Source organism: Aquibium carbonis, assembly GCF_003970795.1.
Classification (GTDB): domain Bacteria; phylum Pseudomonadota; class Alphaproteobacteria; order Rhizobiales; family Rhizobiaceae; genus Aquibium; species Aquibium carbonis.
Window position 1 is genome coordinate 1 of sequence record NZ_RWKW01000004.1, and the last position, 54,461, is coordinate 54,461.

General features: G+C 67.3%; 60 protein-coding genes (1 of these 60 running past the window's edge). 35 read left to right on the forward strand and 25 right to left on the reverse strand.

Annotated features, from left to right (window positions below; all coding sequences use genetic code 11):
- Nucleotides 1-43: 43 nt before the first annotated feature.
- Nucleotides 44-433 carry a phasin family protein gene (locus EJC49_RS01745; RefSeq protein WP_245453221.1) on the reverse strand — a complete coding sequence of 130 codons (390 nt, stop codon included), beginning with the start codon at nt 431-433 and terminating at the stop codon, nt 44-46.
- Nucleotides 434-638: 205 nt separating this feature from the next.
- Complete coding sequence (locus EJC49_RS01750; RefSeq protein ID WP_126697740.1) at nt 639-1,475, reverse strand: universal stress protein; 837 nt, start codon at nt 1,473-1,475, stop codon at nt 639-641.
- A 177-nt stretch (nt 1,476-1,652) separates the two neighbouring features.
- Between EJC49_RS01750 and EJC49_RS01755 the strand changes: the two genes are divergently transcribed.
- Together EJC49_RS01755 and EJC49_RS01760 are read left to right on the forward strand one after the other, a co-directional pair.
- The gene (locus EJC49_RS01755) at nt 1,653-2,102 is read left to right on the forward strand and encodes a c-type cytochrome (protein ID WP_245453222.1); all 450 of its coding nucleotides are present in this window, start codon (nt 1,653-1,655) and stop codon (nt 2,100-2,102) included.
- A 29-nt stretch (nt 2,103-2,131) separates the two neighbouring features.
- Nucleotides 2,132-3,667, forward strand: coding sequence for a bifunctional aminoglycoside phosphotransferase/ATP-binding protein (locus EJC49_RS01760; protein ID WP_126697741.1), 1,536 nt, complete (start codon nt 2,132-2,134; stop codon nt 3,665-3,667).
- Nucleotides 3,668-3,694: 27 nt separating this feature from the next.
- Here the strand turns inward: EJC49_RS01760 and EJC49_RS01765 are convergent, their stop codons facing one another.
- Entirely contained in the window at nt 3,695-6,376 is a 2,682-nt protein-coding gene (locus EJC49_RS01765; RefSeq protein ID WP_126697742.1) for a bifunctional acetate--CoA ligase family protein/GNAT family N-acetyltransferase, read from the reverse strand.
- Nucleotides 6,377-6,573: 197 nt separating this feature from the next.
- Here EJC49_RS01765 and EJC49_RS01770 point away from each other — a divergent pair, with 197 nt between their 5' ends.
- From EJC49_RS01770 to EJC49_RS01820, 11 genes are all read left to right on the forward strand, one after another.
- Nucleotides 6,574-6,960 carry a DUF302 domain-containing protein gene (locus EJC49_RS01770; protein WP_126697743.1) on the forward strand — a complete coding sequence of 129 codons (387 nt, stop codon included), beginning with the start codon at nt 6,574-6,576 and terminating at the stop codon, nt 6,958-6,960.
- A 45-nt stretch (nt 6,961-7,005) separates the two neighbouring features.
- Entirely contained in the window at nt 7,006-8,880 is a 1,875-nt protein-coding gene (locus EJC49_RS01775) for a heavy metal translocating P-type ATPase (protein WP_126697744.1), read from the forward strand.
- Between the two features lie 68 nt (nt 8,881-8,948).
- Nucleotides 8,949-9,272: a c-type cytochrome gene (locus EJC49_RS01780; RefSeq protein ID WP_126697745.1), complete on the forward strand. Its 324-nt coding sequence runs from the start codon at nt 8,949-8,951 to the stop codon at nt 9,270-9,272.
- A 31-nt stretch (nt 9,273-9,303) separates the two neighbouring features.
- The gene (trxC, locus tag EJC49_RS01785; protein WP_126697746.1) at nt 9,304-9,753 is read left to right on the forward strand and encodes a thioredoxin TrxC; all 450 of its coding nucleotides are present in this window, start codon (nt 9,304-9,306) and stop codon (nt 9,751-9,753) included.
- Between the two features lie 10 nt (nt 9,754-9,763).
- The gene (locus EJC49_RS01790) at nt 9,764-11,029 is read left to right on the forward strand and encodes an MgtC/SapB family protein (protein WP_126697747.1); all 1,266 of its coding nucleotides are present in this window, start codon (nt 9,764-9,766) and stop codon (nt 11,027-11,029) included.
- A 75-nt stretch (nt 11,030-11,104) separates the two neighbouring features.
- Nucleotides 11,105-11,491, forward strand: a complete 387-nt coding sequence (locus tag EJC49_RS01795) for a hypothetical protein (protein WP_126697748.1) — start codon at nt 11,105-11,107, stop codon at nt 11,489-11,491.
- Nucleotides 11,492-11,534: 43 nt separating this feature from the next.
- Nucleotides 11,535-12,125, forward strand: coding sequence for an NAD(P)H-dependent oxidoreductase (locus tag EJC49_RS01800; RefSeq protein WP_126697749.1), 591 nt, complete (start codon nt 11,535-11,537; stop codon nt 12,123-12,125).
- A gap of 258 nt (nt 12,126-12,383) precedes the next feature.
- Nucleotides 12,384-13,904 carry a PAS domain-containing sensor histidine kinase gene (locus EJC49_RS01805; RefSeq protein ID WP_126697750.1) on the forward strand — a complete coding sequence of 507 codons (1,521 nt, stop codon included), beginning with the start codon at nt 12,384-12,386 and terminating at the stop codon, nt 13,902-13,904.
- The gene (gene fixJ / locus EJC49_RS01810; RefSeq protein ID WP_126697751.1) at nt 13,891-14,508 is read left to right on the forward strand and encodes a response regulator FixJ; all 618 of its coding nucleotides are present in this window, start codon (nt 13,891-13,893) and stop codon (nt 14,506-14,508) included. The genes EJC49_RS01805 and fixJ overlap by 14 nt, the downstream gene beginning before the upstream one ends.
- A 124-nt stretch (nt 14,509-14,632) precedes the next feature.
- Complete coding sequence (locus tag EJC49_RS25525) at nt 14,633-15,007, forward strand: hypothetical protein (RefSeq protein WP_170314566.1); 375 nt, start codon at nt 14,633-14,635, stop codon at nt 15,005-15,007.
- A gap of 85 nt (nt 15,008-15,092) precedes the next feature.
- A complete protein-coding gene (locus EJC49_RS01820) occupies nt 15,093-15,746 on the forward strand; it encodes a helix-turn-helix domain-containing protein (RefSeq protein WP_126697753.1) in 654 nt (217 codons plus the stop codon).
- Nucleotides 15,747-15,770: 24 nt separating this feature from the next.
- On the opposite strand, the gene EJC49_RS01825 is transcribed toward EJC49_RS01820, so the two are convergent.
- The 3 genes from EJC49_RS01825 to EJC49_RS01835 are packed head-to-tail and all read right to left on the reverse strand — an operon-like array spanning nt 15,771 to nt 18,202.
- Nucleotides 15,771-16,544 carry a fumarylacetoacetate hydrolase family protein gene (locus EJC49_RS01825; RefSeq protein WP_126697754.1) on the reverse strand — a complete coding sequence of 258 codons (774 nt, stop codon included), beginning with the start codon at nt 16,542-16,544 and terminating at the stop codon, nt 15,771-15,773.
- A 1-nt stretch (nt 16,545) separates the two neighbouring features.
- Nucleotides 16,546-17,457 (reverse strand): DUF6807 domain-containing protein, encoded by a 912-nt coding sequence (locus tag EJC49_RS01830; protein WP_170314567.1) that lies wholly within the window; start codon nt 17,455-17,457, stop codon nt 16,546-16,548.
- Between the two features lie 22 nt (nt 17,458-17,479).
- Complete coding sequence (locus tag EJC49_RS01835; protein ID WP_126697756.1) at nt 17,480-18,202, reverse strand: GntR family transcriptional regulator; 723 nt, start codon at nt 18,200-18,202, stop codon at nt 17,480-17,482.
- Nucleotides 18,203-18,294: 92 nt separating this feature from the next.
- Here EJC49_RS01835 and EJC49_RS01840 point away from each other — a divergent pair, with 92 nt between their 5' ends.
- From EJC49_RS01840 to EJC49_RS01855, 4 genes are read left to right on the forward strand one after another with little or no spacing between them, the layout of a single operon-like run.
- A complete protein-coding gene (locus EJC49_RS01840) occupies nt 18,295-19,329 on the forward strand; it encodes a TRAP transporter substrate-binding protein (RefSeq protein ID WP_126697757.1) in 1,035 nt (344 codons plus the stop codon).
- Nucleotides 19,330-19,370: 41 nt separating this feature from the next.
- On the forward strand, nt 19,371-21,224 hold the full coding sequence (locus EJC49_RS01845) for a TRAP transporter large permease (protein ID WP_245453223.1): 1,854 nt from the start codon (nt 19,371-19,373) through the stop codon (nt 21,222-21,224).
- Between the two features lie 22 nt (nt 21,225-21,246).
- Complete coding sequence (locus EJC49_RS01850) at nt 21,247-22,272, forward strand: Gfo/Idh/MocA family protein (RefSeq protein ID WP_126697758.1); 1,026 nt, start codon at nt 21,247-21,249, stop codon at nt 22,270-22,272.
- Nucleotides 22,269-23,294, forward strand: coding sequence for a Gfo/Idh/MocA family protein (locus EJC49_RS01855; protein WP_126697759.1), 1,026 nt, complete (start codon nt 22,269-22,271; stop codon nt 23,292-23,294). Before EJC49_RS01850 ends, EJC49_RS01855 begins: the two co-directional genes overlap by 4 nt.
- Nucleotides 23,295-23,306: 12 nt before the next feature.
- On the opposite strand, the gene EJC49_RS01860 is transcribed toward EJC49_RS01855, so the two are convergent.
- Nucleotides 23,307-23,786 (reverse strand): Lrp/AsnC family transcriptional regulator, encoded by a 480-nt coding sequence (locus EJC49_RS01860; protein ID WP_126697760.1) that lies wholly within the window; start codon nt 23,784-23,786, stop codon nt 23,307-23,309.
- A gap of 106 nt (nt 23,787-23,892) precedes the next feature.
- Here EJC49_RS01860 and EJC49_RS01865 point away from each other — a divergent pair, with 106 nt between their 5' ends.
- Nucleotides 23,893-25,356 (forward strand): aminotransferase class V-fold PLP-dependent enzyme, encoded by a 1,464-nt coding sequence (locus tag EJC49_RS01865; RefSeq protein ID WP_126697761.1) that lies wholly within the window; start codon nt 23,893-23,895, stop codon nt 25,354-25,356.
- Between the two features lie 20 nt (nt 25,357-25,376).
- Here EJC49_RS01865 and EJC49_RS01870 read toward each other — a convergent pair whose 3' ends face one another.
- The 3 genes from EJC49_RS01870 to EJC49_RS01880 are packed head-to-tail and all read right to left on the reverse strand — an operon-like array spanning nt 25,377 to nt 28,481.
- Nucleotides 25,377-26,132 (reverse strand): GntR family transcriptional regulator, encoded by a 756-nt coding sequence (locus tag EJC49_RS01870; RefSeq protein WP_245453224.1) that lies wholly within the window; start codon nt 26,130-26,132, stop codon nt 25,377-25,379.
- On the reverse strand, nt 26,129-27,289 hold the full coding sequence (gene argE / locus EJC49_RS01875; protein ID WP_126697762.1) for an acetylornithine deacetylase: 1,161 nt from the start codon (nt 27,287-27,289) through the stop codon (nt 26,129-26,131). Before argE ends, EJC49_RS01870 begins: the two co-directional genes overlap by 4 nt.
- Before the next feature lie 7 nt (nt 27,290-27,296).
- On the reverse strand, nt 27,297-28,481 hold the full coding sequence (locus tag EJC49_RS01880) for a M24 family metallopeptidase (protein ID WP_126697763.1): 1,185 nt from the start codon (nt 28,479-28,481) through the stop codon (nt 27,297-27,299).
- A gap of 207 nt (nt 28,482-28,688) precedes the next feature.
- Between EJC49_RS01880 and EJC49_RS01885 the strand changes: the two genes are divergently transcribed.
- The 8 genes from EJC49_RS01885 (at nt 28,689) to EJC49_RS01920 (ending at nt 36,707) form a co-directional block, all read left to right on the forward strand.
- Nucleotides 28,689-29,534 carry a transporter substrate-binding domain-containing protein gene (locus EJC49_RS01885; RefSeq protein ID WP_126697764.1) on the forward strand — a complete coding sequence of 282 codons (846 nt, stop codon included), beginning with the start codon at nt 28,689-28,691 and terminating at the stop codon, nt 29,532-29,534.
- 107 nt (nt 29,535-29,641) lie between these two features.
- Nucleotides 29,642-30,307 carry an ectoine/hydroxyectoine ABC transporter permease subunit EhuC gene (gene ehuC / locus EJC49_RS01890; protein ID WP_126697765.1) on the forward strand — a complete coding sequence of 222 codons (666 nt, stop codon included), beginning with the start codon at nt 29,642-29,644 and terminating at the stop codon, nt 30,305-30,307.
- Nucleotides 30,308-30,310: 3 nt separating this feature from the next.
- Nucleotides 30,311-30,979: an ectoine/hydroxyectoine ABC transporter permease subunit EhuD gene (gene ehuD / locus EJC49_RS01895; RefSeq protein ID WP_126697766.1), complete on the forward strand. Its 669-nt coding sequence runs from the start codon at nt 30,311-30,313 to the stop codon at nt 30,977-30,979.
- A gap of 56 nt (nt 30,980-31,035) precedes the next feature.
- Entirely contained in the window at nt 31,036-31,800 is a 765-nt protein-coding gene (ehuA, locus tag EJC49_RS01900; protein WP_170314572.1) for an ectoine/hydroxyectoine ABC transporter ATP-binding protein EhuA, read from the forward strand.
- Nucleotides 31,797-32,804: a hydroxyectoine utilization dehydratase EutB gene (eutB, locus tag EJC49_RS01905; protein WP_126697768.1), complete on the forward strand. Its 1,008-nt coding sequence runs from the start codon at nt 31,797-31,799 to the stop codon at nt 32,802-32,804. The genes ehuA and eutB overlap by 4 nt, the downstream gene beginning before the upstream one ends.
- Nucleotides 32,794-33,786, forward strand: a complete 993-nt coding sequence (locus EJC49_RS01910; RefSeq protein ID WP_126697769.1) for a cyclodeaminase — start codon at nt 32,794-32,796, stop codon at nt 33,784-33,786. Before eutB ends, EJC49_RS01910 begins: the two co-directional genes overlap by 11 nt.
- An 82-nt stretch (nt 33,787-33,868) precedes the next feature.
- The gene (locus EJC49_RS01915) at nt 33,869-35,239 is read left to right on the forward strand and encodes an aspartate aminotransferase family protein (protein ID WP_126697770.1); all 1,371 of its coding nucleotides are present in this window, start codon (nt 33,869-33,871) and stop codon (nt 35,237-35,239) included.
- A gap of 232 nt (nt 35,240-35,471) precedes the next feature.
- Entirely contained in the window at nt 35,472-36,707 is a 1,236-nt protein-coding gene (locus tag EJC49_RS01920) for an NAD(P)/FAD-dependent oxidoreductase (protein ID WP_210211737.1), read from the forward strand.
- A 30-nt stretch (nt 36,708-36,737) separates the two neighbouring features.
- Here EJC49_RS01920 and EJC49_RS01925 read toward each other — a convergent pair whose 3' ends face one another.
- The 3 genes from EJC49_RS01925 to EJC49_RS01935 all read right to left on the reverse strand — a co-directional run bounded on the left by EJC49_RS01925 (nt 36,738) and on the right by EJC49_RS01935 (nt 39,536).
- On the reverse strand, nt 36,738-37,703 hold the full coding sequence (locus EJC49_RS01925) for an NAD(P)-dependent oxidoreductase (protein ID WP_126697771.1): 966 nt from the start codon (nt 37,701-37,703) through the stop codon (nt 36,738-36,740).
- 44 nt (nt 37,704-37,747) lie between these two features.
- A complete protein-coding gene (locus EJC49_RS01930) occupies nt 37,748-38,380 on the reverse strand; it encodes a nucleoside/nucleotide kinase family protein (protein WP_126697772.1) in 633 nt (210 codons plus the stop codon).
- Nucleotides 38,381-38,504: 124 nt separating this feature from the next.
- Nucleotides 38,505-39,536 (reverse strand): TRAP transporter substrate-binding protein, encoded by a 1,032-nt coding sequence (locus tag EJC49_RS01935; protein ID WP_342635341.1) that lies wholly within the window; start codon nt 39,534-39,536, stop codon nt 38,505-38,507.
- Nucleotides 39,537-39,736: 200 nt separating this feature from the next.
- On the opposite strand from EJC49_RS01935, the gene EJC49_RS01940 reads away from it, so the two are divergent.
- The 4 genes from EJC49_RS01940 (at nt 39,737) to EJC49_RS01955 (ending at nt 42,145) form a co-directional block, all read left to right on the forward strand.
- Nucleotides 39,737-40,861 carry a 5-methyltetrahydropteroyltriglutamate--homocysteine S-methyltransferase gene (locus EJC49_RS01940; RefSeq protein ID WP_126697823.1) on the forward strand — a complete coding sequence of 375 codons (1,125 nt, stop codon included), beginning with the start codon at nt 39,737-39,739 and terminating at the stop codon, nt 40,859-40,861.
- A 101-nt stretch (nt 40,862-40,962) separates the two neighbouring features.
- Complete coding sequence (locus EJC49_RS01945; protein ID WP_126697773.1) at nt 40,963-41,217, forward strand: ribbon-helix-helix domain-containing protein; 255 nt, start codon at nt 40,963-40,965, stop codon at nt 41,215-41,217.
- Nucleotides 41,210-41,506 (forward strand): type II toxin-antitoxin system RelE/ParE family toxin, encoded by a 297-nt coding sequence (locus EJC49_RS01950; protein ID WP_126697774.1) that lies wholly within the window; start codon nt 41,210-41,212, stop codon nt 41,504-41,506. Before EJC49_RS01945 ends, EJC49_RS01950 begins: the two co-directional genes overlap by 8 nt.
- A gap of 21 nt (nt 41,507-41,527) precedes the next feature.
- Nucleotides 41,528-42,145 carry an alpha-ketoglutarate-dependent dioxygenase AlkB family protein gene (locus EJC49_RS01955; RefSeq protein WP_126697775.1) on the forward strand — a complete coding sequence of 206 codons (618 nt, stop codon included), beginning with the start codon at nt 41,528-41,530 and terminating at the stop codon, nt 42,143-42,145.
- Nucleotides 42,146-42,178: 33 nt separating this feature from the next.
- Here the strand turns inward: EJC49_RS01955 and coaA are convergent, their stop codons facing one another.
- From coaA to hisB, 9 genes are read right to left on the reverse strand one after another with little or no spacing between them, the layout of a single operon-like run.
- Nucleotides 42,179-43,138 carry a type I pantothenate kinase gene (gene coaA, locus EJC49_RS01960; RefSeq protein WP_126697776.1) on the reverse strand — a complete coding sequence of 320 codons (960 nt, stop codon included), beginning with the start codon at nt 43,136-43,138 and terminating at the stop codon, nt 42,179-42,181.
- 37 nt (nt 43,139-43,175) lie between these two features.
- Nucleotides 43,176-43,499, reverse strand: a complete 324-nt coding sequence (locus tag EJC49_RS01965) for a phosphoribosyl-ATP diphosphatase (RefSeq protein WP_126697777.1) — start codon at nt 43,497-43,499, stop codon at nt 43,176-43,178.
- A gap of 9 nt (nt 43,500-43,508) precedes the next feature.
- Nucleotides 43,509-44,303, reverse strand: a complete 795-nt coding sequence (gene hisF / locus EJC49_RS01970; RefSeq protein WP_126697778.1) for an imidazole glycerol phosphate synthase subunit HisF — start codon at nt 44,301-44,303, stop codon at nt 43,509-43,511.
- A gap of 39 nt (nt 44,304-44,342) precedes the next feature.
- Nucleotides 44,343-44,921, reverse strand: coding sequence for a Uma2 family endonuclease (locus EJC49_RS01975; protein ID WP_126697779.1), 579 nt, complete (start codon nt 44,919-44,921; stop codon nt 44,343-44,345).
- Nucleotides 44,922-44,925: 4 nt separating this feature from the next.
- A complete protein-coding gene (hisA, locus tag EJC49_RS01980) occupies nt 44,926-45,681 on the reverse strand; it encodes a 1-(5-phosphoribosyl)-5-[(5-phosphoribosylamino)methylideneamino]imidazole-4-carboxamide isomerase (protein WP_126697780.1) in 756 nt (251 codons plus the stop codon).
- Nucleotides 45,682-45,685: 4 nt separating this feature from the next.
- On the reverse strand, nt 45,686-45,976 hold the full coding sequence (locus tag EJC49_RS01985) for a DUF1330 domain-containing protein (RefSeq protein ID WP_126697824.1): 291 nt from the start codon (nt 45,974-45,976) through the stop codon (nt 45,686-45,688).
- Nucleotides 45,973-46,623 carry an imidazole glycerol phosphate synthase subunit HisH gene (gene hisH / locus EJC49_RS01990; RefSeq protein WP_126697781.1) on the reverse strand — a complete coding sequence of 217 codons (651 nt, stop codon included), beginning with the start codon at nt 46,621-46,623 and terminating at the stop codon, nt 45,973-45,975. Before hisH ends, EJC49_RS01985 begins: the two co-directional genes overlap by 4 nt.
- A gap of 3 nt (nt 46,624-46,626) precedes the next feature.
- Nucleotides 46,627-47,109, reverse strand: a complete 483-nt coding sequence (locus tag EJC49_RS01995; RefSeq protein ID WP_126697782.1) for a DUF2628 domain-containing protein — start codon at nt 47,107-47,109, stop codon at nt 46,627-46,629.
- 9 nt (nt 47,110-47,118) lie between these two features.
- Nucleotides 47,119-47,730: an imidazoleglycerol-phosphate dehydratase HisB gene (gene hisB, locus EJC49_RS02000; RefSeq protein ID WP_126697783.1), complete on the reverse strand. Its 612-nt coding sequence runs from the start codon at nt 47,728-47,730 to the stop codon at nt 47,119-47,121.
- 185 nt (nt 47,731-47,915) lie between these two features.
- Here hisB and hslV point away from each other — a divergent pair, with 185 nt between their 5' ends.
- The 5 genes from hslV to EJC49_RS02025 all read left to right on the forward strand — a co-directional run bounded on the left by hslV (nt 47,916) and on the right by EJC49_RS02025 (nt 52,616).
- On the forward strand, nt 47,916-48,464 hold the full coding sequence (gene hslV / locus EJC49_RS02005) for an ATP-dependent protease subunit HslV (protein ID WP_126697784.1): 549 nt from the start codon (nt 47,916-47,918) through the stop codon (nt 48,462-48,464).
- Complete coding sequence (locus tag EJC49_RS02010; protein ID WP_126697785.1) at nt 48,454-48,999, forward strand: GNAT family N-acetyltransferase; 546 nt, start codon at nt 48,454-48,456, stop codon at nt 48,997-48,999. Before hslV ends, EJC49_RS02010 begins: the two co-directional genes overlap by 11 nt.
- Before the next feature lie 89 nt (nt 49,000-49,088).
- Complete coding sequence (locus tag EJC49_RS02015; protein WP_126697786.1) at nt 49,089-50,120, forward strand: glycosyltransferase family protein; 1,032 nt, start codon at nt 49,089-49,091, stop codon at nt 50,118-50,120.
- Between the two features lie 94 nt (nt 50,121-50,214).
- Nucleotides 50,215-51,516 (forward strand): ATP-dependent protease ATPase subunit HslU, encoded by a 1,302-nt coding sequence (gene hslU / locus EJC49_RS02020; RefSeq protein ID WP_126697787.1) that lies wholly within the window; start codon nt 50,215-50,217, stop codon nt 51,514-51,516.
- Between the two features lie 131 nt (nt 51,517-51,647).
- On the forward strand, nt 51,648-52,616 hold the full coding sequence (locus EJC49_RS02025; protein ID WP_126697788.1) for a DUF1402 family protein: 969 nt from the start codon (nt 51,648-51,650) through the stop codon (nt 52,614-52,616).
- A 24-nt stretch (nt 52,617-52,640) separates the two neighbouring features.
- Here the strand turns inward: EJC49_RS02025 and EJC49_RS02030 are convergent, their stop codons facing one another.
- The 3 genes in view from EJC49_RS02030 to mltA are tightly spaced (each overlapping or abutting the next) and all read right to left on the reverse strand, a layout consistent with a single transcriptional unit that may run on beyond the window.
- Nucleotides 52,641-53,000 (reverse strand): helix-turn-helix domain-containing protein, encoded by a 360-nt coding sequence (locus EJC49_RS02030; RefSeq protein ID WP_126697789.1) that lies wholly within the window; start codon nt 52,998-53,000, stop codon nt 52,641-52,643.
- A complete protein-coding gene (locus EJC49_RS02035; RefSeq protein ID WP_126697790.1) occupies nt 52,997-53,557 on the reverse strand; it encodes a Smr/MutS family protein in 561 nt (186 codons plus the stop codon). Before EJC49_RS02035 ends, EJC49_RS02030 begins: the two co-directional genes overlap by 4 nt.
- Nucleotides 53,554-54,461: the 3' portion of a murein transglycosylase A gene (gene mltA, locus EJC49_RS02040; RefSeq protein WP_126697791.1), read on the reverse strand. The gene runs 193 nt beyond the window's last position; only the last 908 of its 1,101 coding nucleotides appear in the window; its start codon lies off the right edge, out of view — the gene reads right to left on this strand; its stop codon occupies nt 53,554-53,556. Before mltA ends, EJC49_RS02035 begins: the two co-directional genes overlap by 4 nt.

Here is a 54,461-nt window from a genome sequence, read left to right on the forward strand (position 1 = left end):
CGCTCATCGAAGCCGCTCCGTTCCGCTTTCCCAGGGATGGGCGTCAGGCGACGGTGCCGGCCGCCATGTCGTCGACCACCGCCTGCGCCTCGCGCCGCACCTCGTCGGCCGTTTCGCTGGCGATCCGGGATCCGAGGCTGGCGAACTTGCTGGTCTCGCCGGAATATTCGGCAATGGCGCCTTCCATGAAACCCGCATAGACGTCGAAGGCGTCCTTCATGTCGTCCGATGACGAGAGATCGTCGAACAGCTTGATGTCCTGCTCGATGCGGTGCCTGACGAAATCCAGCGCCTCGACATTGTATCGCAGGGCCGCCTTCACGGCGTTCGCCTGCAGCCTGGCGGCGGCGATCCAGAACTTCTGCACGTTCGCCACGCCCGGCGCCGCTCCGGTGAACGTCCTGAAGGCGGCGGGGTTCATTGCGTTGATCATGATGGTGGCTCCTCTGTGAACGGAAGCCCGGATCGGATCAGCCCGAACCGGGGGTCGTCGCAAATGCCTCTTTCGGCTTTGACGGGCACCTTTTTCGCGAAACGTCTGACCATGGCAGGATAGCGCGGCCGGCCCGACCGTGGGTTGATCCGGATCAAACCCGGGGCGAGACGGACGGCCGCCCCGGATTGGAGCCCCCAGGCCCTCAGCGGGCGAAGAGGACCGGGACGGTCGCCTCGTCGAGCATCGACTTCGTCGTGCCGCCGAACATGCGCTGGCGCAACCGGGAGTGGCCATAGGCGCCCATCACGATCAGGTCGGCGGCGACATCGACGGCGTGCTGGCGAAGCACGGCCGCGATGGGCTTGCCGCCCGAAGGCAGGCGGTCGACGGAAACCTTGGCGCCGCGCCGCGCCAGATAGGTGGCGGCATCGGCACCCGGTTCGGCGCCATGCCCGTCCTCGCCCTCGACGGGATCAATCAGCGTCAGGTGCACCGCGTCCGCCCCCGCCAGCAGATCGACAGCCGCATGCATGGCGCGCGAGGCCTCGATGCCGGCATCCCAGGCCAGCAGCACGCGCCGTGGCGAGATCGTCGGCTTTGCGCCCGCGGGCACGACCATCACCGGTTGCCCGGAGGAGAACATCGCGCCTTCGATGACCCTGGCGCCCAGAACCTCGTCGCCGAGCAATCCGGCGGCCGCGATGGTCAGGTCGGCATAGCGCGCGCGCCGGCCCACGACCTCGTCGGCCCAGGCGAGTTCCGGATAGGCGGACGAGACGTCGGCGGAGATGGAGGTGCCGGCGAGCCTGGCCGTCACAGCGGCGCTGCGGTCGTCCAGCCGCTTCTGGCCGGCCTGGCGGTCCTGGATCCAGCCATCCGACACCATCGCCGCGAATTCCCCGACGGGCGGCGCGGGCGCGATCTCCACGATCAGCACCGACAGGTGCACGCCTTCGTCCTCGCACAGCTTCATCGCCAGCGTCAGGTCGTCATCGCCGTTTTCCGTACCGATGATGGTCAGTATCGTCTTGATGGACATCGTCTCTTCCTTTCCGGGCGCGGTCGCCTTGCACGCTTGACCCTAGGTTCCAACGCGAAGGGCATCATTGCGTTGGATCAACTTCCGGGTACACGCGCCGGGTCCAGGTTGACCCGGATCAAGGCGCCGGCTCCACGCTGGTCTAGCCTGCGACGAAATGAACGACTGGAGGCGGCAATGAAGACGATGGCGGCGGCGATCCTGGCGATGATGGCGGCCTCGTTGGTGACCGGCCCTGCGTGGGCGCAGGATGCGGGCGATGCCCCGCCCCCCGAGCAGGGCGCTGTCGACATGCCCTACGGAGAGGCCGAATTCCTGAATTCCTGCGTGGCCTGCCACGGCGACGACGGGCGCGGCGCAGGCCCGATCGCGGGCGATCTCCTCAAGCCGCCGACGGACCTCACGCTGCTGACGCGCGGCAATGACGGCGCATTTCCATATTATCGCGTGTTTGCGGTGATCGACGGTCGGTATCTCGTCTCCGGGCATGGCGACCGCGAGATGCCGGTCTGGGGCCGCCAGTTCATCGAGGAAGACGCGCGCATGTTCGGCGCGCAAGGTGGCGAGATGATCACGACCGAACGAATTCACGAGCTGACGAGTTACATCCAGAGCCTGCAACGCTGACGGCACGAACCCAGGGAAGGACCGAAGCGATGATCGTCGAGGATCAGTCCCCAGTCGTCGCCTTCCTGTCCGATCCGGCGACGCATGGCGCCACCGGGCCGGTCGAGACGATGGAGACGCACATCTCGCGCATCTTCCTCGTCGGCGACCGGGCCTTCAAGATGAAGCGGGCGGTCAAGCTGCCCTATGTCGATTTCTCGACGCCCGACAGGCGGCTGGAAGCCTGCCGCCGCGAGGTCGCGTTCAATGGCGAAACCACGCCCGAACTCTATCTCGGCGTCCGCGCCATCACGCGCGGCGCGGATGGCGGCCTGACGCTCGATGGCGACGGCGTCCTCGTCGACGCCGTGGTGGAGATGGCGCGCTTCGACCAGGCCGCCCTCTTCGACCGGATCGCGCTGGCCGGCGGGCTGTCGCCCGACCTGATGACCGAGACGGCGCGCATGATCGTCCGGTTCCATCGCGCCGCGCCGACCGTTCATGCCGGCGCGGGCGCGGACAACATCGCCGGGGTGCTGGACATCAACGAGGCGGCCTTTGCCGCGAGCGGCGTGTTCGGCACGGAAGCGGTCGCCACGCTCAACCGCGCCTTTCGGGAGGCGCTCGCCCGCCACGCCGCGCTGCTCGACCGGCGCGAGGCCGCCGGCAAGGTGCGCCGCTGCCATGGCGACCTGCACCTGCGCAACATCGTCCTGATCGATGGCGCGCCGCGCCTGTTCGACTGCATCGAGTTCAACGACGCGATCGCCACGATCGATACGCTCTATGATCTCGCGTTCCTTTTGATGGACCTTTGGCATCGCGGCTACGATGCCTTCGCCAACCGGGTGATGAACCGCTATCTCGACGAGGCGGACGACGAGGACGGCTTCCCGCTGCTGCCGTTCTTCATGGCCATCCGTGCGGCCGTGCGCGCCCATGTCACCGCCACGCGGATTGCGGATGGCGGCGATCCGGACGGGCGGCTTGGCGCCGAGGCACGGTCCTATTTCGATCTCGCCGGCCTTCTGCTCGAGCCGCGTCCGAACCGGCTGATTGCGATCGGCGGGCTGAGCGGCACGGGCAAGACGACCGTGGCGGAGGCGCTGGCGCCGACGCTCGGGCCACCGCCCGGCGCCCGCATCGTCGAAAGCGACCGCGTGCGCAAGGCCATGCACGGCGTGCCCGCCGAGACCCACCTCCCGCCAAAGGCCTACACGCCGGAGATCTCGGAGCGGGTCTACGCGGAGATGGCCTGGCGGGCGGGGCTGATCCTGTCGGAAGGGGGAACGGTGGTGGCCGACGCGGTGTTCGATCGGCTCCCCGATCGGGAACGGATCGCCGGGGTGGCGCAGGCGCGATCCATTCCCTTCTGCGGCGTCTGGCTCGAAGCCGATCCGGCGCTGTTGTGGGAACGCGTGCGCGACCGCCGAGGCGGACCGTCCGACGCGACGGTCGACGTCCTGTCGCGGCAGCTCGCCCGCAAGGTCGAGTGCACCGACTGGGACCGGCTGGACGCGGCGCAACCGGCGGCTGGGATCGTCGAGGCGGTGCTGGCGCTGGCGGCAGCCAAGGGCGACGGGTAGCCCTGAGCCCCGCCGCCTGCGGCGCTTCTATCGCAGGGTCAGCACCGCCAGATACACGCCCTGCTCCTGCGGGTGGTGCTCGATGACGAAGCCGAAGTCGCGGCACATGGCCAGCATCTTGTGGTTCTCGGCCAGGACGATGCCCTCGATCCGGCCGATTCCTTCGGCCCGCGCATATTCGATGAGCCGGCTCAGCAATGCGAAGCCCAGGCCTTGCCCCTGCACGTCGGTTCGGATCAGAAGCGCATATTCCGCCGCCTCGCGATCCGGATCGCTGGAGAGGCGACCGATGCCGGCGAGATCGCCGGACCCCTGCTCCAGCGCCACGAAGGCCATGTCGCGCCCATAGTCGAGCTGGGTCAGCCGCTTCAGCATCTCGTCGGGAAAATTCTTGCGCGGCGCGAGAAACCGGAACCGGATGTCGGCCGGCGACGTCCTGTCGAGGAAGGCGGGATAGAGCGCGATGTCGGCCGGCCGGATCGGCCGGATGGCGTAGCGGGCCTGGCCGCTGTCGAAGTCGCTCTCCAGACCGGACGGATAGGGGCGGATGGAGAGTGCGGGATTCGGCCCCGGGAGCCCGACCAGCATCGGATCGATCTGGATCCGCGCGTCGAGCGCGACCACGCCGTCCGCGTCGGCAAGCAAAGGGTTGACGTCGACGGAGACCATGCAGGGAAAGTCGACCGCCATCTGGGACAGGCCGTTGAGCGAACGGATGATGGCCGCCCGATCGGCCGGCTTGCGGTCGCGGAAGCCGGCGAGCAGCTTGCCGATCCGCGTCCGGTCGATCAGGTCGCCGGCCAGCACGTCGTCGAGCGGCGGAAGGGCGACGGCCGTGTCGTTCATCACTTCGACGGCGATGCCGCCGGCGCCGAACAGGATCACCGGTCCGAAGATCGGGTCGCTGCTGATCCCGACGATCAGTTCCTGCGCCTCGCGTCGCGTGATCATCGGCTGCACCGCGAAACCCTCGACGTCGCCCTCCGGCGCGAGCCTTCCGACCTTGTCGACGATGCCCTCGGCGGCCGCGCGCGCGCCATCGGCGCTGTCGATGCCGAGAACCACGCCACCGACGTCCGACTTGTGGGTGATCGTCTTGGACAACAGTTTCACGACCACCTTGTCCCACGTGCCGAGCAATCGTGCCGCAGCCTGGCCGGCCTCTTCCGGCGTGGCCGCGACGATCGTCTCGGGCGCCGGGATGCCATAGGCGGTGATCGCCGCCTTGGCTTCCGGCTCGGTGAGCATGTCGCGGCCTTCGGCGGCCACCTTGCGGAAGATCGCCTCCACCGTCTCGCGGTCCGCCTCGATGTCCTCGCCGCGGCTTTCGGGCACCCGCGACAGTGCCGCCTGCGCCTTCGACCAGTCGGCCAGATAGGACAGCGCGGATGCGGTATCGGCGGGCGTCGCGAAGCTCGCCACGCCGGCCTCGTGCAGGATCTGCCGTCCTTCGCGCGCCGTGCTCTCGCCGAGCCAGCACGTCAGCACCGGCTTGCCATTGATCATGCCCTTCGTGGTGAGGTCGGCGACGGCGCGGGCCGATTCGACCGGGGAGGCGAGGCCGGTCGGACAATTGAACACCATGACGGCGTCGGTGCCGGGATCGGCCGCCACCGCCTCGATCGCCGCCACGTAACGCTCGGCCGGCGCATCGCCGATGATGTCGACGGGGTTTGCCCGCGACCAGGTCGGCGGAAGCGCCTTGTCCAGACTGGCGATCGTCTCCGTCGCCAGCGCGGCCAGCTCGCCGCCGCAGTCGATGATCTGGTCGACGGCGAGGACGCCGGCGCCGCCGCCATTGGTCACGATCGCCACCCGGGCGCGCCCAAGCGGCTGGAAACGGGCGGTGATCTCGGCGGCGTCGAAAAGCTCGCCAAGGCCGTTGACGCGCAGGATGCCGGCGCGCGACAGGGCCGCCTCGACGACCCGGTCGGCGCCCGACAGGGCACCGGTATGGGTCGCAGCGGCCGCGGCCGCCTCCTCGTGGCGGCCGGCCTTGATGGCGATCACCGGCTTGATGCGGGCGGCGGCGCGCGCCGCCGACATGAACTTGCGCGGGTTCGGGATCGATTCGAGATACATGACGATCGACTTCGTGCGCCCGTCGCCGGCCAGCATGTCGAGATAGTCGCCGACGTCCACGTCGGCCATGTCGCCCAGGGACACGATGTGCGAGAAGCCGAGATTGTTCTCCGCCGCCCAGTCGACCAGCGAGGTGGCGATGGCGCCCGACTGCGACAGGAGGGCGATCCCGCCGGGCTGCGGGGTCATGTGCACGAAGCTGGCGTTCAGCTTGGCCGGGGGCACCATCAGCCCGACCGTGTTCGGGCCGATGATGCGGAAGAGAGTGGGCTTCGCGGCGTCGAGCATGGCCTGCCTGAGCCCGTTGGCCACCGTCAGGCCGGCGGTGATGACGACGGCTGCCCGCGTGCCTTTCCTGCCCAGATCGCGGATCAGGCCGGGCACCGTGGCCGGCGGGGTGACGATCACCGCGAGATCCGGCGCTTCCGGCAGGCTTTCCGCATCCGGATAGCAGGTCAGGCCGGCGATCTCGGCATATTTGGGATTGACCGGCCAGATCGCGCCTTCGAAGCCGCCCTTGACGATGTTGCCCAGCACGACGCTGCCGACCGAGCGCTCGCGCGGCGAGGCGCCGACGACGGCGACGGATCGCGGGCGGGCGGCGAATTCGAGGTTCCTGATCGTCACGTCGGTTTCTCCATCACTTCACCGGCACTGTCTGCGACCTTATCGCGGCCCAATCGTTGCGGTGGATCAAAGCGGCATCGGCGCGTGCGACCTAGTCTTAAGCATGATCATGCGACAGGTTCGCGATCTTTCGGGACGCGGGGCCGCTTCGCAACCGAGCTGCGGCCAGTCCGCGGCTCAAGAAGGAGACGTGAGCGATGAGCTACTATTTCACCAAGACGATCGACATGCCGTTCGACGCGGCCGTTGCCCATGTGACAGAGGCGCTCGCGGCCAAGGGCTTCGGCGTCCTGACCACGATCGACGTCAAGGCGACGATGAAGAAGAAGCTGGATGTCGACTTCAAGCCCTACACCATTCTCGGCGCCTGCAATCCCAAGCTCGCCCTGAGCGCCCTGCAGGCCGAGGACAAGATCGGCACGATGCTGCCCTGCAACGTGATCGTGACCGAGACGGCGCCCGGCAAGGTCGAGGTGGCGGCCGTCGATCCGGTGGCCTCGATGTCGGCCATCCAGAATCCGGCGCTCGGCGACATCGCCGGCAAGGTCCGCCAGATGATCTCGGACGTGGTGGACGCGCTCTAGCGGCCGGCCGGTCTGCGGCCACGGTCGGGAGGGGAGGTTGCGGCGGTGAGCGAAGGCATCTTGCGCAAGCTTCTGCTGGCCATCGCCCTGGCCGGTCTGGCGACGGGCCTTGCCGGCGCCGACCTCGGAACCGGGTGGACACCCGGAACCATCTGGACCCTGTCGACCCTTCCGGTGATCGCTCTGCTGGCCGTGTCCATCGTGCGCGATTTCATGATCGGGCGGGTGGGGGTCGATGCCATCGCCCTGGTGTCGATGTCGGCGGCGCTGCTGCTCGACCAGCCGCTGGCGGCGGTGGTGGTGGCGGTGATGTATGCCGGCGGCAGCGTGCTGGAAGACTATGCCCGCGGCCGCGCCCAGCGCGAGTTGCGCGCCCTGTCGGACCGTTCGCCGCGCATCGCTCATCTCCAGGTCGGCGGACGGCTGGAGGACGTCGCCGTCGAGCGGGTCGAGGTGGGCGACGAACTGCTCGTCCGCGCCGGAGACGTGCTGCCGGTCGATGGGGTTCTCCTTGGCGAAACCGCAGCGATCGACGAGTCGGCCGTGACCGGCGAGCCGTTGCCAAGGCATCTGCGCCAGGGCGACCGCCTGTTCAGCGGCACCGTCAATGCGGGCGAAACCTTCCGGATGCGGGCCACCGCCATGGCGCGCGCCAGCACCTATGCCGGCATCGTGCGCATGGCGGAGGCGGCGCAGACGGCGAGGGCGCCGCTGATGCGCATGGCGGACCGTTTCGCGCTCTGGCTCCTGCCCGTCACACTGGCGGTCGCCGGGCTCGCCTGGTGGCTCTCGGGGGATCCGGTTCGCGGACTGGCGGTGCTGGTCGTCGCCACGCCCTGCCCGCTCATCCTGGCGGCACCGGTCGCCTTCATCGGCGGCGTCTCGCGCGCGGCCAAGGCGGGCGTGCTGATGAAGGGCAGCGCCGCGCTGGAGGCGCTGGCTGGCGCAACCACCGCGATCTTCGACAAGACCGGGACGCTCACCCATGGCGGGGCGGAACTGATCGGGATGGAAGCCGCGCCGGGGCGCGACCCCGATGAGTGCCTGCGCCTGCTGGCCTCCCTCGAGCAGGCTTCGCCCCATGTCGTGGCGGCGGCCGTGGTGGAGATCGCCAGGACGCGCGACCTCGCCCTGTCTCCCCCCCGCGACGTGCGCGAACAGCGAGGCGCGGGCGTGGAAGGCCTGGTCGACGACGTCAGGGTCAGGGCGGGTTCGCGCAGCTACGTCGTCGACGACGCGGAGACGCCGCTGTGGGCCGAGCGCGCCGCGCTGCGGTACGCGGGACAACCGATCCTGATCGTCCACCTGACGATCGACGGCCGCCTGGCGGCCCTGTTCTTCTTCGGAGACAGCCTTCGCGGCGACGCGCTCGACACGCTCGCGGCGCTGAGGGAGGCGGGGATCACCCGGACGGTGATGCTGACGGGGGACGATTCCGACGCGGCGACCCGCATCGGCGAGACGCTGCGCCTCGACCGCCTGCTGGCGAATGCCGACCCTGCGGCCAAGGTCGCCGCGGTCGCGGAGGAGCGGGCGCGAGCACCCACGCTGATGGTGGGCGACGGCATCAACGACGCCCCGGCGCTGGCCTCGGCGACGGTCGGAATCGCCATGGGGGCACGTGGCGCCACGGCCTCCTCGGAGGCGGCCGACATCGTGATCCTGACCGATCGGCTGAAGCCGGTGGCGACGGCCGTTGCCATCGCCCGGCGCACGCGCGGCATCGCCCTGCAGAGCATCGTCGCGGGGATCGGGCTGTCCGGCGTCGCCATGGTCTTTGCCGCGTTCGGATATCTGACGCCCGTCGCCGGGGCGCTGGTGCAGGAGGCCATCGACGTCGCGGTGATCCTCAATGCGCTGCGGGCGCTCGGCGGCGGCGACCCCACGGCCCGGCGCGCCATCAAGGCCGGACGGTCTTGACACGGGTCAAGGCCCTTGCGGCGCTTCATGAGAAGATGCAACCCTTCCAACGAAAGGCGAGGACGCACATGTCGAACACAAAGCCCTGGTTGCTGCTCCTGGCCATTGCCTTCGTGCAGCCGGCCGCCGCCAGCGATCCCGAGAGCGCCTTTCGCGGCAAGCGCCTGGCCGAGGTGAACTGCGCCGACTGCCACGCCATCGCGCAGGTCGACGAGAGCCTGGACCCGGCGGCGCCACCGTTCCGCAGCATGGCCGAACGCCGCGACCTGGCCTCGCTGCGAACCGAGATGACCGGCGACCTGTTTCTCCGCCACGCGGTGATGCCGGATTTCGAGCCGGATGCGGGGCAGGCGAACGACATCGTGACCTATATCGAGAGTATCCAGGACTGACGCGCCTGGCGAGAAGGATGGGAGACGCGTGATGGGTGAGGAGAACCTGATCGTCTGCAGCCGCTGCGCGGCGGTGAACCGGCTTTTGCCCGGCCGGAACGCCGAAGAGGGAAAATGCGGCAAGTGCCACGAGCCGCTGTTTTCGGGTCATCCGGAAGACATCGACGCCGCCAATTTCGACAAGCAGGTGTCGCGCGGGACGGTGCCGGTGCTGGTCGACGTCTGGGCGCCCTGGTGCGGTCCGTGCCGGATGATGGCGCCCGCCTTCGAGGCGGCGGCGCGCGAGCTCGAGCCCCAGGTGCGGCTGATCAAGCTGAATTCCGACAACGAGCAGGCGGTCGCCAACCGGCTGGGCATTCGCGGCATCCCGACCATGATCCTGTTTCGGGCGGGTTCCGAGATCGCCCGCACGTCCGGCGCGCTGACCACGTCGCAGATCGTCTCCTGGACCCGCGACCACCTGCAACGCGCGCGCGCCTGAGCGCAACCGGATGGATCCGCTCCTTCCGCGCCTTGGCCTGGCCCTCGCGATCGGCCTGCTGGTGGGGCTGGAAAGGGGCTGGCGCGAGCGCGACGCACCCGACCGCAGCCGTACCGCAGGCTTCCGGACCTACGGCATTTCCGGTCTGCTCGGCGGCATCTTCGCCGCCCTCGGCGCGGCCGTCGATTCGGTGGCGGTCCTTGCCGTCGGCTTCGTCGGCTTCACGGCCGTCTTTGCCTGGTTCAAGCTGCGCGAGGCCACGCATGATGCCGATTTCAGCGTGACCGGGGTGATCGCGGGCATGGCGGTCTTCGCGCTGGGGGCCCTGGCGGTGGCGGGCGACACGCTCGCCGCCGCGGCCGGCGGCACCGCGCTGACGGCCCTTCTTGCAAGCCGCGAGGTTCTTCACGGCATGCTGAAGAAGCTGACCTGGACCGAGCTGCGCTCGGCACTCGTGCTCGCGGTCATGACCATCATCGTGCTGCCGGTCCTGCCCGACCGGACGATCGATCCCTGGGGCGGCGCCAACCCACGCGAAATCTGGTTCTTCACGGTTCTCATCGCGGCCATCTCCTTTGCCGGCTATGTCGCGACGCGGATCCTGGGCGAAAAGCGCGGCTTGCTGGTGAGCACGCTGGCGGGCGCGGTGGTTTCGTCCACGGCGGTCACCGTGGCGCTCGCCCGCATGGCGAAGAGCGGGCCGACCGTGCTGCCGCTCGCCGGCGCCGCCTCGCTCGCGGCCATGGTTTCGCTGCTGCGCGTGGGCGCCATCGTCGGCGCCATACGGCCCACGGTTCTGGCCCATGCGGGACTGCCGATCGTCGCGGCCGCCATCGTTCTGGCCGCATCGGCCGGGGTGATGTTTTTCCGCGATGGCGGCGCGGAACCGATGGAGCAGCCCGCGCGCAACCCGTTCGACCTGGCGCCGCTGCTGGCCTTCGCAGCCCTGTTCGCCTTCGTTTCCACGGTGAGCGCGGCCTTGTCGGGGCTGGTCGACGAACGCGGCCTGCTGGCGACGTCCGCCGTATCGGGCACGTTCGACGTCGACGTCGCGGTCCTGAGTTCGCTGCGGCTGGTGGAGCAAGGCATCGCACCGGCGACCGTGGCGGTCGCCGTTCTCCTGGCGCTCGCGGCCAATGCCGTCGGGCGGCTGGTGCTCGCGGCCCTGGCAGGCCCGGCGCGCTTCGTGCTGCCGCTGGGGGTGGCGACCGCGCTGGCCGGGCTGGCCGGCGCATCCGCTTATCTTGTGCTCGCGCCGCTGCCCTTTCCTGCCTGACCGCAACCTTGATTCCGATCAAGGCGTGTTCGGATCACCCGGCTACTACGATCGGAGCGAAAGAAGGAAACACCGATGACGCAACTCAAGGATCTCTCCCCGAACTTCCGTCACGTGCGCCTGCTGCTCGCCCGCGAGAAGGGCCACCCGGCCGGCGAACGAGACGAGGGCTACGACATCCTCGCACCGCTGCAGGCGGACGGGCGGCTCGATGCCGCGGACTGGAAGACGCATCAGGAGCATTGCCGGGTCCGACATTTTCGCCCGGGCGAGAACGATCGGATCGGTCGGCTGCGCCGCAAGCCCGGCGGCACCTGGTTCTTCGACTACGAGGAGGGCGACCGCGACGACGAGGTCGGTTTCCGCTTCGGCGCGGAGCGCTTCGTCACCGGCGAATACGTGTCGGTGAAGAGCGACGGCGCCATGCACACCTATCAGGTCGCGCGCGTCGAACGACCGTGAGCGGCGGCGGGCGATCCGCGCCGACGACGAAGCCGGAAACACGATGTCCCGCCGCATCCTGATCGTGATCGGCCATCCCGACCCTTCGCCCGACCGGTTCGCCCGCGCTCTGGCGCAGGCCTATGCGGACGGCGCGACGGCTGCGGGCCACGAGGTTCGCCTCGTCGACCTTGCCGGCCTCGACTTCCCCCTGCTGCAGACGCGCGCGGCGTTCGAGACCGGCGAGCCACTTCCCGTGCTGGCGCAGGCGGTCGACGACCTGCGCTGGTGCGAGCACGTCGTCTTCGTCTTTCCGCTCTGGCTCGGCACCATGCCGGCCCTGCTGAAGGCCTTCCTGGAGCAGGTCATCCGACCGGGCATCGCCTATGCACGTCCCGAAAGCGGCAGGGGCTGGGCGCGTCCCCTGCTGCGGGGCCGCTCCGCGCGGCTCGTGGTGACGATGGGCATGCCCGCCCTCCTCTACCGCCTCTGGTTCCTCTCCCACGGCGTTGCCGGCATGCGGCGCAGCATCCTGGGGTTTGCCGGCATCCGCCCGGTGCGCCAGACGCTGATCGGGCTCGTGGAAGGCGCAAGCGACCCCCGCCGCACGGCATGGCTCGCGCGGTTGCGCATGCTTGGCGCCCGGGCGGCCTGAGGCGCTCTCCGCGGCCCGGCCACCCCAAAGGCGCGCGCAGGCCCAATCCGCGTCGCGTGCCCGGGTCCGTCGCTCCACGGTCTCCGGCGCTTCGCGTGTTGACCGGACGAAGCCTATCCTGCGATATGGGCCGATGCCGGTTCATGACCGCGCCGTCATGTCCAACGACGCCGAGACGAGCCTTGTGATGGAGTCGATCCCGTATTGTGCCCGGCCTTCGGGCCAGCCGCGGGCGCGACATGCAACAGACTGACGACCATGGACATCCATCCCATCGCCCGGGACGAGAATCGGCTGCTGAGCAGATCGCTGGCGTATCGATGCGCGGGTTTTCGCGGCTACGGCATCGCGCTCCTGGTCGTCGCGATCGCCTTCACCGCCCGCCTCGCGCTCGACGATTCGCTCGACGGCCATGCGGTGTTCGCGCCGTTCCTGCCGGCGATCCTGATCGTCTCCGGCTTCTGCGGGCTCGGAGCGGCCGCGTTCGCGTTCGGGCTTTCGCTCGCGGGCGCCTGGTACATCCACGAGCTTCAGCCGGGCGAGGCCGTCCCGTCCGTGGAAATGCTGCTCTACACGCTGACCGGCGTGCTGACGATCGCGATGGGCGAGATCATCAACCGGTCGCGTTTCGCCGCCGAGCGGACCGGCGAAATCCTGAAGGAGCGGGAGGCGCATCTCGCCTCGATCCTGAACACGGTGCTCGACGCCACCATCGTCATCGACCGAAAGGGCACGATCGTGTCCTTCAACACGGCCGCCGTGCGCCAGTTCGGCTATGCGGCGGACGAGGTGATCGGCCGCAACGTGCGCATCCTGATGCCTGAGCCCTACCAGGCGCAGCATGACGGCTACATGCAGCGCTACATGGCGACGGGCGAAAAGCGCATCATCGGCACCGATCGCGTGGTGGTGGGCCGGCGCAAGGACGGTTCGACCTTTCCCATGAAGCTCGCCGTCGGCGAAATGAAGAGCGGCGACCGGCTATACTTCACCGGCTTCGTGCGCGACCTGACGGAGCGTGAGGAATCGGCCGCTCGCCTGCAGGAGGTGCAAGGCGAACTGGCGCGGCTGGCGCGGCTCAACGAACTGGGCGAGATGGCATCGACGCTGGCGCACGAGCTGAACCAGCCGCTGTCGGCGATCGCCAATTACGCGCAAGGCTGCACGCGCCTTTTGCGCGGCGCAGAGGACGGACCGTCGATGCGGGTGCGCGAGGCGCTGGAGGAAATCTCGCGCCAGTCGCTGAGGGCGGGCCAGATCATTCGCCATCTGCGCGAATTCGTGATGCGCGGCGAGACCGACAAGCAGGCCGAAGACATTCGCCGGATGGTGGAGGAGGCCGGCGCGCTGGCGCTGGTGGGTTCGCGCGAGCGCGGCGTGCGCTCGGTGTTCGACTTCCGGCCGGGGGCCGAGCTCGTGCTCGCCGACCGCGTCCAGATCCAGCAGGTGCTGATCAACCTCATGCGCAACGCCATGGAGGCGATGAGCGACAGCGAGCGCCGCGAACTCACCATTCGCACGACGCCGCACGGCGACGGCATGGTGGCGGTGGAGGTGTCGGATACCGGCCCCGGCATTTCCGACGAGGTGGCGGCCCGCCTGTTCCAGCCTTTCGTCACGTCAAAGGCCGGCGGAATGGGCATTGGCCTGTCCATATCGAAGCGGATCATCGAATCCCACGGCGGCACCATGGAGGCGCAACGCGCGGACCAGGGCGGGGCGCTCTTCCGGTTCACCCTGCCCGCGATCGAGAGCGAGACGAGCAATGGAAACAGGTGAGTATGTCGTTCACATCGTGGACGACGAGGAACCGGTCAGGAAATCGCTGGCCTTCATGCTGACCATCGCCGGATTTCCGGTCCGCATGCACGAGTCCGCGGCCGCTTTCCTGGCCGCCGCGCCGGGACTGCGCAATGCCTGCCTGGTGACCGATCTGCGCATGCCCGAGATCAACGGCGTCGATCTGATCCGGCGCCTGCGCGACATGGCGGTGTCGGTTCCCTCGATCGTCATCACCGGCCATGGCGACGTGCCGATGGCGGTGGAGGCCATGAAGGCCGGTGCGCTCGACTTCATCGAGAAGCCCTTCGAGGACGAGGTCTTGATCGCCGCGATCACCCGCGCGGCGGCGGAACTCGATCGCCAGGCCGCGACGCAGGATTCCACCGACATTCTCCGGCGGCTCGAACAGCTCACCGACCGCGAGCGCGAGGTGCTGGCCGCCGTGGTGGCCGGCCATGCCAACAAGACCATCGCCTACGACCTGAACATCAGCCCGCGAACGGTCGAGGTTCATCGGGCCAACGTCATGGCCAAGATGGATGCCCGGAGCCTGCCGGAGCTGGTGCGCATGGCGCTTGCGGCAGGGATCGTTCCCAAATAGGCCGATCTCCAGCACGGCGCGCCATTTTTGACCTGGAGCAATGCGCCGATCCCCTTCCATCTCTATCCGAGGTCGACCGGCCGCCCTGTGCGCGGCCGCTGGCGGCGCGTTGGAGGCTGTTTACGTGAAGCATGGCCGCAAGGTTCTGGTCGTGGTCCCGAACGACGAGCTTCGTCGCTCGATCGAGTTCACGGTCGAGGCCGAAGGCTACGAAATCGAATCGCATGCGGGCTTCCCGACGGTCTTCGCCTCGCACAAGTTCAACGGCTTCGATTGCGCCGTGGTCGACGAGGACGCGGTGGATGCGCGCCAGCGCAACCTGATCGAGTTTGCGCGGATCGCCGGCGACGAGCGGCCGGTCGTCGTCCTGGTGGACAGGACCGCGACGCTGGACAGCGTCGTGCCGTTCAAGCTGCTCCGCAAGCCGCTGCTCGGGCCCGCGCTGGTGGAGGCGATCCTGCCGAAGGTGGGGGCCAAGACTGCGGAACCGGCTACGTAGAACCCCGTAGGGACATGAACGAATACAAGCGACCGGAAAAATAGGCGAGCTTGCACCGACAGAACGAACAGCGTCGGAGGAAGCCATGACCATCCATTCCCGCGAATTCCGCAGTGCCGCGATCCTCGGAACGCCCTCGGACATCCGGATCGATTCGCTGTTCGACGGCTGCGCGGGGCAACCCGCCACGCTCTTCGCTGCCGGCTCCGAAATCTACGCCCAGGGCGAGAAGGCCGGCGACCTCTACCTCATCGAATTCGGCGCCGTGCGCGTCTACCGGCTTCTGGCCGACGGACGCCGCCAGATCTCGTCGTTCCACCTCGCCGGCGAAGTGTTCGGTTTCGAGGCCGGCGGCACCCATCATTTCTTCGCCGAGGCCATCGGTGCGACGGGCATTCGCGTCATTCGCGCCGGCCACGGCGCCGACCGGTCGCGCGAACTGCTGCCGCTGGTGCTGCAGGGGCTGGTCAAGGCGCAGGAGCATCTCCTGGTGCTCGGCCGCCAGCAGGCCGCCGAGCGCGTGGCCGCGTTCCTGCTCGACATGGCCGCCCGCCAGGGCGACCTCGAAGAATTCGACCTGCCGATGTCGCGTGGCGACGTCGCCGACTATCTCGGCCTCACCATCGAGACCGTCTCGCGCGTCTTCTCGCGCATGAAGGACAAGGGCATCGTGCGGCTGCCGAGCCTGCGTCGCGTGCGCATCCTGAAGTGGGACACGCTGCGCGCCATGAGCGAGTAGGTTCTGCGCCCATCCGGCCCGCGATCACGCGGGTTCGGCCACAACCGGGTTCGACAGCACGCCGATCCCGTCGCCGAAGATCTCCACGACATCGCCGGGCACGATGGGACCGACGCCCGACGGCGTACCGGTGATGATGACGTCGCCCGGCAGCAGCGTCATGGCGCCGCTGAGATAGGCCACGAGGTCGCGCACGGAAAAGAGCAGGTCGGCGGTCGAGCTCGACTGGCGCTCTGCGCCGTTGACGCGGGCGCCGATGCGGATGTCGGCCGGGTCGAGCCCGGTGGCGATGACCGGGCCGAGCGGACAGAAACCATCATAGCCCTTGCCCACGAGCAGCGCGCCCTGATCCATTTCCGTCTTCTGGATGATGCGTTCGCTGACGTCGTTGGCGAGCGTGTAGCCGAGCACATGGTCGAGCGCGTCGGCCGGCGCGATGCGTCGACCGCCGCGGCCGATCACCACCGCAAGCTCCGCCTCGAAATGCACCAGCCCGGCCTCGCGCGGGTAGACGATCGGATCGCCTGGTCCGATCACCGCCGTCGATGGCTTCATGAACAGCAGCGGCGTCGTCGGCGTGGCCGATCCCGATTCGGCGATGTGGGCGACATAGTTCAGCCCGACGCCGAAGACGCGCGGCGCTTCCACGGGCGCCAGCAGGCGAAGCTGCGCGAGCGGCCACGCCTTGCCCGTGCGGTGCACCACACCGAAGGGAGCACCTTCGAACTCGTGGACGACGTCTCCGTCGAGATCGCCATAGGCCCGACGCCCATCCCTTTCGAACCGTACGATCAGCATGTCACGATGTCTCCCTGGCGATGGCGTCGTTCTCGTCCTGGTCCGCCTCGCCGTCATGCACGAGGACGGTGTAGCGCGACTGGTAGGTTCGACCCTGGTCGAGCAGAAGTGGCGCCGAACGAAAATGCCCGACCGAGACGACACCCCAGTCGGCGGCGAACCAGAACGGCTTCCGGCTGTCTACCGGATGCGGCACCACCGAGACACCGGCCTCGCGGCCGCCGCCGACAGGACCGGTGAAGTCCACCCAGGTCGCGCCTTCGCCGCAGATGGCCGCGCCGCCCTCGCGGCCCCTGTCGTCGCGCAGCCTGCCGCCATTGGCCGCGATCAGGCTGTCGGCCACCCGGACGTTGAACCAGGCATGCCGCGTCGGACCCAGCCGAACGGGACAGGCGGCGGGCGTGAAGGTGGACGTCACATCGATCCGGTGCCGGCGCGCGCTGGTGGAGACGACGAAGCGGCGCTCTTCGGTGGCGACGAGGCGGCCATCGTCGGCGCCCCATTCCGGCGGGCCCCGCCAGTCGAGCCGCTGGCGAATCTCGAACCGTCCGTCGCCGGACGCCGTGCCGGAGACCGACGTCTCGAGGATGCGGCCCGGCGCACGACCCTGGAAGACCTCGTCGACGTAGAAATTGTAGGTGTAGTCCTCGACCGTCCCGCCGACGGCCGGCACCAGCGTGTCGACGTGGTCGGCGCCGATCCACAGCGATGCGTGATGGGGATGGTCGGCCGGCCGCTCGGCCGTGACCAGGAAGCCGGCCGGGGTGTAGAGCGGGAAGACATAGGCGCGATGCTGGCCCTGCGTCAGCGCCAGCACCGGTCGGCCATCCAGGAACAGACGTCGGCGGTGGGTGCGTGCCCAGGCGCCTTTCGGCAGGTCGATGTCCTCGGGCTCGAAGCTGTAGTCCGGCAAGGTCGGCTCCCGCTGGCTTGCGTCAGGCGTCGGTCGGCACGAGGGCGTGAGAGTGCTCGGGCAGGACGGTATCGGAAAAGAGCTCGGGATGCGCGGCGGCGATGTGCGGCAAGGCGATCAGGATTTCGCGCAGGTGCCGCCGCATCGACCTCTCGGCACCCTGCGGATCCTGCGCCTCGAGCCGGTCGACGATGTCCCGGTGCTGGCTGATGAGAAGCGGCATGGGCGACGCGTTGGACAGGCTGAGATAGCGGATGCGGTCCGTCTGGATGCGCGCGCCTTCCACGACGCGCCAGGCATAGTCGCAGTCGACGATGTCGGCGATGGCGCGGTGAAAGGCCTCGTCGCATTCGTTGAAGCGCCAATAGTCGTCGGCCGCCGCCGCCCGCTCCTGGTCGGCGATGTTGTCGCGCAAGGCCTCGATCTGGCCGGCGTTGGCCAGGGACCCCGCATGACGGGCGATGTCGGCCTCGATCGCCTCGCGCACGAAGCGGGCGTTCGCCACGGCGCGCACCGAAATCTTCATGACGAAGGTTCCGCGGCTGGGCCTGATCTCGACCAGACCCGCTTCCGACAGCTTGATGAAGGCCTCCCGCACCGGCTGGCGGCTGACACCGAAGCGCAGGGCAATATCCTTTTCCGAGAGCGCTTCCCCCGGACGCAGCCGCAGGTCGGCGATGCTCTGGCGCAGGGCCGCGATCAGTTGCGGGGCGAGTGGGTCGGTCTGGCGGAGGCCGGCTGGCATCGCAAACGAAGCCTTGTCATCGGATGGCGAGACTGTATCATACCGGTATGGTGCCATACCGCAACGGGTCCGGCGCCGATGGGAGGAAAAACATGACACGCAGACAAGGATCGGGCTTTCACTTGACCCGTCGCACCTTCGTGGCGACGGGCGCAGCCGCACTCGCCATGCCGGCGGTGCTGACCAGTGCGCGCGCGCAGCAGAAATTCGTGGCCAAGATTGCCCACACAGAGGCGATCGGGTCGCCCCTGACCAATGCCTTCGAGGCCTGGACCAAGACGCTCAACGAGAAGAGCGAAGGCCGCATCGAGGCGCAGCATTTTCCGGCCGGACAGCTCGGCAAGCTCGGCGAACTGCTGGAAGGCAGCCGCATCGGCACCATCCAGGTGACGACCGCCGGCCCGGATTCCGAGGAAGCGATCGCGCCGGAAATCGCCGCCTTCGGCGGGGCGCCCGGCTTCATCTACAAGGACGAAGCCCATGTCGACGCCGTCCTGCAGGGACCGCTTGGCGAGGAAGCCTCGCAGATCGCCCGCGCCAAGACCGGCGTCGAGTTCGTGGCCTATGGCGAAACCGGCTTCCGCCATGTCCTGTCGAAATCACCGGTGACCGACCTCGCCACGCTCAAGGGGCTGAAGATCCGCGTTCCCGAACTGCGCATCTGGGTCGACTTCTGGAAGCTGCTCGACGCCAACCCCACGCCGCTTCCCTACACGGAGCAGTATTCGGCGCTGTCGACCGGCATCATCGACGGGCTGGATTCCGATCTCTACTCGATCATCGGCTTCAAGTGGCACGAGCAGGCGAAGAACCTGACCATGACGTATCACTGGTTCCTGCCCAAGGCCGTGCGCGTCAACGCCGCCTGGCTGGACTCCATGCCCGCCGATCTTCAGGAACTGGTGCGCACGTCGGCCAAGGAACACTTCGCCGAACAGCGCCAGATCAACCGCGCCAACACGCAGAAGGCGCTGGAAGAGCTGAAGGGTCTCGGCGTGCAGGTGAACACGCTGTCGGACGAGCAGCGCGCCGAATGGGCCAAGCTGACCGAGCCGCTGTTTGCCGACTTCGGATCGAAGAGCCCTGAAACGCAGGCGATGATCGACAAGATCCGCGCCCTCGGCTGAACGCAGGCAGCCAGGGCCGACGAAGGGTAGGAGCCGTCCAGTTGGTTTCGCAAGACCAAGCCGCCGCGCCGACAGGCGCGGCGCAGCGCGCCCTCGCCGTCTTCGACGCGGCCCTCGAAGCTGCGGCCGTCCTGGCGATGCTGGCCTCGGCCTGCATCGCCAGCCTGCAGGTGTTCTACCGATACGTGCTGGAATCCGCGCTTCCCTGGCCGGAGGAGGTTGCGCTCTGGGCGTTTTCCTGGGGCGTGTTCCTCGGCACGGCCGTGCTCGTCGGCCGCAACGGCCATATCGCGATCGATCTCCTGTCGCGCTTCCTGCCGGCGCGGGCCAAGGCCTGGCATTCGTTCTTCACGGCCACCGTCGTCTCGGCCGCCTCGATCATGCTGGTCATCCACGGCTACGACTACATGACGCGCACCATGGCCGTTTCGCCGGCCATGCAGTGGCCGATCCGCTATCTGTTCCTCGCGGTGCCGGTGGGCGGCATCCTCAACCTGTTCTACGTGCTGCGGCGCGCCGGTCCGCCCTGGCTCGGCCTCGCGACGGTCGTCGCGGGAGGCCTGCTCTATCTCGCCGTCCGCCATGCCGCGCCGCTGCTCTATGGCGAAAGCAGCAGCGCGGCCGTGCTCATGCTCGTCGGGCTGGCGCTCATCCTGCTCGAGGTTCCGGTGGCCTTCGCACTGGTCTTCGGCGCCTTCGCGGCCTTTTCGCCGCTCGGCGGGACGATGCTGCTGATCGTGTCGCAGAACCTCGCCTCGGCGCTGAACTCGTTCACGCTGCTCGCCATCCCCTTCTTCATCATGGCGGCGGCGGTGATGAACGCCGGCGGCATCACCGCCCGGCTGGTCGACCTCGCCACGCATCTCGTCGGCCACCTGCGCGGCGGGCTCGGCCAGGCCAACGTCGTCACCAACACGCTGCTGGCCGGCGTGTCGGGCTCGTCCTCGGCCGATGCCTCGGCGATCGCCAAGCTGCTGGTTCCGGAGATGGAACGCAGAGGCTATGCCCGCGCCTTCTCCTGCGCGCTGACCAGCGCCGCCTCGACGCTGGCCAACCTCATTCCGCCAAGCCTCGGGCTCATCATCTACGCCGCGCTGGCCTCCGTTTCGGTCGGCGCGCTGTTCGTGGCCACCATCATCCCCGGCCTGATGGCGGCGGCGGCGCTGTCGATCGTGGTCTATCTCGTCTCGCGCCAGAAGGGCTATGGCGCCGACATTCCCCGCTCGACCGGACGCCAGCGCTTCATGGCGCTCGGCCATGCCGTGCCCGCCCTGCTGCTGCCGCTGGTGATCGTCGGCGGCGTGCGCTTCGGCGTGTTCACCGCCACCGAGGCGGGCGCGATGGCCTTCGCCTTCGCCATCTTCACCGGGGCGCTGATCTACCGGCAGCTGACGGCGCGCAGCTTCATCGCCGCCGTGCGCGAGGCGACGTTCGACACGGTGGCGGTCGCCATCATCATCGCCGCCGCCGCGCCCTTCGCCTGGATCCTCACCTTCGAGCAGGCGCCGCAGAAGATCGCCGCCGCGCTCGGCGCGCTGAGCGAGAACCCCTACGTGCTGCTGCTGCTCATCAACCTGTTCCTGCTGGTGATCGGGCTGTTCATGGAAATGATCGCCGCGCTCGTGATCCTGGTGCCGATCCTCGTGCCGATGATCGTGGCGGCCGGATACGATCCGGTGCAGTTCGGCATCGTTCTGGTCTTCAATCTCGTCATCGGCGCGCTGACGCCGCCGCTCGGCATGCTGGTCTTCATCACCTCGCGGGTGGGACAGGCCGACATCGGCGCCGTCTTCAGAGCGGTGCTGCCCTTCCTCGGCGCGCTGCTGGTCGTGCTTCTCCTGATCACCTACGTTCCCGCCCTCAGCCTCGGGCCGCTGCGCTGGTTCGGCCCCTGACCGACGAACACGGATTTCTCGAATGAAGACACGCATCGCCATCATCGGTCTCGGCATGGCCGTCACGCCGCACGCCCGGGGTCTCGTCGATCTCGCCGACACGGTCGAGGTCGTCCATGCCTTCAGCCCGAGCGCGGAACGCCGGACGTCCTTCGCGGAACGCTTCCCCTTCCCGACCTGCGACCGTCTCGACACCATTCTGGGCGACGACCGGGTGGAGGCGGTCGCCGTCTTCACGCCGGCCAACACGCACCGCGACATCGCGCTGAAATGCGCGGCGGCGGGCAAGCACGTCCTGATGGAAAAGCCGCTCGACATCACCACCGCGCGGGCGGTCGAACTGGTCGAAGGCTGCCGCGCGGCCGGCGTGACGCTCGGGGTGGTTCTGCAGCATCGTTTCCGCCCGGCCGGCCAGACACTCGCAGAGCTGCTGGCCACCGGCGAACTCGGCGCGATCGTCGGCTGCTCCACCGTCATCCGCCTGTGGCGCCCGCAGGGCTATTATGACGAGCCCGGCCGCGGTTCGTTTGCGCGCGACGGCGGCGGCGTGCTGATCTCGCAAGGCATCCACACGCTCGACCTGATGCTGAGCCTGGCCGGACCGATCACCGAAGTGGCGGGCTTCGCCACCACCACGCCCGTGCACCGGATGGAGACCGAGGACATGGTCTGCGCCGCCGTGCGCTTCGCCAACGGCGCCTTCGGCACGATCGACGCCACCACCGCCGCCTATCCGGGCTTTCCCGAGCGCATCGAGCTGACCTGCGAGAAGGGCACGGCGGTGCTGGCCGGCACGTCGCTGACGGTGCAGTTCCAGGATGGCCGCCGCATCGACGTCGCGCCCGACGACAGCGCGGGCGGCACCGGCGCCGACCCGATGGCGTTCCCGCACGATTACCACCGCGCCGTCATGGCCGATTTCGTCGAGGCGATCCGCACCGGGCGCGAGCCGCGTGTCACCGGCGAGGAGGCGCTGAAGGTTCACCGTCTGATCGACGCGCTGATTGCGGCGGGATCGAGCGACAGGCGCGTGGCGGTCGAGCCATGACGTACACGCTCCGCTTCGCGGCGATCGGCCTCGACCATCGCCACATCTTCCACATGGTCGGCGAGCTGATCGCGCAGGGCGCGGTCTGCGCCGGCTACTGCCCGCTGACCAGCGACCCACGCGTGCTGGACGGTTTTCGCGAACGCTTTCCCGATCTCGCACCGGTGTCCCGCGACGCGCTGTTCGACGACCCGTCGATCGACGTCGTCGTCAGCGCCGCGATCCCGCGCGACCGCCCCGAAATCGCGATCCGCGCCATGCGCGCGGGAAAGGACGTGATGGTCGACAAGCCGGGCGCCACGACGCTCGACCAGGTCGAGGCGATCGAGCAGGTTGCCACCGAGACCGGGCGGATCTTCTCGATCTGCTTTTCGGAGCGCTTCGTCGTTCGCGCCTGCGAGGCCGCGAGCCGCCTCGTCGCGACGGGCGAGATCGGACGCGTGGTGCAGACCGTCGGGCTTGGCCCCCACCGGCTCAACCGGGCGATCCGGCCGGCCTGGTTCTTCGAGCGCGCCGCCCATGGCGGCATCCTCGTCGACATCGCCTCGCACCAGATCGACCAGTTCCTGTTCTACACCGGCGCGCGCGACGCCGAGATCGTTTCCAGCGCGGTCGCCAACCACGCGCTGCCCGACATTCCCGATTTCGAGGATTATGGCGAGATCCTGCTGCGCTCCGCGTCGGCCTCCGGCTTCATCCGGGTCGACTGGTTCACCCCCGACGGGCTGGACGCCTGGGGTGACGGGCGTCTCGTGATCCTCGGCACGGACGGCTATATCGAGCTGCGCAAGTATATCGACATCGCCGGGCGACCGGGCGGCGACCACCTCTTCCTGGCGAATGCCAGCGGCACCCGGCACATCGACGCCGGGCATGAGCCGCTGACCTATTTCCGCAATTTCCTCGCCGACGTCCGCGACCGAACGGCGACGGCCATGCCCGACGGCCACGCCCTGACGGTGACCAGGCTCGCCCTCAAGGCGCAAGGCTCGGCGGCGCGGATCGTGCGCGCCGGGGCCTGATCGACTCGCGCGTCAGATCCTCGTCAGGTCGACCGGGCGGTTCTGCACCATCGCTTCCATGGAAAAGAAGCCCGTGACGGTCGCAAGCTCGAAATCCGTCGTCAGTTTCTGGTAGAAGGCGTCGTATCCCGACATGCCGCGCGTCACGACCTTGATCAGGTAGTCCCAGTCACCGCCGATCCGGTAGAAGTCGATCACCTCCGGCAGCCGCTCGACATGGGCGCGGAACGCAACCGACCAGTCCTTCGAATGATGACGGGTGCGGATCATCACGAACACCGTCAGGTCCAGCCCCAGCGCGGCCAGGTCGATCGAGCTGCCCACGCCTTTGATGATCCCGCTCTGCTGCAAGCGCTGCAGGCGCCGCCAGCACGCGTTCTGGGACAGTCCGACGCGCTCGGCGAGGTCGCGCTGCGAGATCGCGCCGTCGCGCTGCAGCACTGTGAGAATGTTCAGATCAATTCGATCGATTTTCGCACCTGATGCGATCATTTGAACGATTTCCTGCAATTTCCAGGGTCGAATAGGTGAAGATTCACCGCCCCAGGAAGGACTATGATCCACCACGGATACATGTTTCGTTCAAGAGGAAGTACCGATGCCCGCCGCCCACAGCCTCGATGCGCCGCTGCTGACGCAATTTGCGACGGATCTCGACCCGGGCGACGTCGTGGCGGCGCTTCGCGGCGGGCTGATCGGCGAGGACGCGATGCTCGACGGTCCCTTCGGCCGCCAGCCGCTGGTCTACGCGGACTACGCCGCCTCGGGGCGGGCGCTCATGCAGGTGGAGCGCTTCATCCTCGAAAAGGTGCTGCCCTACTATGCCAACAGCCACACGGAAGCCTCGTTCTGCGGCAGCTACGTCACCAGGCTGCGGCGGGAGGCGCGCGCCGCGATCGGGCGATGCTGCAGCGCCGGCGACGACCACGCCGTGATTTTCGCGGGTTCCGGCGCGACGGCGGGCATCAATCGTCTCGTCAACCTGTTCGGGATCACCCAGGCGGTGGCGTCCGGCGCGGGCGCGCGGGTGATCATCGGACCCTACGAGCACCATTCCAACATCCTCGCCTGGCGCGAGAGCGGCGCCGAGATCATCGAGATCGCCGAGGGCCTGTCGGGCGGCCCGGACATGTCCGCGCTCGACGCCGCGCTCGCGCTCCCGACTCCGGCGGGACCGCTCGTCTGCTCCTTTTCGGCCGCCTCGAACGTCACCGGCATCATGGCCGACGTCTGCAACATCACGCGCCGGGCAAAGGCCGGGGGCGCGAAGATGATCTGGGACTATGCCGGCGGCGGCGCCTACATGCCGATCTCGATGAACCCGGAACCGGGCGCGGAGATCGACGCGATCGTCGTGTCCACGCACAAGTTCATCGGCGGGCCCGGCGCGTCGGGCGTTCTCGTCGTCCGGCGCGACGCCGTCGTGGCGGATCGCCCCACCTGGCCCGGCGGCGGCACGGTGCGTTTCGTGTCGCCCACCGCGCACGACTATTCCGCGAAGGTGGAGACGCGGGAGGAAGCCGGGACGCCGAACGTGATCGGCGACATCCGCGCCGCGCTGGCCTTCCTGGTGAAGGAAGCCCTCGGCGTGGACCGGATCGCGCGGCGCAATTCGGACAACGTCGATCGCGCGATCGCGGAATGGGAGAATGTCGAAAACCTCGAACTGCTCGGATCGCTGACGGCGGAGCGGCTGCCCATCTTTTCCTTCCGGATCCGCGACGGACAGGGCGGCTACGTGCACCATCAACTGGTCACGCGCATCCTCAGCGATCGGTTCGGCATCCAGGCGCGGGGCGGATGCGCCTGCGCCGGACCCTATGTCCATCGCCTGCTGGGCATCGGCGACGACGAATCGGACCGCATCCGCGACGACATCCTCGCCGGTCGCGAACTGGAGAAGCCCGGTTTCTGCCGGCTCAACTTCAGCGCCCTGATGAGCGATGCCAAGGTCGGCTACATCCTCGATGCGGTGAAGCAGCTGGCCGGCGGCGCCGCCGCCTTCGCCCCCTGCTACGAGGGCGATCCGAGCAACGCGATCTTCATGTCGAAGGTGGCCTGACCGGATCGGTGCGCCGCGCTTCAGGTCGCGGGGCGCGCGACCGGCGACTGTCGCGACGACTGGGCGCGCAGCCGGGCGAAGCTCATGGCGATGTGCGCGCGCCGGATGTGACCGACGGACACGAGGTCGCCGATTTCGATGGCGGCCACGATGTCGGACACCTCGCGATGGAAGATCCCGATTTCCTCGTGCAGAACCTGGCTGTACCGATCGAAGGTCGAGGCGGTCTTCAGCCAGATCCGCGTGGTCTGGTAGTAGAGCTGCTCGGAAATCTCGCGCAGCGGCTCGTTCGCCGTCAGCCCGTTCAGAAGATGAAAGAAATCCATGTTGAGGCGCGAAAACGCACGCGGTTCGGGCTTCACCACCAGGATCGCGCACCGGGATAGCGCGTTGCGGAACGCCTGAAGCCTGGCCGCGTCCGGCGCCACCGGCGCAAGCTTGCCGATCAGTTCGGCGAGCTCGACGCGCAGCTGATAAACCTGTTCCAGTTCGTGGATGTCGATGTCGGTCACGATGGTGCCGACGCCATGGACCGAGCGCAACAGGCCTTCGGCCTCGAGCTTGACCAGCACCCGGCGGATCGGCGTGCGCGAAACCTTGAACTCGGCGGCGAGGTCCTCTTCGCGCAACCGCTCGAGAGGCTGGTACTCGAGCAGGCAGATTCGCATGCGCAAGGTGTCGTAGATGCGGTCGAAGCGTCCGCGTGCACCTTCGTCCGTCGCCGGAGCGCGGACTTCGGCGCCGCCTTCCCCCGTTCTGCGTGTCGTTTCCATCATCTTGCCAGCATGCCGCCCAACCCGTCGAGCATTTTCAGGCAAGCCGACAACTGGTCAAGCCCGACATATTCATCGGGCTTGTGGGCCTGTTCGATCGACCCGGGTCCGCACACCACAACCGACAGGCCCAAGGCCTGGAAAAGGCCGGCTTCGGTGCCGAAAGCCACGACGTCGGCCTCACTCTGGCCCGTCAGTGCAAAGACGATATCGCGCGCCTCGGATTCGTCTGCCACGGCAAGCCCGGCGATTTCGCCCACGGTGTGCGTTACGATGTCGGCCTGCGGGGAGACGGCGCGCATGGCCGGCTTCAGGTCGTGTTCGACATAGGCGCCGATCTGCGCCTTGACGAAGTCGGCGTCGCTGCGCTGGACCGGCCGCATCTCCCAGTCGACCGTACAATGGCCGGCGATGACGTTGTGGGCGACGCCGCCCGAAACACGGCCGACCTGCAGCGTGGTCCAGGGCGGCGTGTATCGGCTCCCCGCCGGCGCCCGTCCGACCAGCGTCTCACGGAGTTCCAGCAGCCGGCCGATGTAGCGCGCGGCGTATTCCACGGCGTTGACGCCGAGCTCCGGCCGGGAGCCATGGCCTTCCAGCCCGGCGAACTCGGTGGTGTATTCATGGCAGCCCTTGTGTCCCTCGATGACGCGCATGGAGGTCGGCTCACCGATGATCGCCACGGCCGGCCGGATGCCCATGCGCTCGATCTCGGCCACCAGCGTGCGCGCGCCCATGCAGCCCACCTCCTCGTCATGCGTCAGGGCGACGTGCAGGGGGCGCTTCAGGTCCAGCGATCCGAAATGCGGCGCCATCGCCAGGACGCAGGCGATGAAACCCTTCATGTCGCAGGCGCCGCGACCATGAAGCCGCCCGTCGCGCTCGGTCATGACGAAGGGGTCGCTCGTCCACTCCTGGCCCGCCACCGGAACGACGTCGGAGTGCCCCGACAGCACGATGCCGCCATCGCCCGCCGGTCCGAGCGTCGCGAAGAGATTGGCCTTGGTTCCGGTCTCGTCGCGCGTGAAGGACAGCGTCGCACCTGCACTCGAAAGCAGGTCGGCAGCATAGGTGATCAGTTCCAGATTGCTGTCGGAAGAGACGGTGGGAAAGGCGATCAGCTCGCCGAGGATGCCGCGCGTGCGCGCCAGACGCTCCATGGCGGGCTCAGTTCTTCACGAAGAGCTTGCGGGGACGGTTGCACAGGCACTCCGCGGCGCCATCCTCCCGGATCAGGATGCTCTCGGTGATCTCCAGGCCCCAGTCGCTCATCCAGAGACCCGGCATGAAGTGGAACGTCATGCCCGGTTCCAGGATCGTGTCGTCCTCGCGGCGGAAGGAGATGGTGCGCTCGCCCCAGTCCGGCGGATAGGAGATGCCGATCGGATAGCCGCAACGCCCCTCCCGCTCGATGCCGGCGCGTTCGAGCGACCGGTAGAGCGCATCGGCCACGTCGCCCGCGCGATTGCCGGGGCGCGCGGCTTCCAGCCCCGCCTCCAGGCCTTCCGCCAGCGCCTTTTCCGCTTCCAGCATGTGGGCCGGCGGCGTGCCGAGGAAAACCGTGCGGCAGAACGGCACGTGATAGCGGCGGTAGCAGCCGGCGATCTCGAAGAAGGTCGCGGTGCCCTCCTCGAAGCGGCGGCCGTCCCAGGTCAGATGCGGCGCGGCGGCATCCGATCCGCTCGGCAGCAGCGGGACGATGGCCGGATACTCGCCCCAGTCGTCGTCGACGCCACGGATGGCGTCGCCGTAGATCTCGGCCACGAGGTCGTTCTTCTTCAGCCCCGGCTCGACCCGCTGCATGATGCCGTCGACGATCTTCTCGGAGATCCGCGCGGCGCGGCGCATGAAGACGATCTCCTCGTTTGACTTGACGGTGCGCTGCCAGTTCACCAGCGCCGTCGCGTCGATCAGGTCGGCTTCGGGCAGTTCGTCCTTCAGCACGAGATAGGCCTTCGCCGAGAAATAGTAGTTCTCCAGCTCGAGGCCGATGCGCCGACGGCCATAGCCATGCTCGCGCAGCAGCGCGGCGAGCGTTTCCATCGGGTGCAGCGTCGGCGACTGGATGTAGCGGTCGGCATAGCTCGCCACCCGCTCGTCGGCCATCCAGACCGTCCTGACGGCGCCATTGGCGTCCTGGCTGCGGCCCCACCAGACCGGATCCTGGTCGTGGAAGACGATGACGCCCTGATGCACGTAGAAGGACCAGCCGTCATAGCCGGTCAGCCAGGCCATGTTGGACGGGTCCTCGATGAAGAGCACGTCGATCTCGCGCAAGGCCATCGCGGCCCGCACCTTGGCCAGGCGGCGCCCATACTCGGCCGCGCTGAATGGCAACTGACTTGCAGGCATGCGTCCTCCTGGCGCCGCGCGGGGAGCCCACGCGAGCGGCATTTGCTGTAATGTGTACATCTATCCAGATTTTCAGACGCGAAGGAAGAGGCTTCCGCAGCGTAGCGGCGCAAATTGCGTTGACAGCTGCCCGCTATGGTATGATGTTGTGCACAACGAAGTCTGACATCCGGTTTCTCACATCCAAAAACCAAGGGAACAAATGCCATGACACGCACCGTGATGAAAACCCTGCTCGCCGGCATCGCCGCCGTGACGATGGGCGCCTCCATCGCTCAGGCCGGGCCGCTGATGGACAGGATCGAGGCCGGACAGCCGATCCGAATCGGCTTCGCCAACGAGATTCCCTTCGCCTATCCGGGCGACGACGGCAGCCCGAGAGGCTTCGTCAACGCCCATACGCTCGGCGTGCTCGAGGCAATGGGCCACACCAACATCGAAGCGGTGCAGACCGAATGGGGCGGCCTGATCCCGGGTCTCAATGCGGGCCGCTTCGACATCGTCACCGGCGGCATGAACATCCTGGCCAGCCGCTGCGAGAACATCGCCTTCTCCGAGCCCATGGCCAAGGTCGGCGACGCCTTCATCGTGGCGCCCGGGAATCCGAAGAACATCGGCAACTACGAAAGCGTGGCCGAAAGCGGCGCGATCATGGTGACGGGCGCGGGCTACTCCAACATCGAGGCGGCGAGGGCCGCGGGCGTCGCCGACAGCAACATCATGCAGGTTCCCGGACCGACCGAGATCCTCGCCGCCGTCCGGGCCGGACGCGCCGACGCCGGGGGCGGCACCTACTTCACCGTCCGGCAGCTGGCCGACAGTTCCGGCGGCGCGGTGGAGGTCACCGACCCCAGCGCCATGCCCGAGGACGCCGTCAACTGGGCGGGCATCGGCTTCCGCAAGGACGACACGGATTTCCTGGCCAGGTTCAACGAGGCGCAGAAGGCCTATCTCGGTTCGCCGGACATGCTCGAAGCGGTCGCCGAATACGGTTATGATGAAGGCTCGCTGCCCGGCGACCGGACGACCGAATGGGTCTGCGCCAACCGCTGATCCCGAAGCGAGGCGGACCGGGCAACCGGTCCGCCGCCCTTCGCCGCCGGCCGCCGGGAACGCCTGCGTCCTGCCTTCGTGGCCATGAGGGGAACGTCTGAGCGGCCATGTCCTACGTCGAATTCCTCTCCCAGTATGGCGACCGGATTCTCAGCGGCACGCTGGTGACCATGGTGCTGACCGTCCTCGCCGCGGCTCTGGCGGTGGCGATCGCGCTGGCTGCCGGACTGATGCGACTGGCGCCGAACGTTCTCGTGCGCGGGACCGCGACCGTCTACATCGAGATCTTTCGCGGCACCTCGCTGCTGGTGCAGCTCTACTGGATCTTCTTCGTGCTGCCGCTGTTCGGCATCACGCTGGAGAAGTTCACCGCCGGTTTCGTCGCCGTCGGGATGAACCTCGGCGCCTACGGCGCGGAGGTGGTGCGCGGGGCCATCCTGTCGGTGCCGAAGGGCCAGTGGGAGGCGGCGCTGGCGATCAACATGTCGCCCGCCACGCGCATGCGCCGCGTGATCCTGCCGCAGGCGCTGCTGATCATGCTGCCGGCCTGGGGCAACCTGCTGATCGAACTGCTGAAGGGCACGGCGCTCGTCGCGCTGATCGCCGTCGCCGACCTGATGTTCCAGGTCAAGCAGATCAACGGCACCACGTTCCTGTCGGCAGAGACCTTCGGGACGGCGCTGATCATCTACTACATCCTCGCACGCTTCATGATCACGCCCTTCATGCGCTGGCTCGAGCGGTTCATGCTGCGCAAGGTGGGGAGGGTCTGAGCCATGTTCGACTGGCGCTGGGACTTCACCTGGCAGATCCTGCCCCGCCTCGTCATCGCGACCGGCAACACCTTGATGGCGGCGGGATTCGGCTATGCCATCGCCGTGGTGCTCGGCCTCGTCTTCGCCCTGGCGCAGAGGACGCCCTCCCGCACGCTGACATTCGTGGTGCGGGAAGCGGTCGAATTCATCCGCTCGACGCCGCTCGTCCTGCAGATCTTCTTCGTCTTCTATGTCGGCCCGCAATTCGGGCTGAGGCTGTCGCCCTGGACGGCCGGGATGATCGCGATCGGCCTGCACTACGCGGCCTATCTGTCGGAGGTCTATCGCGGCGGACTGGACAGCGTCCCCAAGGGCCAGTGGGAAGCGGCGACCTCGCTCAACCTGTCGACGACACGAACCTATTTCCGCGTCATCATTCCCCAGGCCCTGCCGCCGTCGCTGGCCGGCATGGGCAACTATCTGGTGGGCATCTTCAAGGACACGCCGATGCTGTCGGTCATCGGCGTGGCCGAACTGATGCACACCGCCACCGCGATCGGCTCGGAAACCTATCGCTATCTCGAGCCCTACACGCTGGTCGGGCTGATCTTTCTGGCAATCTCGCTGCCCACCGCCGCCGGCATTCGTGTCTTCGAGCGCTGGGTTCGCAGGAAACTGGGATTGAGCTGATGACCGACGAAGACCTTTCCGGTTTCCCCCTCGCGCTCGAGGGTCCCGACGTGCCGATGGTGAGCTTCAGGACGGTCACCAAGCGGTATGGCGAGCTCGTGGTGCTCGACGCTCTCAATCTCGACGTCGCCGAAGGCGAGATGGTCACCGTCATCGGCCCCTCCGGGTCCGGAAAGACGACCGTGCTCCGGATGCTGATGACGCTGGAGACGATCAATGGCGGCGTCATCTATGTCGATGGCAAGCCTCTCACCCACATGCCCCGCAACGGCAGGCTGGTGCGCGCCGACAGCCGCCACCTGCGCCAGATGCGGTCCAACATCGGCATGTGCTTCCAGCACTTCAACCTGTTCCCGCACATGACGGCGCTGGAAAACTGCATGGAAGGGCCGGTGCACGTGCTGGGCATCCCGAAGGCGGAAGCCCGCGCGCGATCCGAGGAGCTGCTCGACATGGTCGGCATGGCCGACAAGCGCGACCAGCATCCGTCCCGGCTGTCCGGAGGCCAGCAGCAGCGCGTTGCGATTGCCCGGGCGCTCGCCATGCGGCCCAAGGTGATGCTGTTCGACGAGGTGACGTCGGCGCTGGATCCCGAGGTCATCGGCGAGGTGACCAACGTGATCCGGCGGCTGGTGGCCGAGCACAACCTGACCATGCTGATGGTCACCCACCAGATGGGCTTCGCCAAGGACATTTCCGATCGCGTCTGCTTCTTCTACGGCGGCCGGATCGAAGAGCAGGGCGCGCCCGACGAGCTGTTCGGAAACCCGCAGAAGGAACGCACGCAGCAGTTCCTGAGCGCGGTGAAGGAGGCCAATTGAGCCTCTCGCTCGCCGACATCCTCGCCGCCGCGCGGACCATCCGCGACCTGGCTGTTCGAACGCCGCTGGTGCCATCCCCTCATCTGGCGCGGCTGGCCGGGCACGATTTCCTGGTGAAGCTCGAGAACACCCAGCCCATCGGCGCCTTCAAGCTGCGCGGCGCGGCAAACGCGATCCTCAACCTGCCGGCCGACGTCGGCGGCGTGACCTGCTGCTCGACCGGCAACCATGGCCGTGGCGTCGCCTATGCGGCCCGCGCCCGCGGCATGAAGGCGGTGATCTGCATGTCGGCGCTGGTGCCGCAGGCCAAGATCGACGGCATTCGCGCGCTCGGCGCCGAGGTCCGCATCGTCGGGCGAAGCCAGGACGACGCGCTGGCCGAGAGCCGGCGCATCGCCGAGGAAGACGGCTTGGTCGAGATCTCGCCCTTCGACGATCCCCTGGTGATCGCCGGCCAGGGCACGATCGGACTGGAGCTGATGCAGGACCGGCCCGACCTCGACATGGTGCTGGTGCCGCTGTCGGGCGGCGGGCTTGCGGCCGGGGTGGCCCTGGCAGTCAAGACCATCCAGCCGTCCGTCCGCGTCATCGGCGTCTCGATGGACCGGGGCGCGGCGATGGACGCCTCGATCCGCGCCGGGCGGCCGGTCGAGGTCGAGGAAGTGGCAAGCCTCGCCGACTCGCTCGGCGGCGGCATCGGCCTCGACAACCGGCTGTCCTTCCCGCTTTGCCGCGACCTGCTCGACGACGTGGTTCTCGTCACGGAGGACGAGATCTACCGCGCCCTTCAGACCCTCTTCTACGAAGACCGCATGGTGGCCGAAGGCGCCTGCGTGGTGGGGATCGCCGCCCTGCAGGCCGGCAAGCTTCCCGTCCCGAAGGGGCCGATCGCCACCATCATCACGGGCCGCAACGTCGACATGACGGTGTTCCACCGCATCATGGCCGGTCAGGATGTCTCACTCGGCGACCTGACGCTGAAAGGACAAGCCTATGGCGCATGACGTAACGATCCTGACCGAGGCCGACCTGCGGCACATCGTGTCGCTCGACCTTCAGTCGGTCGATGTCGTGGAGAGGGCCTTCGCCGCCCTGGCCGGAGGGCAGGTCGTCATGCCGCCGATCCTGTCGATGGCCATTCCGGACGCGCATGGCGAGGTGGACGTGAAGACCGCCTATCTGCCGGGGTTCGACGGTTTCGCCATCAAGGTCAGCCCCGGCTTCTTCGACAATCCGAAGATCGGCCTGCCCAGCCTGAACGGGCTGATGATCCTGTTCTCGGCCAAGACGGGCCTGGTGCAGGCGCTGCTTCTGGACAATGGCTACCTGACGGACGTCCGCGCCGCCGCCGCCGGCGCCGTGGCGGCCAGGCACCTGGCGCCGGCCGACACGCACACGGCGGGCGTCATCGGGACCGGTGTCCAGGCGCGGCTGCAGATCGCGGCGGCCCTGTTGGTGCAGCCGATCCGCCGCGTTCTGGTGTGGGGACGCGACCACGACAAGGCGGCGGCCTGCGCGCGCGACATCGCGAGCCGCCATGGCGTCGAAGCGGTTGCCATGCGGGATCCCGCGCGGCTGGTCGCAGACAGCCAGCTCGTCGTGACCACGACGCCCGCCGCCGAACCGGTGCTGAAGGCCGAATGGCTGCATCCGGGCCTGCACGTCACCGCGATGGGTTCGGACCAGGCCGGCAAGAACGAGATCGAGCCGGCGGCGCTCGCTGCAGCCGACCTTTATGTCTGCGACCGGGTGAGCCAGTGCGAGACGCTCGGCGAGCTGCGCAGCGCCATCGCGGCCGGCCTGTGGCGCAAGGGCACGCCGCCCGAACTCGGCGCCATCGTCACAGGCTCGGCCCCTGGCCGAACGCGCGACGACCAGGTGACCCTTTGCGACCTGACCGGCACCGGGGCACAGGATACCGCCATCGCAACCTTCGCCGCCGAGCGGGCACGACAGGCAGGAGCGGGGTCGGTCATCTCGACCTGAACGATCGGCCGGGGCGCGGCAGGCGGACCTCGGCGACCTCCCACCCTTGCAGGTCGGGGGCACACATCACAGGAGACTCGTCATGCTGAAGAACGATCTGCTCGACCAGTGGGATCGGGACCATTTCTTCCACCCGTCCACCCATCTCGCCCAGCACGCGCGCGGCGAAAGCCCGAACCGCATCATCACCGGCGGCAAGGGCGTCCACATCGAGGACCGTGACGGCAACCGGTTGCTCGACGCCTTTGCCGGGCTCTATTGCGTCAATGTCGGCTATGGCCGCACCGAGATCGCGGAGGCGATCGCCGCGCAGGCGAAGGAACTCGCCTATTATCACGCCTATGTCGGCCACGGCACCGAAGCCTCGGTGACGCTGGCGAAGATGGTGCTCGAGCGCGCGCCGAAACACATGTCGAAGGTCTATTTCGGCCTCGGCGGATCGGATGCCAACGAAACCAACGTCAAGCTCGTCTGGTACTACAACAACATCCTCGGCCGGCCCGAGAAGAAGAAGATCATCTCGCGCTGGCGTGGATATCACGGCTCCGGCCTCGTCACGGGCTCGCTGACCGGGCTGAAGCTCTTCCACGACAAGTTCGATCTTCCGCTCGACCGGATCCTGCATACCGAGGCGCCCTACTACTTCCGCAGACCCGATCTCGCGATGAGCGAAGCCGACTTCGTCGCGCATTGCGTCGCGGCGCTGGAGGCGATGATCGATCGCGAGGGCGCCGACACGATCGCCGCCTTCATCGGCGAGCCGGTTCTGGGCACCGGCGGCATCGTGCCCCCGCCCGCCGGCTACTGGGCCGCGATCCAGGCGGTGCTCGACAGGCACGACATCCTCCTGATCGCCGACGAGGTGGTGACGGGGTTCGGCCGGCTGGGGTCGATGTTCGGATCGGACCACTACGGCATGACGCCGGACATCATCACCATCGCCAAGGGCCTGACCTCAGCCTACGCACCCCTGTCGGGGTCGATCTTCTCGGCGAAGGTCTGGGCCGTCCTTGAACGCGGCACAGACGAGAACGGGCCGATCGGCCATGGCTGGACCTATTCGGCGCATCCGATCGGCGCAGCGGCGGGCGTCGCCAACCTCAAGCTGATCGACTCGCTTAGCCTGGTGAAGAATGCCGGCGAGACCGGCGCCTACCTCAACGCGGCGATGAAATCCGCGCTCGGCGAACACGCTCGTGTCGGCGACGTCCGCGGCGAAGGCATGCTCTGCGCGGTCGAGTTCGTGGAGGACCGCGAAACGCGGCGCTTCTTCGACCCGGCGCGCAAGATCGGCCCGGCGGTGGCCGCGGCCCTGCTCAAGCGCGGGGTGATCGCGCGCGCGATGCCGCAAGGCGACATCCTGGGCTTTGCACCGCCGCTCTGCCTGACGCGCGCCGAGGTCGACGAGGTGGTCGGCAAGACGGCGGACGCGGTGGCGGAAGTGCTCGGCTGACATCACACCCGCCCGTCCACTCCGCCCGGAACGCTGAAGAGGTCGGGCTCCGGCCCGTCGTCGGTCCGCCGTCGTCATCGTCTTGACCCGCGCGCCCGAAAGCGCCAATCCCTAGCGGGAAAAATCCGGCAGGTGCGCGGGACGGACGGCATCGGTTCGACGGTCCCGTCTCACGTGAAACCTGCGGACGGGACACGGGCCATGCGCCCGCACGCACAGGGGAACTGCGTCGATGAGCTTGAAGCGTGTCGTCATCGCCGGCGCCGGCCAGGGCGGTTTCCAGGTTGCGGCCAGCCTGCGTCAGGACGGGTTCGACGGCGAGGTCCTGCTCTTCGGCGACGAGCCGGGGCTGCCCTACCAGCGTCCGCCGCTGTCCAAGGAGTACATCAAGACGGGCAATGCCGAGCGCCTGCTGTTTCGCAATGCCGATTTCTTCGACAAGAACGCCATCCGCTATCTCGACGGGCGGAGCCTGACGACGATCGACCGCGCCGACCGGACGGTCGAACTGGACGATGGCCAGACCCACGGTTTCGACCATCTGGTGCTGGCACTCGGCGCGCGCAACCGCCGCCTGCCGATCCCCGGCATGGATTTCGACGGCGTGATGCAGCTGCGCACGCTGGCCGATGCGGAGCGCATCCGCGCCGCCATCGCGCCCGGGCTGTCGCTCGTCGTCATCGGCGGCGGCTTCATCGGCCTCGAGATCGCGGCGACCGCGGCGGCGGCCGGAGCGCGCGTGACGGTGCTGGAGGCCACCGACCGGCTGATGTCGCGCGTCGTTTCACCGGCGATCTCGGCGCATTTCCTCGCCATGCATCAGGCTTGCGGGGTCGACGTCCGGCTGGGAACCATGGCGCGGGGGATCAGGGGCAACGATCGGGGACGCGCAGCGGCGGTGGAGATCGACGAGGGTGCGTCCATCGAGGCCGACATCGTGCTCGTCTCCGCCGGGATCGTGCCGAACGTCGAGATCGCCGAGGCAGCGGGGATCTATGTGCAGGACGGGATCAGGGTCAACGACCTGATGGAGACCTCCGATCCCCATATCTCGGCCATCGGCGATTGCGCCTCGTTTCCGTTCGGCCGGGACGGCATCCTGATCCGCCTCGAATCGGTCCAGAACGCCATCGACCAGGCGAAATGCGTCGTCCAGCGCCTGCTCGGCCATCCGGAGCCCTATGACAAGGTGCCATGGTTCTGGAGCGACCAGGCCGCCTTCAAGCTCCAGATCGCCGGGCTGACCGCCGGCGCCGACCACCAGGTGGCGCGCGCGTCGGACGACGGCGCCAAGCTGACCGTGCACTGCTTTCGGCAGGATACGCTGATCGGCGTCGAAACCGTGAACGCGCCAGCCGACCACATGATGGCGCGCAAACTGCTGGCGCTGCCGCAGGCCCCGACGCTCGGCGCCGTCGAGGCGAAGGATTTCGACCTCAAGGCGGTGTTCGCAGCAGCCCAGGCGTGAAGCAAATCGCGCGTATGTTAGCCGGCTATTTCATGCATCGGTCCGGCCGAGGGGCCTGACTTCGTAGCCAGGCTCCTCCGGTTCGTCGTCGACCAGTTCCTGCGGGAAGCCCGGCGCCAGGATCGACAGGCCGGTCGCCTCCTCCAGCCTGCGGATGATGTCGTCGGAGTTGGCCCGCTCGCCATAGCGACGCTGTCCATCACGGAAGATGTCGATCATCAGCGGCGAGATTTCCAGCGGTACGCCGAAGCGGTCGGCGATGGTCTGGAAGAGGCCGATGTCCTTCATCACCAAGTCCATCGAGAAGTCGACGTCGCGGGATCCCGACAGGATCAGCTGGCTTTCGGTCTCGTGCACGAAGGAGGTGCCCGACGAGATCCTGATCGCTTCGTAGGTGGTCGCGAGGTCCATGCCCGCGGCCTTCATCGTCACCAGCGCTTCGCACAGGGTCAGCAGGTTGGCGGTGGCGAGATAGTTGGTCATCACCTTCAGCGTGGAAGCCGTGCCGATCGGCCCGGTGTGCAGGACGCGCCGGCCGAGCACGGTGAGAACGGGCAGGATGCGCTCGAAGACGGCGCGGTCGCAGCCGGCGAAGATCGAGATGTTGCCGGTTGCGGCCCGATGCACTCCGCCCGAGACCGGGCAATCGACCGCGAAAGCCCCGAGCGCCTCGACCCTGGCGGCGAGCCGCGTGATCTCGGCCGCGTCCGTCGTGGACATTTCCGACCAGATCTTGCCGTGCGCCAGACCGGCCAGGATGCCGTCCTCGGCCTCGACCACCGCCGCCGAGGCGGCCGGCGACGGCAGGCAGGTGATGACCATGTCGCACGCCTGCGCCATCGCGCGCGGGCTTTCGCCCCATGCCGCGCCCGCGGCCAGGAAACGCTCGCCCGCCTTCGGATCGAGGTCGCGAACCGTCAGGTCGAAGCCGTTTCGCAACAAGGAGCCGGCGAGCTTGCCGCCCACGTTGCCAAGGCCGATGAAGCCCAGTTTCATGTCATGTTCCCCCGCCTGATCGCGCCGTTGATGGAAACGGCCGATCATCCGGTCCGCTTCGTGTCCTGTCTCCATTCCACATCGGCGGCGCGGCGGCATGCCAGAACGCGACGTGCATTGGGTATATCGTTGGAAAAGGCGCGCGCGACGGCCTGCTCGTGAGAATGGCCGTGCTGCAGCCAGCGTTCGACGAGCCGCCGCTCCAGGACCGGCTCTTCGACATCGAGGAAGATGGTGAAGTCGAAGCTCGGCGCGAGATCGTTCCACGGGGCTTCGTCCGACAGGAGATAATTGCCCTCCACCAGCACGAAACGGATGGCGCGGGGGACGACCGCAGCCCCGGCCCGGGCGAGGTCGGCGGCGCGATCGAACAGCGGCACTGCGACGCCCTCTTCGCTGGCGCGGATGCGCATCAGCGTCGCGGCGAGACCGCCGACGTCGAAAGTTTCCGGCGCACCCTTGCGCGGCAGGAGATTTCGCGCCGCCAGGATGGCATTGTCGAAGTGGAACCCGTCCATCGGCACGATGACGGCCGATCCTTCGGGAAAGAGGGGCAGCAGGGCTTCTGCGAGGGTCGATTTTCCCGCGCCGGGCGGCCCGGCAATCGCGACGACGAAACGATCCCGCCCCGCCGCCTTGCGGAAGATGGTCGCCACCAAATGCGCGATTTCGGTCATTGCCCTGGCCTCCTCACCTGCGCCTCCCATGCTACCGCGAGGGCCCGCCGGCTTGAAGGGGCCACGACGCAAAACGGCCGCGGTTTCCCGCGGCCGTCGAACGATCCGATCGCCTGTCGGCGGACTACATGCCGGTCGAGTACTTCTCGACGAGCGAACGCGCCTCCTCGACGAGCGCCTTGCCGTCCTTGCCCTTGCCGGTCATCTCGGCTTCCCAAGCCTCGACGAGCGGAGCGGCGGTGTCCTTCCAGCGCTGGGTCTCGGCCTCGTCCAGCACGATGATGTTGTTGTTGCGGCCCTCGGCGATCGCCTTGCCGCCGATATCGCCTTCATCCATGACGCGGCCGAAGAAGGCAGCGGTTTCGATGCCGGAATTGTCGTCGATCACCTTCTTCAGGTCGTCGGGCATCGCGTCATAGGCCGACTTGTTCATCGCGACGACGAAGGTCTGCGTGTAGAGGCCGTTCGTGCCGGAGAAGGTGGTGTGGTTGCTCACCAGCTCGCTGACCTTGAGCGAGGGGGTCACTTCCCACGGGATCGTGGTCGCATCGATGACGCCCTTGGACAGCGCTTCCGACACTGCCGGAACGGGCATGCCGACCGGGATCGAGCCGAGCTTCTCGAGCATCTGGTTGATGGTGCGCGAACCGCCGCGGATCTTCAACCCCTTCATGTCCTCGAGCGTGTTCACCGGGGTCTTGGAGTGGATGAGACCCGGGCCATGCGCGTGCCAGGCTATGACCTTCACGTCGGCGAACTCTTCCATGCAGTGCTTTTCGCAATATTCCTGCAGCGCCTTGGAGGTTGCCTCGCCGGTGGTCATCAGGAACGGAAGCTCGAAGGCTTCCGTGGTGGGGAACCGGCCGGGCGTGTAGCCGATGACGGTCCAGATGATGTCGACCGCGCCGTCCTTGGCCTGGTCGTAGAGCGAGGGCGGCGTGCCGCCGAGCGCCATGGCGTCGAACTGGTCGATCTTGATGCGGCCGCCCGACTCCTGCATGACCTTCTCCGCCCAGGGCTTGAGCGCCTTGGCCGGGATGGTGGCCTGCGGCGGCAGCATCTGGTGCAGGCGAAGCGAGACGTCCTGCGCAAAGCCGGAGACCGTCATGGAGCCGAGCGCGACGACTGCGGCGATGGAGCATTTCAGCATGTTCATTGAAGCACCTCCCTTTGGTATCCCTTTGTTATAAGGTAAAACCTTTTCGATGAAAAGTGGCGGGTTGTACGGAAGCGTTCATGGCTTCCCATGATGGTAAAGGATGGCTCGAAGCACCCATGAAAGTCTCGACAGCCATGCGCGAAGTGGCGTAAGCCCCGCCCAACAGCCTGCCACACGGGAGATCAAACGTGTCGTCAATCACCGCCGCCAAGCCACCCTTTCGCGCCGACCACGTCGGCAGCCTGCTGAGGCCGGACTCGGTCAAGGCGGCCCGCCGGAAGTATCATGACGACAAGTCGATCGATGCCGCCGAATTGAAGGCCGTCGAGGACGAGGCCATCCGAGAGGTCATCAAGCTGCAGGAAGATGTCGGAATTCCGGCGATCACCGACGGCGAGATCCGCCGCTCGTTCTGGCACTACGACTTCATGGGCGACCTGACCGGGCTGGACCTCGAACAGCGCGACGAGGGCGTGCAGTTCCATGGCGTGAAACTGCGTCCGATCTTCCCCACCATCACCGGCAAGCTCGATTTCCCCGCCGATCATCCGATGATCGAGCACTTCAAGTTCGTGGCCGCAAACACGAAAGCGACGCCGAAGATCTCCATCCCCGGCCCCAGCTGCTGCCATTTCCGCACCGCCAGGGCCGACATCAAGCCGAAGGAATACCAGGACGATCCGGAAGCGCTGTTCGCCGATCTCGCCGCGACCTATGCCAAGGCCGTGCAGGCCTTCTACGACGCCGGCTGCCGCTATCTGCAGATGGACGACATCTTCTTTGCCTATCTGTGCGACCCCAAGCACCGTGCCGCCAAGACGGCGGAAGGCATGGATCCCGACTGGCTGATCGACCGCTATGCCTGGATGATGCACGAGGCGATCAAGGACCGCCCGGCCGACATGCTGATCGGCATGCACATGTGCCGCGGCAACTTCGTCTCGACCTACGCGGCCGAAGGCGCCTACGATCCCGCCGCCGACGCGATCTTCAACAAGACCGGCGTCGACATCTACTTCATGGAATACGACAGCGAGCGCGCCGGCGGACTGGAGCCGCTGCGCCTGCTGCCGAAGGGCAAGAAGCGCGTTCTGCCCGGCTTCATCACCACCAAGACCGGCGAGCTGGAATCGATCGACGACCTGAAGCGCAAGTTCGACGCGGCAGCGAAACATGCCGATCTCGATCAGCTCGGCATCGCGCCGCAATGCGGCTTCGCGTCGACCGAGGAAGGCAACAAGATCACCGTCGACGACCAGAAGCGCAAGCTGGAACTGGTGGTGAAGACGGCCGAGGCGATCTGGGGCGGCGTAGACAAGTAGAACCACCTCGGGTCGCCGCGTTCTCCTCACGGGGGCGCTCCTTTGTCCAGGGCCGTCCCCCGTGCTATAATCGGTCCATGGCAAAGCCTCCCACGACGCAGATGGTCACGATTTCGCTTTCGACCGAGCAGGCGGAGCGCTTGCGGAACGCCGTGGCGTCCGGTGCCTACGCTTCGAGCGACGACGTGGTTCAGGACGCCCTGCGGCTTTGGGAGTTGCGGGAACGCGAACGCGCGGAAGACCTGGCCCGGCTGAAACAGGCTTACGTCGAAGGCAAGCATAGTGGCACGCCGCGCGAGATTGACCGCGAAAGCTTCCTAGCCGATCTCAGAGAGCAGTTCCGCGCTCGTGGCTAGCATCCGCTATTCGCCGAGGGCGGAAAGGGATCTTCGGGACATCTGGCGCACGATCGCGATCGACAGCATGACGGCGGCCGATCGTCTGATCCTCCGTATCATCGACAAGCTCGAGTTGGCGGCCACTCAGCCCGCCATGGGCGTAGCTCGTGGGGATCTCGGCGCGGAGGCTCGACTTCTGATCGTTCAACGATACATCGTGATATACGAGCCGTCGCCGAGCGGAATCGACGTCATCGCGATCCTCCACGGCATGCGGGATCCCCAGCACTGGCTTGACCAGAACTGACTAAGGGCGGAAGTCCAACCCATGAACGTCCTGCCGCGCGGCGTGAAGCACATCCCCGGCTGTCTCGACGTCGAGGCGCAGCGCGCCCTGCTCGAGGAGATCCGCGCCGTGGTGGCGGCCGCGCCGCTCTACCGGCCCGAGATGCCGCGCACCGGCAAGCCGATGAGCGTGCGCATGACGAATTGCGGCTCGCTCGGCTGGGTGACGGACCGGCAGCGCGGCTATCGCTACCAGGCGACCCATCCCGTGACCGGCAAGCCCTGGCCGGCGATGCCGCAGCGGCTGGTCGACATCTGGGACGCGCTCGCCGGCCACCCCGCCCCGCCGCAGGCGTGCCTCGTCAATTTCTACGCCGACGACGCGAAGATGGGCCTGCACCAGGACCGCGACGAGGAGGACCTGTCCGCGCCCGTGGTTTCGATCTCGCTCGGCGATGCCTGCCTGTTTCGCGTCGGCGAAGCGACGCGCGGCGGGCGCACGACCTCGATCCGGCTCGAAAGCGGCGACGTGGTGATCCTCGGCGGCGAAGGGCGGCTCTGCTTCCACGGCGTCGACCGGATCTATCCGTCGACGTCGGCGCTGCTGAAGAAGGGCGGGCGCATCAACCTGACGCTCAGGCGCGTGACACGAACGGCCTGAAGGGCGGCGCTCGTCGAAACGGCTACCCTGCGGTCACAACCGGCGCAGCGCGACTTCCTCGACGCGATGGTTCGTGCCCTTCTTGAGGATCAGGTCGGCGCGGGGGCGCGTCGGCAGGATGTTCTCGCGCAGGTTCTTCAGGTTGATGTTGGACCACAGACCCTCGGCGATGGCGCGGGCCGAGTCCTCCGACAGGGTCGAATAGCGATGGAAGAAGGAGTCCGGATTGCGGAACGCCGTTTCCCGCAACCGCATGAAGCGGTTGATGTACCATTTGTGGATCAGCGCCTCGTCGGCGTCGATGTAGACCGAAAAGTCGAAGAAGTCGGAGACGACCGGCACGGCGCGGCCGTCCTTCGGCAGGTCGCGCGTCTGCAGGACGTTGATGCCCTCGAAGATCAGGATGTCCGGTCGGTCAATGGCGACGTACTCGCCCGGCAGGACGTCATAGGTGAAGTGCGAATAGACCGGCGCGGGCACGTTCGGCTCGCCCGACTTGATGGCGGATAGAAAGCGAAGCAGCGCGCCGACGTCGTAGCTGTCGGGAAAGCCCTTGCGTTCCATCAGGTTCTCGCGGCGCAGAACCTCGTTGGGATAGAGAAAGCCGTCGGTGGTGACGAGATCGACCTTGGGGCTCGACGGCCAGCGCGCCAGCAACTCCTTCAGGATACGCGCCGTGGCCGACTTGCCCACCGCGACGGAACCGGCAATGCCGATGATGAAGGGGGTCTTCTTGCTTTCCGAGGCGTTGAAGAACGCCTGCCGCTGGCGAAACAGCAATTGCGTGGCTTCGACATGCGCCGAGAGCAGCCGCGACAAGGACAGGTAGATGCGCCGCACCTCGTCGAGGTCGATCGGGTCGTTGAGAGAGCTCAGCCGCTGGACCTCGTCCTCGGTGAGGGTGAGCGGCGTGTCGGCCCGAAACTCGGCCCATCGCTCCGCCGAAAAGACGCGGTAGGGCGAGTACTTCACTTCCGGTGCAAGCTGGTCCATCGCCGTGTTCGTCCCGGAAGATACCAATCCGTTCACGTCAGCGTCCCGTGCGGGACGCCTTCTCCGCAATGCCCGATTGCCCCGTGCGGCGCTCGAGTTCCTCCATCACCCGCGACAGGGGGACATCGGCGAGAGCGAGGACCACCATCCAGTGATACAGGAGATCGGCGCTTTCCGAAACGAGTTCCGTCTCATCCTTTCGCACGGCGGCGATGACGGTCTCGACAGCCTCCTCGCCGAGCTTCTTGGCCGCCCGGTCCATGCCGGAGGCAAACAGCTTCGCCGTCCAGGAGTTCGTATCGCCGGATCGGGCGCGTTCGGCCACGATCCGTTCGAGGTCGTCGAGGGTAAAATCGCTCATGTGCGGCGTTTAGTGCGCAAGCGGTCCGGAGTCGAGTCGCATCGCGAGGCCCGCCGCCGCCATGTGCGCCTTGGCTTCGGCGATGGTGAAGGTGCCGAAATGGAAGATCGAGGCGGCGAGCACCGCCGTCGCGTGGCCGTCGCGGATGCCTTCGACGAGATGGTCGAGCGTCCCGACGCCGCCTGACGCGATCACAGGCACGCGCACCGCGTCGGCGATGGCGCGGGTGACGGCCAAGTCGTAGCCGGCCTTGGTGCCGTCGCGATCCATCGAGGTGAGCAGGATTTCACCGGCCCCCTTGTCGACCACCAGACGGGCGAAGTCGATCGCGTCGATGCCGGTCGGCTTGCGACCACCATGGGTGAAGATCTCCCAGCGATCCGTCTCGCCCGGCTGCGACACCTTCTTGGCGTCGATGGCCACGACGATGCACTGGTTGCCAAACTTGTCGGCGGCCTCGGCGACGAAGTCCGGATTGTTCACCGCCGCCGTGTTGATCGACACCTTGTCGGCGCCGGCGAGCAAAAGCTTGCGGATGTCGGCGACGGTGCGCACCCCTCCCCCCACCGTGAGCGGCATGAAGCACTGCTCGGCTGTGCGGGCGACGACGTCGAAGATGGTTTCGCGGTCGTCGGACGAGGCGGTGATGTCGAGGAAGCAGAGTTCGTCGGCGCCGGCCGCATCATAGGCCCTGGCGGCCTCGACGGGATCGCCGGCGTCGATCAGGTCGACGAAGTTGACGCCCTTGACGACACGGCCGTCCTTGACGTCGAGGCAGGGGATGACGCGGGATTTGAGGGTCATGAAGGTCGTTTTCCGATATCGTCGGCGTGGAGCATGGACCTACCGCTCGGCGGCGGCAGGATTTGCGATGCCCGTGTAAAGGGACTTCAGGTCGATGACGACGGTCTTGTCATCGATCGTCAGAGTGATGGATCCGGTTTCATGGATCACCGGTGACTGCCACTCCCCATCCTCCCCGCGGGACCAGACCCAGATGCGGACCTCGTCCTGCGAAACGGTCAGGTAGTGACGCAGGCTCGGCAGGCTCTGGTAGTCCCGCGCCTTCGGTCCGAAATCATCCGCCAGACTGGACCCCGAGAGCACTTCGGCGATCAGCAGCGGCGACGTGGCCGCCAGCGCCTTGCCATCGGCGATCACCTTGTCGACCATGACGTCCGGAAACCGGATCCCGTCCGCCGTCAGGACACCGTGGTCCGTCGTTCCGACGTCATAGGCCTCGTCGCCAAGCTGAACTGCAATTTGTCGCTCGAGGCGGTTCGCGAGACGCCAGTGATTCCTCGTCACGTTGATCATCATCTCGACCACCCTCCCGTTGACGAACTCGCGCTTGCCCTCGCGCCCTTCGTTCCAGCGCAGGAATTCGTCCGGTGTGGTCGGCGGTCTCGACTGGATGTTCATGACGTCAGTCTAACATGCCGCGCGGGGGCTTTGAATTGCCCGACAGGATGGCGAGCGCCTCGGCCGGATCGATGCGCCCGTCATAGAGCGCGCGGCCCGAGATCGCGCCTTCGAGCTTTCGCGCATCCGGCATGGTCATGCGCACGATGTCGGCGATCGAGGCGAGGCCGCCCGAGGCGATGACGGGGATCGACACCGCATCGGCCAGCTCGATGGTGGAATCCCAGTTGATGCCCGCCAGCACGCCGTCGCGGTCGATGTCGGTGTAGATGATGGCGGCGACACCGGCGCCCTCGAATTTCTGCGCCAGTTCGATCACGCCGAGGGTCGAGGCTTCCGCCCAGCCCTCCACCGCGACCTTGCCGCCCCTGGCGTCGATGCCGACGGCGACCTTGCCGGGGAAGAGCCGGCAGGCCTGCTTCACCAGATCGGGGTCGCGCACGGCGACCGTGCCGAGGATGACGCGGGCGAGCCCCTTGTCGAGCCAGCTTTCGATATGCGCGAGCGAACGGATGCCGCCGCCGAGCTGGACCGGGTTGGTCGTCGCCTTCAGGATCGCCTCGACGGCCGCGCCATTGACGCTGCCGCCCTCGAAGGCGCCGTTGAGATCGACCACGTGCAGCCACCGGAAGCCCTGGTCCTGAAAGGCTTTCGCCTGCGCGGCCGGGTCTTCGTTGTAGACGGTGGCGGTGGCCATGTCGCCGAGCTTCAGGCGCACGCACTGGCCGTCCTTGAGGTCGATCGCGGGAAACAGGATCATCGGCTCAGACGCCTTCCACCACGGCCATGTGGGCGGTCGAACAGGCTTCGCGCAGCTTCAGCGCGGCCTGGTATTCAGGCGAATGGAAGCAGTCGAGCGCGGTCTGATAGCTGTCGAACTCGATGACGACGAGACGCGTCGCCTTCGGGCCTTCCAGCACCTCGCCCTGGCCGCCGCGCACGAGGAATTTCGCGCCATACTTGTCGAAGGCCGCCTTGTTGGCGGCGACATAGCGCGGATAATTGTCGGGATCGGTGATGTCGACCATCGCCATCCAGTAGCCCTTCTTCATCAAGGTCTCCATGTCAGGAAGTTCGCGATCAGGGCGAGGCCGAACGCCTGGCTCTTTTCGGGATGGAACTGGGTGCCCACCATGTTGTCGCGCCCGACGGCCGCGGTGACCTCGCCGCCATAATCTGTGACGGCCAGAACCTCGGCCGGGGTCGTTGCGGCCAGGTGGTAGGAGTGGACGAAATAGGCGTGCAGCCCATCGTCGCCGGTGGGAATGCCGGCGAAGATCGGGTGGGAATGTTTCACGTGAATCGTGTTCCAGCCGATTTGCGGAATCTTGAGCGCGGGATCCGAAGGCTGGATCTCGACCACGTCGCCTGCGATCCAGCCCAGACCGTGCGTGATCGTCTTCTCCAGCCCGCGTTGCGACATCAGCTGCATGCCGACGCAGATGCCGAGAAACGGGCGCCCTGCCTTCAGCGTCGCTTCCTCGATCACCTCCCACATGCCCGGAACCGCGTGCAGGCCTGCGGCACAATCGGCATAGGCCCCGACGCCGGGCAGCACGATGCGATCGGCCGTGCGCACGCGCTCGGCATCGGCCGTCAGGTCGATCTCGGCGTTGGTGCCGCTTTCGCGCGCGGCGCGCTCGAAGGCCTTGGTGGCCGAACGCAGATTGCCCGAGCCATAGTCGATGATCGCCACGCGCATGGATCAGTTCCTTCCGGGATAGCCGAACAGGCCGAGTTCCGGCTCGTTGCCGCCACGCGTATCGGCCGGCACGACGCCTTGCCGAATGGGCGGCAAGGGGCGCGGCCCAGCTTCGATCTCGTCGGGCTGCGCCGACAGATATCGTGTTTCGGCATCCGCGCGGTTGTCGGCGTCGACCACACCCCATTCCGCATAGCCCCGGCGGCGAAGCGCCCAGAGCCGCAAGGCCGAGCCTTCGAGCCCGACATAGATCGACACCAGCAAGGTGAAGCCGCCGACGAGCATTTCGGCGGTACCGGAGGTTTCACCGAGAATGCCGAGCCCGAGCATGACGGCGAGCAGCACGAGCGTCTCGATCCACAGACGGTTCCAGAGCAACCAGACGAGCGGCAGCAGGAAGCCGAGGACATGAAATCCGTCGCGCACGTAGACCTCGTCCGCGTCCACGCGGTCGCGCGGCGGTTGCATCACGACATAGATCGCCATCGTCCGCTCCTATCCGTTCAGCGTTCCCTTGGTGGAGGGGACGGCCCCTGCCTGGCGCATGTCGGGCTCGATGGCCGTTCGAAGCGCGCGGGCAACCGCCTTGAAGCAGGTTTCGGCGATGTGGTGATTGTTGGCGCCGTAGTGATTCGTCACGTGCAGCGTGATGCCGGCGTTCTGCGCCAGCGCCTGGAAGAACTCGCGCACCAGTTCGGTGTCGAAGGTGCCGATCTTCGGCGCGGAGAACACGACCTGCCAGACGAGGAACGGCCGGCCCGAGACGTCGATGGCGGCGCGGGTCAGGGTCTCGTCCATGGCGAGGTCGATCGAGGCGTAGCGCGTGATGCCGCGGCGGTCGCCCAGGGCCTGGGCAATGGCCTGGCCGATGGCGATGCCGGCATCCTCGACCGTGTGATGGTCGTCAATGTGAAGATCGCCCTTGGCTTCGAGCGTCAGATCGATCAGCGAATGCCGCGACAACTGCTCCAGCATGTGGTCGAAGAAGCCGACGCCGGTGGACACCTCGTACTTGCCCGATCCGTCGAGATCGACCGATGCGCTGATCGCCGTCTCGTTGGTCTTGCGGCTGACCGATGCCGTGCGGCCCTTCGCGGGAGCGTTCATTCCCTGGTCCTTTCGATGCCCATGGCGGGTGCTTTATCAGCCCGTTTCGGCGAATTCCAGTTGCCGGCTTCCGGAAGCATGCCGGCCGGGCGATTTGCATTCGACGCGGCGACGCATAGATAACGGTGCAGAGGCCGGGCGCGGCAGTCCGTTCGGCCAATCCAGTCCGCCTTCCGGAGCGCCCCATGTCCAGCGAAATCACCATGCATGCAACGACCATCGTCACCATCCGCAAGGGCGGCAAGGTGGTCATCGCGGGCGACGGGCAGGTCAGCCTCGGCCAGACGATCATGAAGGGCAACGCCCGCAAGGTCCGGCGGCTCGGCAAGGGCAACGTGATTGCCGGTTTTGCCGGCGCGACGGCGGACGCCTTCACCCTGCTGGAGCGGCTGGAGACCAAGCTCGAACAATATCCGGACCAGCTCACCCGCGCCTGCGTGGAACTGGCAAAGGACTGGCGCACCGATCGCTATCTGCGGCGGCTGGAAGCGATGATGCTGGTGGCCGACAAATCGGTGACCCTGGCGCTGACCGGCACCGGCGACGTGCTGGAGCCGGAACACGGCGTCATGGCGATCGGCTCGGGCGGCAACTACGCGCTGGCGGCGGCCCGCGCCCTGATGGACACCGACAAGGACGCCGAGGAGATCGCGCGCAAGGCGATGCAGATCGCGGCCGAGATCTGCGTCTACACCAACGGCAACTTCGTCGTCGAAACGCTCGATGCCGACTGAAGCGCCGGTCATCGGGTTCCGCCCGGTCGGGGCCGCCGACCTGCCCATGCTCGAACGCTGGATGCGGCAACCGCACTGGCGCAAGTGGTGGGGCGATTCGGACGAGGAAATCCGTTTCGTGCAGGACATGATCGAAGGTCGGGACACGACGCGCCCCTTCATCTTCACGGTCGACGGCGACGATGCGGGCTACATCCAGTACTGGTTCATCGGCCATCACCAGAACGAGAGCTGGCTGGCCGACAATCCCTGGCTCGGCGTCCTGCCAGCGGGCACGATCGGGGTCGACCTGTCGATCGGTCCGGCCGACCGGCTGTCGAAGGGCATCGGAACCGCAGCGCTGACGGCGTTCGTCGCCATGCTGCGTGCGACGGGCTTTTCGCAGATCATCATCGATCCCGATCCCGCGAATCTGCGCGCGGTGCGGGCCTACGAGAAGGCCGGCTTCCAGCCGATCCCCGAACTCCTGGGGAAAAGCGGGGACAGCCTGATCATGCGGCATGTCGCACGAGACACCGCGACGCAGACGGCGTAGCGGCTGATCCGCGACGACACCTTGCCGCGCGGGAGCGAATGCTGTTGTGCTTCCGCGCCCGAAAAGCGAACCGGAAGAACGATCCCCGAATGGTCGAGACCTTGCCTCTGACCGCGCACGCCGCCGTCGAACACGTCGCGGACGACGACCGCGCGACGCTTTTCGCGGTGGCCGAAGAAATCGATGCGATCGTCGCGGACTGGCTCGCGCGCCTCGGCCGCGACCGGCTGATCGTCACCCTCGCGACCCGCGATTTCGCCGCCGGGCTCCTTGTCATGATCCGCTCGCTGCGGGCGGTTTCGGACGTCCCGGTCCTGGTGCTGAAGCTCGGTTCGTGGCGGTTCGAGCACGAGGCCGAGGACGTCGCCGCGATCCAGGTGCCGGCCCTCGTCCGGGCGGGCGTCGAAGCGCGGGCGGACCTGCCGCATCTGTCCGCGACGCTGAGCAAGCTGTGGGCATTCTCGATCACGACGCCATGTCGCGTGGCTCATCTGGACGCCGACTGTCTCGTCCTGCGTCCGATCGACGGACTTCTGGACGGCGACGGGTTCGCGGCAGCGCCGGACCTGCTCCTTCACTACAGGCTGCGTGCCTTCAACACGGGGGTGTTCTCCTTCACGCCGTCCGCCGACCTTCGCGAAAGCCTGTTCAGGCGGCTGCCGGAGCTTTCGGTGACCGACGGAGACCAGAGCGTCCTGAACGCCTTTTTCGAGGACTGGCGGCCATTGCCGCTTGGACTGAACTTCCTGCGGAGTCAGGCGCTGGTGCGCGCGCTGGCGCAGGATCGCAATCTGCGCATTCTCCATTACACGCCGGGAAAACCATGGACGAGCGGGCCCTCGCACCCGCGCGACCACGCGCTGGCCCCCCTCGATGATCTCTGGACGGAACGCCTGAGCGACGCGGAATACCGGGACGTCAAGCGGCAGTGGCAGCTGGACGTCGACGCGGTGGAGCAGAACCTGACCGTCTGGGCGAGCCGCTCCGCCGGGCTCTACCGCGACCAGATCGCGGACGGTCTCACGCGAACCCGGCGCCGGCTGAGACTCTGGCTCGCCGGCCTTGGCCTCCTGTCGGCGATGCAGACGCTGGCGCTGTTCTGGATCGTCCTGCGCGGATGACCATGCCGGGCGGGATTGTGCGGCAGGCGGCGATCCCTATGTAGTGTCGGTGCCGACAGTGCCTGCACCGGCGGCACGCTTCACGGAGTAAGACATGACCAATTTTTCCCCCCGCGAGATCGTCTCCGAACTCGATCGGTTCATCATCGGACAGAAGGACGCCAAGCGCGCCGTGGCCATCGCGCTGCGCAACCGTTGGCGCAGGCAGCAGCTCGAGGGCGACATGCGCGAAGAGGTCATGCCCAAGAACATCCTGATGATCGGACCCACCGGCGTCGGCAAGACGGAGATCTCGCGCCGTCTCGCCAAGCTCGCCGGCGCGCCCTTCACCAAGGTCGAAGCCACCAAGTTCACCGAGGTCGGCTATGTGGGCCGCGACGTGGAACAGATCATCCGCGATCTCGTGGAAGTCGCCATCGGGCTCGTGAAGGACAAGATGCGCGAGGACGTGAAGGCGCGTGCGCACATCAACGCCGAGGAGCGCGTGCTGGACGCGCTGGTGGGCAAGACGGCCAGCCCCGCGACCCGCGACAGTTTCCGCAAGAAGCTGCGAGCGGGAGACATGGACGACAAGGAAATCGAGGTCGAGGTCGCCGACACCGCGCCCGCCGGTTTCGAGCTTCCCGGGATGCCGGGCGCCAACATCGGCGTGCTCAACATCAACGAGATGCTGTCGAAGGCGATGGGCGGGCGCACCAAGACGCGCAAGACGACCGTCAAGGAATCCTACGGCCATCTCATCAACGACGAATCAGACAAGCTGCTCGACCAGGACGAGGTGGTGCAGCGCGCGCTTTCTTCGACCGAAAACGACGGGATCGTCTTCATCGACGAGATCGACAAGATCGCGACCCGCGAGGGCGGCGTCGGCGCCGGCGTCAGCCGTGAAGGCGTGCAGCGCGACCTGCTGCCGCTGGTCGAAGGCACGACCGTGGCGACCAAGTACGGGCCGGTGAAGACCGACCACATCCTGTTCATCGCCTCCGGCGCGTTCCATGTGGCCAAGCCGTCCGATCTCTTGCCGGAGTTGCAGGGACGCCTGCCGATCCGCGTCGAGCTGAGGGCGCTGGAGAAGAACGATTTCGTGCGGATCCTCACCGAGACCGAAGCAAGCCTCATCAAGCAGTACATCGCCCTGATGCTGACGGAAGGCGTGGAACTCGATTTCACCGAAGAGGCGATCGACGCTCTCGCGGGCGTGGCCGTGGACCTGAACGCCTCGGTCGAGAACATCGGCGCCAGGCGCTTGCAGACGGTGATGGAACGCGTGCTGGACGACATCTCGTTCAACGCGCCGGATCGCTCCGGAACGAGCGTGACGATCGACGCGGACTATGTCGCCAGGAACGTCGGGGACCTGGCGAAGAACACGGATTTGTCCCGATTCATCCTGTAAGACAGCGTTGCAATCGCACCACAGGTGCGGCTGTCAACGGCCGCGCCTGTGGTTCTCGGACCTTTGCCGGATCGACTCGGGGGGCAGGCTTCAATAGTTAGGTCGGGGCGGGACATCACAGGCAACCATTCATGAGAAGATGGATCGTCGTCGTTGCGGGTCTGTTCGCGGCCCTGACCGTCCTGCCAGCCTGGGCGGGCGTCGTCGTTCCGCCCGGAAATCGAAGCGCCCAGCAGCCCGATGTTCCGTTCGGCTCGGCATCGCGCACCCGCGCGATGAAGACCACCTACGAAGCGAAGTACCGGAAGGTTTTTGGTCTCTTGCAGCGCGATCAGGCACTGCGAGACAAGATCCGGGCCGCCGCCGCCCAGTTCGGCATCGACCCGATCCACGTCGCGGGCGCGATCGTCGGCGAACACACCTACAATGTCGACGCCTATGACCGGCTGCAGACCTACTACGTCAAGGCGATCGCCTACCTGAACTCGAGCTTCGCCTTCACCCATGACGGCGAGAACGTCGACGACTTCATCCAGCGGCCGCAATTCGCGCCATGCGCCGACCTGTCCGACAGCTACGATCGCTGGACCTGCCGCGAAACGATCTGGAACACCCGTTTCCGTGGCAAGTCCGTCGATGGAAAGGGCTTTCCCAACAACCGCTTCAGCGCCGTCTTCTTCCAGCCGTTCTATGCCGGCCAGACCTTCGGCATCGGTCAGCTGAACCCGCTGACGGCGCTGATGATGAGCGACTTCGTCCACGACAGGACGGGGCTGCCACGCCTCGACCACAAAAATGCGCAGGAGGTCTACCGCACGATCATGGACCCGGATCGGACGCTGACCTACGTCGCTGCGACGCTGCGCAAGTCGATCGACGCCTATGAGACGATCGCCGGTTTCGACATCTCGAAGAACCCCGGCATCACGTCGACGCTCTACAATGTCGGCGATCCCGAGGGCCGCGCGCGCGCATTGAAAACCGAAAATGCCGCCCGAGCCCGCCGTGGCGAAGCCCCGCGGTTGCCGGAGGAGAATTATTACGGCTGGCTCGTCAACGACAAGCTGCCCGAGCTTCGAGAGCTGTTTCCCTCGAGCTGAGGACCGGCAATTGCAACGGCGACGTCATCGGCTGCCGGTGCGAAGCCGCTCCGTCATCGCCGCCAGTTCGTCCTCCGACAGCGTCGCGATGCGCGCGGCCAGGAGATTGGCGAATTCCGTGGCTGAAGGCGACAGACCCGCGGTGTCGATGACCACGCGCGGGTGGGAGCGTTCGGCGAGGCGGACCAGATCCTCGGCGTCGTCCCATATGATGTTGAAATAGCCGATGATCTTCTGGATCAGCGCCCATGTGGGCCGCCCGCGGCGGCCGCTTTCCAACGCCGAGAGGTAGGCGGCGCTGACGCCGATGGCGCGCGCCATGTCCTTTTGCGTCACGTTGCGCTCGCGGCGCATGTCGCGCATCCGCTGTCCGAAGGGGGTCACCGCGCCTTGACCTCGGTCTGCCGGCGCAGGCGCACATAGAGCGCGCCACCGCCGCCATGATGGCGCGCGGCCGATTCGTAGCTGCCCACGAGCGGCTTGAACGACGGGGTGGCAAACCACGCCGGCACCGCCTTGCGCAGGACGCCGTCGCTGCCAAGCGAGGAACCCTTGCCGGTGATGATGAGCACGTGGCGGATGCCGAGCGCATAGGCGCGGTGCAAAAATCCGAGCAGCAGCGCATGCGCCTCGCTCTGCGTCATGCCGTGCAGATCGACGCGGGCCTCGATCTGCAGCCGACCCTTGGCCAGCTTGTCCCGCGTCGGCCTGTCGAGGGCGCGTGGCGCCGGCGCAGGCCTTTCCCCGTCGCGCCGCCGGGACGGCGGCGGCGCGGCGTCGGCCGCGGCAGCCACGTCCTGCTGCGGATGCGGCAACGGATCTTCGATCTCGAACAGATCGTCGGGAAGCGCCTTGCCCTTCAGCGGCGTGGCGCTTCTGGCGACCTGGTTCCAGAGGATGCGGTCCTCATCGGTCAGACCGGCGGCGGGACGCTTCTTCATGGCCGATCGTCCAAGGCCCGTCGCGGCACCAGCGCGAAGAAATCGGCGTCATGCTTGACGACGCCGGCGATCTCGCCGGCCGCGTCGCCGGAGCCGGCGAAGAGATCGCCGCGCGCGGGACCAACGATCGCCGAACCGGTGTCCTGCGCGACCATCAGACGGGCGAACGGGGCGGTTCCGAAGGCGTCCAGTCTCTCGGCATGGACGAAGAACGGCGTGCCGAAGGTGTGCAGCAGACGGTCGACGGCGAGCGAACGGCCGGGCGTCAACGGCACCTTCGCCGCCGCGACCGGACCAAGCGATTCATCGTCGACGGGGGCGTCGCGAAAGAAGATGAAGGAGCGGTTGCGCCGGAGGATCTCGTCCACGCGGTTCGGATGTGCCCGGAACCAGGCGCGGATGGACTGCATCGTGACCCGTTCTTTCGGGATTTCACCCATGTCGGCGAGCACGTGGCCCGGCCCGGTGAAGCGCTGACCCGATTTCGCCGCGTAGGTGACCCGCCGCGAACCGCCGGGCATGCGCAGGCGCGCGGCGCCCTGCACGTGGATGAAGAAAACGTCGACCGGATCCTCCAGCCAGGCGATTTCCAGCCCGCGGCCCGCCAGCGCGCCCTCCTCGATGGCGGCCCGATCGAAATATTCGACGATGCCGTCGTCGGTGGCTCTTCCGAAGGCGAGGTAGGAATCCATCCCCGCCGGCCTGTTGTCGTCATCGACGTCGACCAGATCAGCCGGGCGGGCCAGCAGCGCAAAGCGATGGCGCGCGGTGCGGATGGGCGAAGCGTCGACCACCGGTTCGTAGAAACCGGTGACGAAACCGCCCGGCCGGTCCTCGGGCAGGATCAGGCAGGGGGAGAACCAGGCCTCGAAGAAGGCGCGCGCGCCCGCGTCATCCAGGGCCG

Excerpts from the sequence above, each read along its gene's own strand:
- EJC49_RS01745 (WP_245453221.1), bottom strand. The coding sequence starts at position 433 with ATGATCAACGCAATGAACCCCGCCGCCTTCAGGACGTTCACCGGAGCG.
- EJC49_RS01750 (WP_126697740.1), bottom strand. The coding sequence starts at position 1,475 with ATGTCCATCAAGACGATACTGACCATCATCGGTACGGAAAACGGCGAT.
- EJC49_RS01755 (WP_245453222.1), top strand. The coding sequence starts at position 1,653 with ATGAAGACGATGGCGGCGGCGATCCTGGCGATGATGGCGGCCTCGTTG.
- EJC49_RS01760 (WP_126697741.1), top strand. The coding sequence starts at position 2,132 with ATGATCGTCGAGGATCAGTCCCCAGTCGTCGCCTTCCTGTCCGATCCG.
- EJC49_RS01770 (WP_126697743.1), top strand. The coding sequence starts at position 6,574 with ATGAGCTACTATTTCACCAAGACGATCGACATGCCGTTCGACGCGGCC.
- EJC49_RS01780 (WP_126697745.1), top strand. The coding sequence starts at position 8,949 with ATGTCGAACACAAAGCCCTGGTTGCTGCTCCTGGCCATTGCCTTCGTG.
- trxC (WP_126697746.1), top strand. The coding sequence starts at position 9,304 with ATGGGTGAGGAGAACCTGATCGTCTGCAGCCGCTGCGCGGCGGTGAAC.
- EJC49_RS01790 (WP_126697747.1), top strand. The coding sequence starts at position 9,764 with ATGGATCCGCTCCTTCCGCGCCTTGGCCTGGCCCTCGCGATCGGCCTG.
- EJC49_RS01795 (WP_126697748.1), top strand. The coding sequence starts at position 11,105 with ATGACGCAACTCAAGGATCTCTCCCCGAACTTCCGTCACGTGCGCCTG.
- EJC49_RS01800 (WP_126697749.1), top strand. The coding sequence starts at position 11,535 with ATGTCCCGCCGCATCCTGATCGTGATCGGCCATCCCGACCCTTCGCCC.
- EJC49_RS01805 (WP_126697750.1), top strand. The coding sequence starts at position 12,384 with ATGGACATCCATCCCATCGCCCGGGACGAGAATCGGCTGCTGAGCAGA.
- fixJ (WP_126697751.1), top strand. The coding sequence starts at position 13,891 with ATGGAAACAGGTGAGTATGTCGTTCACATCGTGGACGACGAGGAACCG.
- EJC49_RS01820 (WP_126697753.1), top strand. The coding sequence starts at position 15,093 with ATGACCATCCATTCCCGCGAATTCCGCAGTGCCGCGATCCTCGGAACG.
- EJC49_RS01825 (WP_126697754.1), bottom strand. The coding sequence starts at position 16,544 with ATGCTGATCGTACGGTTCGAAAGGGATGGGCGTCGGGCCTATGGCGAT.
- EJC49_RS01835 (WP_126697756.1), bottom strand. The coding sequence starts at position 18,202 with ATGCCAGCCGGCCTCCGCCAGACCGACCCACTCGCCCCGCAACTGATC.
- EJC49_RS01840 (WP_126697757.1), top strand. The coding sequence starts at position 18,295 with ATGACACGCAGACAAGGATCGGGCTTTCACTTGACCCGTCGCACCTTC.
- EJC49_RS01850 (WP_126697758.1), top strand. The coding sequence starts at position 21,247 with ATGAAGACACGCATCGCCATCATCGGTCTCGGCATGGCCGTCACGCCG.
- EJC49_RS01855 (WP_126697759.1), top strand. The coding sequence starts at position 22,269 with ATGACGTACACGCTCCGCTTCGCGGCGATCGGCCTCGACCATCGCCAC.
- EJC49_RS01860 (WP_126697760.1), bottom strand. The coding sequence starts at position 23,786 with ATGATCGCATCAGGTGCGAAAATCGATCGAATTGATCTGAACATTCTC.
- EJC49_RS01865 (WP_126697761.1), top strand. The coding sequence starts at position 23,893 with ATGCCCGCCGCCCACAGCCTCGATGCGCCGCTGCTGACGCAATTTGCG.
- EJC49_RS01870 (WP_245453224.1), bottom strand. The coding sequence starts at position 26,132 with ATGATGGAAACGACACGCAGAACGGGGGAAGGCGGCGCCGAAGTCCGC.
- argE (WP_126697762.1), bottom strand. The coding sequence starts at position 27,289 with ATGGAGCGTCTGGCGCGCACGCGCGGCATCCTCGGCGAGCTGATCGCC.
- EJC49_RS01880 (WP_126697763.1), bottom strand. The coding sequence starts at position 28,481 with ATGCCTGCAAGTCAGTTGCCATTCAGCGCGGCCGAGTATGGGCGCCGC.
- EJC49_RS01885 (WP_126697764.1), top strand. The coding sequence starts at position 28,689 with ATGACACGCACCGTGATGAAAACCCTGCTCGCCGGCATCGCCGCCGTG.
- ehuC (WP_126697765.1), top strand. The coding sequence starts at position 29,642 with ATGTCCTACGTCGAATTCCTCTCCCAGTATGGCGACCGGATTCTCAGC.
- ehuD (WP_126697766.1), top strand. The coding sequence starts at position 30,311 with ATGTTCGACTGGCGCTGGGACTTCACCTGGCAGATCCTGCCCCGCCTC.
- ehuA (WP_170314572.1), top strand. The coding sequence starts at position 31,036 with ATGGTGAGCTTCAGGACGGTCACCAAGCGGTATGGCGAGCTCGTGGTG.
- EJC49_RS01910 (WP_126697769.1), top strand. The coding sequence starts at position 32,794 with ATGGCGCATGACGTAACGATCCTGACCGAGGCCGACCTGCGGCACATC.
- EJC49_RS01915 (WP_126697770.1), top strand. The coding sequence starts at position 33,869 with ATGCTGAAGAACGATCTGCTCGACCAGTGGGATCGGGACCATTTCTTC.
- EJC49_RS01920 (WP_210211737.1), top strand. The coding sequence starts at position 35,472 with ATGAGCTTGAAGCGTGTCGTCATCGCCGGCGCCGGCCAGGGCGGTTTC.
- EJC49_RS01925 (WP_126697771.1), bottom strand. The coding sequence starts at position 37,703 with ATGAAACTGGGCTTCATCGGCCTTGGCAACGTGGGCGGCAAGCTCGCC.
- EJC49_RS01930 (WP_126697772.1), bottom strand. The coding sequence starts at position 38,380 with ATGACCGAAATCGCGCATTTGGTGGCGACCATCTTCCGCAAGGCGGCG.
- EJC49_RS01935 (WP_342635341.1), bottom strand. The coding sequence starts at position 39,536 with ATGAACATGCTGAAATGCTCCATCGCCGCAGTCGTCGCGCTCGGCTCC.
- EJC49_RS01945 (WP_126697773.1), top strand. The coding sequence starts at position 40,963 with ATGGTCACGATTTCGCTTTCGACCGAGCAGGCGGAGCGCTTGCGGAAC.
- EJC49_RS01955 (WP_126697775.1), top strand. The coding sequence starts at position 41,528 with ATGAACGTCCTGCCGCGCGGCGTGAAGCACATCCCCGGCTGTCTCGAC.
- coaA (WP_126697776.1), bottom strand. The coding sequence starts at position 43,138 with ATGGACCAGCTTGCACCGGAAGTGAAGTACTCGCCCTACCGCGTCTTT.
- EJC49_RS01965 (WP_126697777.1), bottom strand. The coding sequence starts at position 43,499 with ATGAGCGATTTTACCCTCGACGACCTCGAACGGATCGTGGCCGAACGC.
- hisF (WP_126697778.1), bottom strand. The coding sequence starts at position 44,303 with ATGACCCTCAAATCCCGCGTCATCCCCTGCCTCGACGTCAAGGACGGC.
- EJC49_RS01975 (WP_126697779.1), bottom strand. The coding sequence starts at position 44,921 with ATGAACATCCAGTCGAGACCGCCGACCACACCGGACGAATTCCTGCGC.
- hisA (WP_126697780.1), bottom strand. The coding sequence starts at position 45,681 with ATGATCCTGTTTCCCGCGATCGACCTCAAGGACGGCCAGTGCGTGCGC.
- hisH (WP_126697781.1), bottom strand. The coding sequence starts at position 46,623 with ATGCGCGTGGCGATCATCGACTATGGCTCGGGCAATCTGCGTTCGGCC.
- EJC49_RS01995 (WP_126697782.1), bottom strand. The coding sequence starts at position 47,109 with ATGGCGATCTATGTCGTGATGCAACCGCCGCGCGACCGCGTGGACGCG.
- hisB (WP_126697783.1), bottom strand. The coding sequence starts at position 47,730 with ATGAACGCTCCCGCGAAGGGCCGCACGGCATCGGTCAGCCGCAAGACC.
- hslV (WP_126697784.1), top strand. The coding sequence starts at position 47,916 with ATGTCCAGCGAAATCACCATGCATGCAACGACCATCGTCACCATCCGC.
- EJC49_RS02010 (WP_126697785.1), top strand. The coding sequence starts at position 48,454 with ATGCCGACTGAAGCGCCGGTCATCGGGTTCCGCCCGGTCGGGGCCGCC.
- EJC49_RS02015 (WP_126697786.1), top strand. The coding sequence starts at position 49,089 with ATGGTCGAGACCTTGCCTCTGACCGCGCACGCCGCCGTCGAACACGTC.
- hslU (WP_126697787.1), top strand. The coding sequence starts at position 50,215 with ATGACCAATTTTTCCCCCCGCGAGATCGTCTCCGAACTCGATCGGTTC.
- EJC49_RS02025 (WP_126697788.1), top strand. The coding sequence starts at position 51,648 with ATGAGAAGATGGATCGTCGTCGTTGCGGGTCTGTTCGCGGCCCTGACC.
- EJC49_RS02035 (WP_126697790.1), bottom strand. The coding sequence starts at position 53,557 with ATGAAGAAGCGTCCCGCCGCCGGTCTGACCGATGAGGACCGCATCCTC.